The organism is Streptomyces sp. NBC_00425, from assembly GCF_036030735.1.
GTDB lineage: Bacteria > Actinomycetota > Actinomycetes > Streptomycetales > Streptomycetaceae > Streptomyces.
In genome coordinates this window covers 5,666,840-5,721,655 of record NZ_CP107928.1, presented here as the reverse complement: position 1 = coordinate 5,721,655, position 54,816 = coordinate 5,666,840, and the positions used below count along the sequence as shown (strand labels likewise).

Annotated in this window: 57 protein-coding genes, 2 tRNA genes and 1 riboswitch (2 of these 60 only partly in view); of the genes, 17 read left to right on the top strand and 42 right to left on the bottom strand. The window is 71.2% G+C overall.

Features of this window, described 5'->3' with window-relative positions:
* Positions 1-80, top strand: partial view of a type II toxin-antitoxin system prevent-host-death family antitoxin gene (locus OHS82_RS24915; RefSeq protein ID WP_328434517.1) — the final stretch only. Its footprint begins 127 nt before the window's first position; only the last 80 of its 207 coding nucleotides appear in the window; its start codon lies off the left edge, out of view; it ends in the stop codon at positions 78-80.
* A 17-nt stretch (positions 81-97) separates the two neighbouring features.
* Here OHS82_RS24915 and OHS82_RS24910 read toward each other — a convergent pair whose 3' ends face one another.
* The 20 genes from OHS82_RS24910 to OHS82_RS24815 form a co-directional block, all read right to left on the bottom strand.
* Entirely contained in the window at positions 98-748 is a 651-nt protein-coding gene (locus OHS82_RS24910; RefSeq protein ID WP_328434516.1) for a hypothetical protein, read from the bottom strand.
* Positions 749-786: 38 nt separating this feature from the next.
* Positions 787-1,116 (bottom strand): hypothetical protein, encoded by a 330-nt coding sequence (locus OHS82_RS24905; protein WP_328434515.1) that lies wholly within the window; start codon positions 1,114-1,116, stop codon positions 787-789.
* Positions 1,113-1,331 carry a helix-turn-helix domain-containing protein gene (locus OHS82_RS24900; protein WP_328434514.1) on the bottom strand — a complete coding sequence of 73 codons (219 nt, stop codon included), beginning with the start codon at positions 1,329-1,331 and terminating at the stop codon, positions 1,113-1,115. The genes OHS82_RS24905 and OHS82_RS24900 overlap by 4 nt, the downstream gene beginning before the upstream one ends.
* Positions 1,328-1,564 carry a hypothetical protein gene (locus OHS82_RS24895; RefSeq protein WP_328434513.1) on the bottom strand — a complete coding sequence of 79 codons (237 nt, stop codon included), beginning with the start codon at positions 1,562-1,564 and terminating at the stop codon, positions 1,328-1,330. Before OHS82_RS24895 ends, OHS82_RS24900 begins: the two co-directional genes overlap by 4 nt.
* Positions 1,533-1,856, bottom strand: a complete 324-nt coding sequence (locus OHS82_RS24890) for a WhiB family transcriptional regulator (RefSeq protein ID WP_328434512.1) — start codon at positions 1,854-1,856, stop codon at positions 1,533-1,535. Before OHS82_RS24890 ends, OHS82_RS24895 begins: the two co-directional genes overlap by 32 nt.
* A gap of 175 nt (positions 1,857-2,031) precedes the next feature.
* Positions 2,032-2,655: a hypothetical protein gene (locus OHS82_RS24885; protein ID WP_328434511.1), complete on the bottom strand. Its 624-nt coding sequence runs from the start codon at positions 2,653-2,655 to the stop codon at positions 2,032-2,034.
* Complete coding sequence (locus tag OHS82_RS24880) at positions 2,652-3,065, bottom strand: hypothetical protein (protein WP_328434510.1); 414 nt, start codon at positions 3,063-3,065, stop codon at positions 2,652-2,654. The genes OHS82_RS24885 and OHS82_RS24880 overlap by 4 nt, the downstream gene beginning before the upstream one ends.
* 50 nt (positions 3,066-3,115) lie before the next feature.
* On the bottom strand, positions 3,116-3,544 hold the full coding sequence (locus OHS82_RS24875; RefSeq protein WP_328434509.1) for a hypothetical protein: 429 nt from the start codon (positions 3,542-3,544) through the stop codon (positions 3,116-3,118).
* Positions 3,541-4,098: a RusA family crossover junction endodeoxyribonuclease gene (locus tag OHS82_RS24870; RefSeq protein ID WP_328434508.1), complete on the bottom strand. Its 558-nt coding sequence runs from the start codon at positions 4,096-4,098 to the stop codon at positions 3,541-3,543. The genes OHS82_RS24875 and OHS82_RS24870 overlap by 4 nt, the downstream gene beginning before the upstream one ends.
* Positions 4,095-4,829 (bottom strand): hypothetical protein, encoded by a 735-nt coding sequence (locus OHS82_RS24865; protein ID WP_328434507.1) that lies wholly within the window; start codon positions 4,827-4,829, stop codon positions 4,095-4,097. The genes OHS82_RS24870 and OHS82_RS24865 overlap by 4 nt, the downstream gene beginning before the upstream one ends.
* Before the next feature lie 2 nt (positions 4,830-4,831).
* Positions 4,832-5,140 carry a hypothetical protein gene (locus OHS82_RS24860; protein ID WP_328434506.1) on the bottom strand — a complete coding sequence of 103 codons (309 nt, stop codon included), beginning with the start codon at positions 5,138-5,140 and terminating at the stop codon, positions 4,832-4,834.
* The gene (locus OHS82_RS24855) at positions 5,140-5,868 is read right to left on the bottom strand and encodes an exonuclease domain-containing protein (protein ID WP_328434505.1); all 729 of its coding nucleotides are present in this window, start codon (positions 5,866-5,868) and stop codon (positions 5,140-5,142) included. Before OHS82_RS24855 ends, OHS82_RS24860 begins: the two co-directional genes overlap by 1 nt.
* Entirely contained in the window at positions 5,865-6,872 is a 1,008-nt protein-coding gene (locus tag OHS82_RS24850) for a recombinase RecT (protein ID WP_328434504.1), read from the bottom strand. Before OHS82_RS24850 ends, OHS82_RS24855 begins: the two co-directional genes overlap by 4 nt.
* A complete protein-coding gene (locus tag OHS82_RS24845; RefSeq protein ID WP_328434503.1) occupies positions 6,869-8,026 on the bottom strand; it encodes a YqaJ viral recombinase family nuclease in 1,158 nt (385 codons plus the stop codon). The genes OHS82_RS24850 and OHS82_RS24845 overlap by 4 nt, the downstream gene beginning before the upstream one ends.
* Entirely contained in the window at positions 8,026-8,823 is a 798-nt protein-coding gene (locus OHS82_RS24840) for a hypothetical protein (protein ID WP_328434502.1), read from the bottom strand. The genes OHS82_RS24845 and OHS82_RS24840 overlap by 1 nt, the downstream gene beginning before the upstream one ends.
* Positions 8,820-8,954 carry a hypothetical protein gene (locus OHS82_RS24835; protein ID WP_328434501.1) on the bottom strand — a complete coding sequence of 45 codons (135 nt, stop codon included), beginning with the start codon at positions 8,952-8,954 and terminating at the stop codon, positions 8,820-8,822. Before OHS82_RS24835 ends, OHS82_RS24840 begins: the two co-directional genes overlap by 4 nt.
* Positions 8,951-9,112, bottom strand: a complete 162-nt coding sequence (locus tag OHS82_RS24830) for a hypothetical protein (RefSeq protein WP_328434500.1) — start codon at positions 9,110-9,112, stop codon at positions 8,951-8,953. The genes OHS82_RS24835 and OHS82_RS24830 overlap by 4 nt, the downstream gene beginning before the upstream one ends.
* On the bottom strand, positions 9,109-9,498 hold the full coding sequence (locus OHS82_RS24825) for a hypothetical protein (RefSeq protein ID WP_328434499.1): 390 nt from the start codon (positions 9,496-9,498) through the stop codon (positions 9,109-9,111). Before OHS82_RS24825 ends, OHS82_RS24830 begins: the two co-directional genes overlap by 4 nt.
* Before the next feature lie 83 nt (positions 9,499-9,581).
* Positions 9,582-9,899, bottom strand: coding sequence for a hypothetical protein (locus OHS82_RS24820; protein WP_328434498.1), 318 nt, complete (start codon positions 9,897-9,899; stop codon positions 9,582-9,584).
* Positions 9,896-10,123 (bottom strand): helix-turn-helix transcriptional regulator, encoded by a 228-nt coding sequence (locus tag OHS82_RS24815; protein ID WP_328436103.1) that lies wholly within the window; start codon positions 10,121-10,123, stop codon positions 9,896-9,898. Before OHS82_RS24815 ends, OHS82_RS24820 begins: the two co-directional genes overlap by 4 nt.
* Positions 10,124-10,374: 251 nt before the next feature.
* Here OHS82_RS24815 and OHS82_RS24810 point away from each other — a divergent pair, with 251 nt between their 5' ends.
* Both OHS82_RS24810 and OHS82_RS24805 read left to right on the top strand, forming a co-directional pair.
* Entirely contained in the window at positions 10,375-10,845 is a 471-nt protein-coding gene (locus OHS82_RS24810; RefSeq protein ID WP_328434497.1) for a helix-turn-helix domain-containing protein, read from the top strand.
* Positions 10,846-10,853: 8 nt separating this feature from the next.
* The gene (locus tag OHS82_RS24805) at positions 10,854-11,447 is read left to right on the top strand and encodes a hypothetical protein (RefSeq protein ID WP_328434496.1); all 594 of its coding nucleotides are present in this window, start codon (positions 10,854-10,856) and stop codon (positions 11,445-11,447) included.
* Here OHS82_RS24805 and OHS82_RS24800 read toward each other — a convergent pair.
* Positions 11,432-13,246 carry a tyrosine-type recombinase/integrase gene (locus OHS82_RS24800; protein ID WP_328434495.1) on the bottom strand — a complete coding sequence of 605 codons (1,815 nt, stop codon included), beginning with the start codon at positions 13,244-13,246 and terminating at the stop codon, positions 11,432-11,434. The two genes, OHS82_RS24805 and OHS82_RS24800, sit on opposite strands and share 16 nt — an antisense overlap.
* 114 nt (positions 13,247-13,360) lie before the next feature.
* Positions 13,361-13,444, bottom strand: a tRNA-Leu gene (locus OHS82_RS24795).
* Positions 13,445-13,934: 490 nt separating this feature from the next.
* Between OHS82_RS24795 and OHS82_RS24790 the strand changes: the two genes are divergently transcribed.
* Together OHS82_RS24790 and OHS82_RS24785 are read left to right on the top strand one after the other, a co-directional pair.
* Entirely contained in the window at positions 13,935-14,705 is a 771-nt protein-coding gene (locus tag OHS82_RS24790) for an ABC transporter ATP-binding protein (protein ID WP_057578603.1), read from the top strand.
* Positions 14,706-14,759: 54 nt separating this feature from the next.
* Entirely contained in the window at positions 14,760-17,288 is a 2,529-nt protein-coding gene (locus OHS82_RS24785) for an ABC transporter permease (protein WP_328434494.1), read from the top strand.
* Positions 17,289-17,347: 59 nt separating this feature from the next.
* Here the strand turns inward: OHS82_RS24785 and OHS82_RS24780 are convergent, their stop codons facing one another.
* Entirely contained in the window at positions 17,348-18,637 is a 1,290-nt protein-coding gene (locus tag OHS82_RS24780) for a class I SAM-dependent methyltransferase (RefSeq protein ID WP_057578605.1), read from the bottom strand.
* A 232-nt stretch (positions 18,638-18,869) separates the two neighbouring features.
* Positions 18,870-20,264 (bottom strand): NAD(P)/FAD-dependent oxidoreductase, encoded by a 1,395-nt coding sequence (locus tag OHS82_RS24775; protein ID WP_057578607.1) that lies wholly within the window; start codon positions 20,262-20,264, stop codon positions 18,870-18,872.
* Positions 20,265-20,808: 544 nt separating this feature from the next.
* Between OHS82_RS24775 and OHS82_RS24770 the strand changes: the two genes are divergently transcribed.
* Together OHS82_RS24770 and OHS82_RS24765 are read left to right on the top strand one after the other, a co-directional pair.
* Positions 20,809-21,081: a type II toxin-antitoxin system Phd/YefM family antitoxin gene (locus OHS82_RS24770; protein WP_328434493.1), complete on the top strand. Its 273-nt coding sequence runs from the start codon at positions 20,809-20,811 to the stop codon at positions 21,079-21,081.
* Positions 21,078-21,347: a type II toxin-antitoxin system RelE family toxin gene (locus OHS82_RS24765; RefSeq protein ID WP_328434492.1), complete on the top strand. Its 270-nt coding sequence runs from the start codon at positions 21,078-21,080 to the stop codon at positions 21,345-21,347. The genes OHS82_RS24770 and OHS82_RS24765 overlap by 4 nt, the downstream gene beginning before the upstream one ends.
* Before the next feature lie 73 nt (positions 21,348-21,420).
* Here OHS82_RS24765 and OHS82_RS24760 read toward each other — a convergent pair whose 3' ends face one another.
* The 10 genes from OHS82_RS24760 to OHS82_RS24715 all read right to left on the bottom strand — a co-directional run bounded on the left by OHS82_RS24760 (position 21,421) and on the right by OHS82_RS24715 (position 31,812).
* Positions 21,421-22,371, bottom strand: a complete 951-nt coding sequence (locus OHS82_RS24760; RefSeq protein WP_057578613.1) for a Ppx/GppA phosphatase family protein — start codon at positions 22,369-22,371, stop codon at positions 21,421-21,423.
* Positions 22,368-22,907, bottom strand: a complete 540-nt coding sequence (locus OHS82_RS24755) for a DUF501 domain-containing protein (RefSeq protein ID WP_057578616.1) — start codon at positions 22,905-22,907, stop codon at positions 22,368-22,370. The genes OHS82_RS24760 and OHS82_RS24755 overlap by 4 nt, the downstream gene beginning before the upstream one ends.
* Positions 22,908-22,937: 30 nt before the next feature.
* The gene (locus tag OHS82_RS24750) at positions 22,938-23,414 is read right to left on the bottom strand and encodes an FtsB family cell division protein (RefSeq protein WP_057578618.1); all 477 of its coding nucleotides are present in this window, start codon (positions 23,412-23,414) and stop codon (positions 22,938-22,940) included.
* 118 nt (positions 23,415-23,532) lie between these two features.
* Complete coding sequence (gene eno / locus OHS82_RS24745) at positions 23,533-24,828, bottom strand: phosphopyruvate hydratase (RefSeq protein ID WP_057578620.1); 1,296 nt, start codon at positions 24,826-24,828, stop codon at positions 23,533-23,535.
* Between the two features lie 439 nt (positions 24,829-25,267).
* Positions 25,268-25,978 (bottom strand): LysM peptidoglycan-binding domain-containing protein, encoded by a 711-nt coding sequence (locus OHS82_RS24740; protein WP_057578622.1) that lies wholly within the window; start codon positions 25,976-25,978, stop codon positions 25,268-25,270.
* A 3-nt stretch (positions 25,979-25,981) separates the two neighbouring features.
* Positions 25,982-26,165: riboswitch (cyclic di-AMP (ydaO/yuaA leader) on the bottom strand.
* Positions 26,166-26,370: 205 nt separating this feature from the next.
* Positions 26,371-27,414: a LysM peptidoglycan-binding domain-containing protein gene (locus tag OHS82_RS24735; protein WP_328434491.1), complete on the bottom strand. Its 1,044-nt coding sequence runs from the start codon at positions 27,412-27,414 to the stop codon at positions 26,371-26,373.
* A gap of 218 nt (positions 27,415-27,632) precedes the next feature.
* Positions 27,633-28,958: a cytochrome P450 family protein gene (locus OHS82_RS24730; RefSeq protein WP_328434490.1), complete on the bottom strand. Its 1,326-nt coding sequence runs from the start codon at positions 28,956-28,958 to the stop codon at positions 27,633-27,635.
* Between the two features lie 40 nt (positions 28,959-28,998).
* Complete coding sequence (locus OHS82_RS24725; RefSeq protein WP_328434489.1) at positions 28,999-30,042, bottom strand: nucleoside triphosphate pyrophosphohydrolase; 1,044 nt, start codon at positions 30,040-30,042, stop codon at positions 28,999-29,001.
* Between the two features lie 113 nt (positions 30,043-30,155).
* Positions 30,156-30,800, bottom strand: coding sequence for a SurA N-terminal domain-containing protein (locus OHS82_RS24720; RefSeq protein ID WP_057578629.1), 645 nt, complete (start codon positions 30,798-30,800; stop codon positions 30,156-30,158).
* Positions 30,801-30,981: 181 nt separating this feature from the next.
* A complete protein-coding gene (locus OHS82_RS24715; protein ID WP_057578631.1) occupies positions 30,982-31,812 on the bottom strand; it encodes a glycoside hydrolase domain-containing protein in 831 nt (276 codons plus the stop codon).
* Positions 31,813-32,095: 283 nt separating this feature from the next.
* Here OHS82_RS24715 and OHS82_RS24710 point away from each other — a divergent pair, with 283 nt between their 5' ends.
* Entirely contained in the window at positions 32,096-32,488 is a 393-nt protein-coding gene (locus OHS82_RS24710; RefSeq protein WP_057578634.1) for a hypothetical protein, read from the top strand.
* A gap of 84 nt (positions 32,489-32,572) precedes the next feature.
* On the opposite strand, the gene OHS82_RS24705 is transcribed toward OHS82_RS24710, so the two are convergent.
* Complete coding sequence (locus tag OHS82_RS24705; RefSeq protein ID WP_328434488.1) at positions 32,573-33,313, bottom strand: HNH endonuclease family protein; 741 nt, start codon at positions 33,311-33,313, stop codon at positions 32,573-32,575.
* Between the two features lie 191 nt (positions 33,314-33,504).
* Here OHS82_RS24705 and OHS82_RS24700 point away from each other — a divergent pair, with 191 nt between their 5' ends.
* Positions 33,505-33,690 carry an antitoxin gene (locus OHS82_RS24700; RefSeq protein WP_057578637.1) on the top strand — a complete coding sequence of 62 codons (186 nt, stop codon included), beginning with the start codon at positions 33,505-33,507 and terminating at the stop codon, positions 33,688-33,690.
* Positions 33,691-33,850: 160 nt separating this feature from the next.
* Here OHS82_RS24700 and mfd read toward each other — a convergent pair whose 3' ends face one another.
* The 3 genes from mfd to OHS82_RS24685 all read right to left on the bottom strand — a co-directional run bounded on the left by mfd (position 33,851) and on the right by OHS82_RS24685 (position 41,081).
* Positions 33,851-37,384 (bottom strand): transcription-repair coupling factor, encoded by a 3,534-nt coding sequence (mfd, locus tag OHS82_RS24695; protein WP_328434487.1) that lies wholly within the window; start codon positions 37,382-37,384, stop codon positions 33,851-33,853.
* A 332-nt stretch (positions 37,385-37,716) separates the two neighbouring features.
* On the bottom strand, positions 37,717-40,296 hold the full coding sequence (locus tag OHS82_RS24690) for an ABC transporter permease (RefSeq protein ID WP_057578639.1): 2,580 nt from the start codon (positions 40,294-40,296) through the stop codon (positions 37,717-37,719).
* Positions 40,293-41,081: an ABC transporter ATP-binding protein gene (locus OHS82_RS24685; RefSeq protein WP_057578643.1), complete on the bottom strand. Its 789-nt coding sequence runs from the start codon at positions 41,079-41,081 to the stop codon at positions 40,293-40,295. Before OHS82_RS24685 ends, OHS82_RS24690 begins: the two co-directional genes overlap by 4 nt.
* A gap of 707 nt (positions 41,082-41,788) precedes the next feature.
* On the opposite strand from OHS82_RS24685, the gene OHS82_RS24680 reads away from it, so the two are divergent.
* Together OHS82_RS24680 and OHS82_RS24675 are read left to right on the top strand one after the other, a co-directional pair.
* Positions 41,789-42,247 carry a DUF485 domain-containing protein gene (locus tag OHS82_RS24680; protein ID WP_328434486.1) on the top strand — a complete coding sequence of 153 codons (459 nt, stop codon included), beginning with the start codon at positions 41,789-41,791 and terminating at the stop codon, positions 42,245-42,247.
* Complete coding sequence (locus tag OHS82_RS24675) at positions 42,244-43,854, top strand: sodium/solute symporter (RefSeq protein WP_057578647.1); 1,611 nt, start codon at positions 42,244-42,246, stop codon at positions 43,852-43,854. The genes OHS82_RS24680 and OHS82_RS24675 overlap by 4 nt, the downstream gene beginning before the upstream one ends.
* A 184-nt stretch (positions 43,855-44,038) precedes the next feature.
* On the opposite strand, the gene OHS82_RS24670 is transcribed toward OHS82_RS24675, so the two are convergent.
* From OHS82_RS24670 to OHS82_RS24660, 3 genes are all read right to left on the bottom strand, one after another.
* Entirely contained in the window at positions 44,039-44,923 is an 885-nt protein-coding gene (locus OHS82_RS24670; RefSeq protein WP_057578649.1) for a hypothetical protein, read from the bottom strand.
* Positions 44,924-45,153: 230 nt separating this feature from the next.
* A complete protein-coding gene (locus OHS82_RS24665; protein ID WP_328434485.1) occupies positions 45,154-48,000 on the bottom strand; it encodes an SUKH-4 family immunity protein in 2,847 nt (948 codons plus the stop codon).
* An 8-nt stretch (positions 48,001-48,008) separates the two neighbouring features.
* Entirely contained in the window at positions 48,009-49,037 is a 1,029-nt protein-coding gene (locus OHS82_RS24660; protein ID WP_057579347.1) for an SMI1/KNR4 family protein, read from the bottom strand.
* A 304-nt stretch (positions 49,038-49,341) separates the two neighbouring features.
* On the opposite strand from OHS82_RS24660, the gene OHS82_RS24655 reads away from it, so the two are divergent.
* Both OHS82_RS24655 and OHS82_RS24650 read left to right on the top strand, forming a co-directional pair.
* Positions 49,342-49,878 carry a YwqJ-related putative deaminase gene (locus tag OHS82_RS24655; RefSeq protein WP_107105212.1) on the top strand — a complete coding sequence of 179 codons (537 nt, stop codon included), beginning with the start codon at positions 49,342-49,344 and terminating at the stop codon, positions 49,876-49,878.
* 62 nt (positions 49,879-49,940) lie between these two features.
* Positions 49,941-50,435, top strand: coding sequence for an SUKH-3 domain-containing protein (locus OHS82_RS24650; RefSeq protein WP_057578656.1), 495 nt, complete (start codon positions 49,941-49,943; stop codon positions 50,433-50,435).
* Positions 50,436-50,496: 61 nt separating this feature from the next.
* Here the strand turns inward: OHS82_RS24650 and OHS82_RS24645 are convergent, their stop codons facing one another.
* Positions 50,497-51,780 (bottom strand): sensor histidine kinase, encoded by a 1,284-nt coding sequence (locus tag OHS82_RS24645; protein ID WP_057578658.1) that lies wholly within the window; start codon positions 51,778-51,780, stop codon positions 50,497-50,499.
* Positions 51,781-51,946: 166 nt separating this feature from the next.
* Between OHS82_RS24645 and OHS82_RS24640 the strand changes: the two genes are divergently transcribed.
* The 4 genes from OHS82_RS24640 to OHS82_RS24625 form a co-directional block, all read left to right on the top strand.
* Positions 51,947-52,822, top strand: a complete 876-nt coding sequence (locus OHS82_RS24640) for a hypothetical protein (protein WP_328434484.1) — start codon at positions 51,947-51,949, stop codon at positions 52,820-52,822.
* Positions 52,823-52,837: 15 nt separating this feature from the next.
* Positions 52,838-52,909 (top strand) — tRNA-Gln (locus OHS82_RS24635).
* 109 nt (positions 52,910-53,018) lie between these two features.
* Positions 53,019-54,467 (top strand): bifunctional UDP-N-acetylglucosamine diphosphorylase/glucosamine-1-phosphate N-acetyltransferase GlmU, encoded by a 1,449-nt coding sequence (gene glmU, locus OHS82_RS24630; protein ID WP_079041254.1) that lies wholly within the window; start codon positions 53,019-53,021, stop codon positions 54,465-54,467.
* A 133-nt stretch (positions 54,468-54,600) separates the two neighbouring features.
* Positions 54,601-54,816, top strand: the start of a protein-coding gene (locus OHS82_RS24625; protein ID WP_057578665.1) for a ribose-phosphate diphosphokinase. Its footprint extends 759 nt past the window's final position; 216 of the gene's 975 nt are visible here — the first part of the coding sequence; it begins with the start codon at positions 54,601-54,603; the stop codon falls past the right edge of the window.

The following is a 54,816-nucleotide window of genomic DNA, read 5'->3' as shown; positions in this document are numbered from 1 at the left end:
TCGTCCCGGTCGTCGATGCCGAAGCCATCGAGGCCAGCAGGGGCATGCCGCCGCAGGAGTCCGCCGCAGCGGACTCCTGACGACAGGGCGGAGCGCCTCACCCCGAGTTCCCCGGCAGGTAGCGCAGGGCGACCTCGTACTGCTCCAGGAGGCTGGCGGCGGCCTGCAGCGGACGCTCGTCCTCGTTGGCCTTCTCCGCGAGGGCGTCGTGGCCGGCCACGAGAGCGTCGAGGGCCTCCGTGTACGTCGCCGGGCGGCCTTCCTTCCACCAGCCGACGGAAGTGGGCTCGCCGAGGTCGAACAGCTGCATCCCCGGCTTCTTCGACCAGGACCGCACGGTCCACGTGATGCACGCGCCAGGGTTGCGCGGGTCCATGTCACCGTCCGGGTCGACCGTGTCCTCGGGGAGGTCGGGGCGGCGCCGCATGTGGGGGTGCGTCAGGAACGGGCACGCCTTGACCGCGTACTCCGCGCAGTCCCGATGGCCCGGCGGCTCCGCGGTGACTCGGTTGATGCTGCACATCGGGCCCACGGTGAAGGTCTGGAACGCGCCGAGAGTGTCTCCGCACAGGAAGCACAGGTTGAAGCGGACCGCGTCCCGGATGCCCCCGGGCCGGACCAGTCGGTGGTCGGGCTGTCCGTCGACGTAGCCCACGAACCACGGCACGAGCCGGCCGTGGCGGTCGCGGGGGCGGCGGGCCATGCGCGCCGGGACCGGCACGTCCGCGTGGTGCACAACAGGAGTCACGGGGGTGCTCACCTTCGGATGGGGGGCCGGGCCGGTCATCAGCAGCCGTCCAGGTCGAGTTCGATGTCATGCCGGTGGTGTGGGCGGCCCGTCCTCGAGGGCCGGACCGTCGGCGTCGAGGGCCCCGCCAGCGGCGGGGCCTTCCGGAGCGACTTCGGCGGGTGAGCGGGCTGTCGCGGCGCCGGACGAGCCGGAGCCGGCGGCCGGGGCCGTCCTCCGCCGGTGACGTACGCGACGTCCGCGCATGCGTCCGTGGCCGGGGGCGCCGGGTCGTCCTGGTGGTCGCAGTACGCGACCCCCACGCCGACGACGACGGCGAGCACCGCGGCGGCGGCCAGGACGCGCGGGGACAGCGGGTCGGCGCTCACCGGTCCAGCTCCGGGACCGGGCGAGGCAGACCCCCGCCGCGCTTACGGAGCCGCGTTCCGGCGAGGAGCAGCAGGTTGCGGACCGTGCCGTAGGAGTAGCCGGTCTGGTCGGCGAGGCTGCGGATCGACGAGCCGGCGTAGTACTTGGCCTGCAGTTCCTCAGCCTTGGCCTGGCGCTGCTCGCCCCTCAGGCGGGGCTGGCGGGTGCTTCTCAAAGTCGGAGCCTTTCGTTCTCGTACGACTCGACCGAGTCGGCGATCTGCTGGGCGAAGGCCGCTTCCGCGCACACCTTGTGCGCGGGCCGGCCTTTGCTGTCGCGGAGTTGGGTGGGGAGGCCTCCGCACTGGTAGCGGCAGGGGCGCGGGGTGCGCCCCCAGTGCCCGTTGCTCCAGTCGAGGAGGCCGGTGGGGGGCGGGTCATCCCGTCGCGGTGTGCTGTTCCGCGCCATGGCCTCCGTCCTCCGTGCGGGTGGGGCGGAGGAGGACGAGTGCGGCGCGCTCGTCCTGGTCGAGGCCGCCCCAGACGCCGGGTCGGCCGTCGTCGAGGGCGTCGTGCAGGCACGAGGGCCTGACCGGGCAGCGCTGGCAGACCCGTTTGGCCTCGAGCCGTTCGGCGATGGCCTCGGGGTCGTTGCCTTCCGCGAACCAGTAGTCCGGGTTCTCGGACTGGCGGCATTCGGCGTTGTCGTCCCAGTGCGCGGGACGCGGCAGCGATTCGGGAGCGGAAAACCGGCTACGCATCAGGCACCTCCTGACCCGGGCCCGGACATCGTCCGGACGAGCATCCGCGACCGCGTCCGGACGGTGTCCAGGCAGGTCAACGGCCATCGGTGGGGGCGTCCGGGGTGGGCGTCCGGACGCCGTCCGGATCGCGTCCGGACACCGTCCGGACGTGTCGCGGGCGCGGGGTGCCGCGTCATGACGGCACCCCTTTCTTGCGGTACCGCTCGACGGTCGTCGCGCACAGCCCGAGCCGTTCGGACAGCTCCGTCGCGGGCATGTCCGGGTTCGCGAACCGGAACGCGAACCGCGCCTCGGCGAGCTTCAGCGGCGGCCACGGCGGGTCCCCGCGCAGGCACCGGCGGATCGCGACGACGTCCATGCCCCGGTACGTCGCCTCGGCGGGCAGCTCGGTGAGGCTGGCGTCGATGCCGTCCCGGAGGATCTTGTCGACCAGGTGCGAGCCCTCGACGCAGCCCTTCTTCCGGCAGCGGCCGGTGACCTTCCCGACCGGATCACGCCCGTGGTGCAGCCGGAACGCCAGCTGATACGCGGTCAGTCTGCGGTTCGCCATCGGCACGCCCGACGGGCCCCGACGGCCCTTCCACAGCCGGTGACCGCCCTGGAGCCGCGGCGCGGACTTCTCGAACTCCGCCCACGTCCACACCTTCAAGCGATGCCGGTACGCGGACATGCCGAGGTCGGCGCGGACCTTACGGACGGCCTCCGCGCCAACGCCGAGCTTCGCCGCGATCTGCGCGTTGCCCATGCTCTCCGTCTTGAGCGCGCGGGCGATCCGCTCCCACTTCTCCGCGTTCACGAGGCCATCGCCTCCCGGAGCTTCTTCACCGTGCGGGTACAGCAGCCGATCCGGCGGGCCAGCGTGATCACCGGCATCGACCGCGGGGCCAGCGCCACCGCGGCGGCCTTCTCCGCCGGGTTCAGACCCGGGTCGCGGAGGTGCCCGGCGACGGCCAGCTCGACGACCCACTCGTCCACGTCGAGGGCAGGCTTCGCCCGACGCGCCGCGCGCATCTCCCGGTCTTCCATGTGCGCGGGCGCCACACAGCCGGCCAGGCTGCAGCCAGGCTTGGCGTTCCCGGCGGGCGGCCGTCCGTGGGCGAGGAGGAACGCCGCCCGCGCCGCAGTGATCCGCTCCTTGCCGACGTACAGCATCGCCGTTCCGCTGGAGTCGAGGACGCCCGTCCAGCGCCGGTGGCCGCTGCTCATTTGGCGGGTCCGGGCCATGAACGCGGCCCGGATCTGCCTCGTCGACGCCTTCACCCGGCAGCCGCCTTCGCCGCCTCGCGCATGGGCCGGTCCCCCAGGTGAGCGCCGGCCACGCACCGCTTCATGACGCAGGTGACCCGCACCATGCCCTCGGGCTCCCGGCCGTGGAACATGCGGAACGCGACCCGCAGCGCCGACGTCCGGAAGTCGATCAGCGGAACCCGTTGGTTCGACCGCAGGCCGATCCACTTGCAGTGCCCGGCGCCGCCCTGCACGCTCACCGAGTGGACCGTCACGATCGCTTCCGGCGACAGCTTCGACATCGGGGACGGCACCAGGAACTCGGGCAGGTGCAGGTCGGCGCGGACCCTCGTGACGACATCCCGCGTCACACCGAACCGCCACGCCAGCTCGGCATCCGATGCGGTCTCGTGCTCCTCGCCGAGGACGTGCGCCAGGTACTCCCACGACGGCCTCATGCGCGCACCGCCCCAGACTTACGGGCCGCGCTCGCGCACTCCCGGGAGTGGTATTTCTGCGACGCCCGCGACGGCTGGAACGTCTCGCCGCAGCCCTCGCAGCCGCGGACGTGGTCGGTGCCGCGCAGCATCGTCGACACGTGCGGCGCGACCACCAGGACCGTCCTCGGCATGAAGCGGTCCAGCTCGATCGCCCCGTACTTCGCGGTGACCTGCGAGTCGTCGACCCACAGAATCCCGTTCCCCGCGTCACACACGTGCTTGAGCAAGTTGTCGACGTCGATCAATTGCATGGACGACCGGTGGAACACACAGCCCAGCGCCACGTTCCCCGTGAGCGGGCCCCGCCGCCACCAGCGGCGCAGCTTCCACTTCGTGGCCTGCTCGGCATCCTCGTCGGCCGGGTCCTTGTACGCGTGGCCGTCCTTGCTGAACCGGGGGCGACTCTTGGAGTGCGGCTCGCCGGCGACGACCGTGCCCCACGAGTCCATCGCCTGCGGGGCGAGGAGCTTCAGCAGCTCCTCGCCCCGCTCGCGGTCCGGCAGGACACTCACCGGACGTCATCCCGGAGGACCGCCCGTGTCACGTACCCGCCCGGCTTGAACTGGGCGGGCAGAGACGGGTTGCGGACCTTCGTCAGGACCACGTCATCGGCGGTCCGCGCATCCGCGTTCACCTCGGCGTACAGCGTGTCGCCGAACGCCTCGAGGGTCAGCCCCGTCCGAGAGTTCACCACCTGGTCCAGCGGCACCGTCACCAGCTGGTCGGCGCTGAACGCGGAGACGAGGGCCTGCGCCGTCCGAGCGGCCACGTCGACCGACCGCACCGTCACCGGCGCATCGATACGCCCGGCACCCCAGCGGGCCCGGATGTACGCCCACCCGAAGTCCGACACCACCGGCTCCCGGCCCGGACGCCAGTACACGTACCGGCGCACCGCCAGCTTCGGCAGCAGGTCACGCGAGTCGTCGAACGGGTCGCCTTCCGCGATCCGCGTCAGCAAGCCCTCCAACTCGCGGCGCAGCGGCTTCTCCGTGGCGAAGGTGACCGCGCGGATCATCGCGGCCCGCCACGACAGCGTGCCCCGCGTCGACTCCGCCGAGCACGGACAGCCCGTGACCCGCTCGATCAGCTCGTCGTCATCGACGTGCCCCGAGCACTCCCGCACACTGGCGCGGCCCTGCGCGCACAGCACCGTCGTGCAGCAACCGCAGTCCGGACAGGGCGGGTTGTCCGGCCGCACGTACACCGGGCCGAACGACTCGTGCACGCTGTCGTCGTACATGCTCACGCTTCCCCCAGGGGTTCGCAGTGCCAGCAGGAGAGGGTGCCGTCCGCCTGCACGGCATGAGCGGTGACCCTGAACTCGGCTGGGCAGTAGTGGTATTCGGCCGTGTCGTACGGCGCGTAAGAGTCGATGACCTCGAGCCGGCCGGTCCCCGGCGACACAGGAACCTGCTCGACCTCGGAGACGTGCAACCGGCGGGCCGGGGCACCCGCAGGCACCCCGGCACGGCCGCTCCGCAGAGCGGCCAGGGCGAGGGCGCCGGAACCCGCGTAGCAGGCTCCGACGCCGATGCTGACAAAGGCGTCCATCAGGACCCGGCTCCCGACGGCGCGGGGATCAGCGGCCACCCGAACGGCGAGTCGTCGACCTGCCCGTACGTGCGGGCCTGGTACTCGCGGAAGCTCTCGTCCTGCTTCTGCGCCCAGTCGACCTGATTCGCGTGCAGCCGGCCGATGTCGGCCTGCCCGATCCGCTGGTGCCGCTGGCCGATCTTCCAGACCACACCGCACGCCGCCTTGGCGTCGACCTCACTGTTGTGGGCGCCGCCTTCCAGCTTCACGCCGTAGTGGTGGCACAGGTCGACCAGGCGGCGCGACCCCTTGCGGAACTGGTCGACTTCCTTGTCCAGGACGCGCGGGTCGAGGACGACGGGCGTCACCCGCTCCCACAGCGGCAGCACCCCGTACCGGACGCACTCTCGCCACAGGATCGTCAGGTCGAACTGGGCGCACATCGCCACCACCGGCCAGCCGCCCTTGGTGAGTTCGGCCAGCGCAGCGGTGATCTCCGCAACGACCTCGCCGGCCGGTCGGCCCTCCAGTCGGGCACGCTGCGTCGAGTAGCCGTGGATGTCGGCAGCGGCGGCCGGGATCTCCGCGCCGTCCAGGTCGGAGATCCAGTTCTGGGCCTCGGTCGGCATGCCGCCGCCCCAGCGCACGACAGCAGCGGTGACGATGCGGGCCGTCTCGACATCCACGCCGGTGGTTTCGAGGTCGAAGCCGATCAAGGGACGCCGGGTCCAGGTGAACGCCTTCATACCGTGTGCTTCCTTCCGCTACGCCGGGCCTTCGAGGCCTTCCGGCGGGGCTGGCTGCGCTTCACAGGCAGCCGGCCGGTGATGGTGTGGGTGGGCATGTCCTGCGACGCCTCAGCGGCCTTAGAGGCCGCCTCCGCCTCGGCGAGGAGGCGGGCATCCTCCGGGTTCGGGGCGTGCAGCACCTGCACCTGCCCGGCCTCCCCCGCGTCATCGGTCTTCACCAGCGCGACCAGCTCGGCGCTCATCGGCACGACCTTCGCCAGACGGCGCACACAGCTCTTGCGCCACATGTCCAGGAAGTGGGTGTGCCAGAACGAGTCCGTGCGACCCTCGGCCTTCGCAGCCTGGTAGGCGGCGCTGTACTCGTCGCGGATCGCCTCGGCGTCCTCGCGACTGAGGATGATGACCTGCGAACGCGCCCCACCCCGCAGCCACGCGAACGCGTAGCACAGGACGACGTCGCCGCGCTCCGCCTTCGACTTGGTGAGGTCGGGCCGGTGCACGAAGTCGTCCGGGGATGGCGCGGTCGGTGTGTAGCTGTACTCGTCGCCCGCCCGGATCTCCCCGACGTGCACCGAGGCCACTGCGCCCGACCGGTACATCAGGTCGACGAAGCCCTGCGCCATCGGCACGAACACCGCGGTGGTGCCCTCGCGCTTGATGACCGCGTGCTTCTCGTCCGGGACCAAGCCGAACTTCGCGCACGTCAGGAGCGCCTGCAGCGTGCTCGCCGGCGTGCACCGGGCCAGCTTCGGCAGGATCGCCCGCACCGCCGCGAAGAACGAGGACCGGTCGATGTGCGCGGGCAGCGCCTCCTCGAACTCGGCCGAGTAGCGGGCCAGCCACGCCATGACGGTCTTGTCCATGGCGGGCGCGACGTCCTCGGTGCCCTTCACGTCGGCGAGCTGCGCCGGAACGTCGGCTGCCTGGTCGTGCCGCTCCTCGACGGGAGCCGCCGCGCGGGTACGGGCGGCGCGCAAACGGGATTTCAGATCGTTGGTCATCGCGCAGCCTTCTTCGTCGTCTTGGTCGTGGAGCGGCGGAGCTGACGGGAGCGGCACAGCCGGTACTCCTCCGGGGACTCGGCCTTGAGCCGGTCCATGTCCAAGGCATCCGCCTTGTGCGTGTACTTCGCCGCCAGTTCGGGGTAGTCCGCGGTGAACCGCTTCGAGGAGAACGTGGAGTTCTGCTTGAAGGTCCAGGCCGGTCGACCAGCGGCCATGACGACCTCAGCGTCACCGGCCAGCAACCGCATCTCGTTCTGGACGGCGCGGAGCTGCTCCTCGGCCGCCTTGACCTTCTCCGTCAGCCGCTCCTCGCGGTCCAGGAGCGTCTTGGCCTTCTCCTCGGCGACCGTGACGACCTTCTCCGGCTGGACCTGCCACAGGCGGGCCAGGAGGCTCGTCGTGGCTTCCAGGCCGTCAGCGGGGGGCGGGAAACCGTCGACGATGTGCCGCTGATACCAGGCCTCGCAGTGCCCGACGAGTTCTTCGATGATCTCCTCGTCGCGCTCCAGGCGGAACCAGCGCAGCTTGTTCCCGCCGACCAGCGCGGCGACGTAGGCGTGGTCCCAGCCGCCGACCGCCATGTACCAGTGCGCCTGAAGGGCGGGCCCGTCCGGGACGCCGTCCTCCCAGTCGTCGGCCTGGTACTCCGAGCGGTTCTTCAGCTCCAGCGGGGCGACGATCCGGCCCTCGGCGTCCAGGACGTAGCGGTCGACGTTCGCCCGCATCCACGGCCGCGCGATGTTCTGGATCATCCCGGACGGCATGCGTGTCTTCAGCCCGGACCGCTTGGTGAACATGCGGGCGATGAACGCCTCGATCTCGCGGCCGATCTCGGCGGGCTCCGTCTCGCGGAACGTCGGCCGGCCGTGCTTCTCCTCGAAGACGTGCCGAGGGCTGGCGTACTTGCCCGCCAGGCCGAACAGCGCGGCGACGTCGGAGCCGCCGATGCCCTCGCGGCGTACGGCCTCCCACTTCTTCCGGGACGCCCGACGGCCCAGCAGCAGCGTCGCGGCGGGACCTTCCTGCACGGTCACCCGCGCCGCAGGCTTGCGGCGGCAGGGCGTCGGCGCGGCCAACTGGACCGGGCCGGCCGGGATGTCGGAGCAGTCGACGGAGCGGGTGTCCGACTCCAGCAGACTCATCTGCATCATCACTTCGTGTCCCCCGTCGTCGTGTTGGCGGCCTTGGCGGCGAGCATCCGGGCGTCGCAGTCGGCAAGGAACAGCGCCGCAGACCGCGCCGACGGAGTCCCGTGGTTCCGGTCGTTGAAGCCGCGCACCGCGTCGGCGGCCGAGCCCTGGCCGCGCTTCAGCAGCAGCTCGATGCCGGACTGCGCGCTCATCCACGGGTTCGCACCCACCGCGTCCGCGAGGATCGCGACAGCCTGAGCGAACTCCCCGCCGGGGCTCTGGATACGAGGCCCCCGCCGTGCCGACTTAGCCGCCTGCTCGGCGAACACCCGGGCCTCGGCCAGGACCGCGTCGTACATGTCCTCGTGGCCGCACAGGTTCGTCCACCGGTCGCACGACAGACGCCGCCCGTCACGAACGAAGTGGTGCAGGACCGTCTCACCGCGCGGGCCGCCGCAGCTGGCGCAGCGCGCCGAGATGGTGACCTCGGAGATCCGCACGCCCTCGTAGCCGCGCTGGGTGCCGTAGTTGGGGACGCGGACCGTCATGCTGACGGGCAGCGGCACCGGCTCACCCGCCTCGACGTACCGCACCCACACGGCCGTTCCCCGGGCGTGGGGGTGGGCCGACGCTTCGTAGAAGCCGACAGGCCGGTAGATCGGGTTCGCCCCGGCGCGGATGTCCCGCGCGGCACGGGCGGCGTCCACCCGGATCCGGTAGACGCCGACGGGGAACTCCCGCCCCGGCTCCAGCTGGCACTTCCACGCGATGGCCTGGTGGTCGACCTTCTCCCGGCGCTCGTTGTCGCACATGGTCATCGGCCTCCGTTCTTGCGGGACTGCTCCGTCTGGCGGGGCAGGCGGACGGCGACCACGGCGCGGCGGCCGCCGAAGGACGACGGGCGGACCAGCGGGGCGCAGAGCGGGCAGGTACGCGGGTTGTGCTTCACGCGACCTCACCGGCCTTCTGCATGCGCTGCCGCGCGGCCTCGATGACGGCCTGTCGTGCGCGCTGCTCCTTGACCTGGCGGGCGATCACCGAGAAAGGCAGGACCGCGACGCACGCGGCCATCAGCACGAGGACGATGAGAGAGAGGACCTCGGTCACAGGGCACCCCCGGGCAGCATCGGGAGGGTGCCGAGCGGGCGGCCGGCCAGCAGCTGGCGCAGGTCCGTGCTCGTCAGGCCGGTGGAGTCCGGCAGGAGGTAGGTGGCCCACACGTGCACCGGCACGTCACGGTAGGAGGTGACGAGCTGAGCGACGCCGTGTCCGTCGTCGTCGCGGTAGTGCGAGGTGCGGGCGACGGTGCCGCCCATGACCTCCGCGCAGTCGTCGATGATCTCGCCGTGACCGGTCTCGGCGACGAGGCGGCCGGTCAGGACCCCGGGCCTCTCACCTACCGACCAGGTGATCGAACCGAGCTGGGGGTGCTCGGCCAGGAGGTGAGCGAGCGCCGCAGCGGCAGCCTGCTCAGGGGTAAGGTTGCTGTCCATTGGGACCTCAAATCCACGTAGTTGAGGGTTCCTGGTGGGCGGGGCCGCTGAGACCGGGCAAGGGTCTGCGGTCCCGCTCGCCGTCATCCGGAGCTGGTTGCCCGTCGCGCCCGAGCCGGGCGGATCGTGCGGAGCGTCGTGACGGCGGGGGCGTCGTCCTCGAGGACCGGCGCAGCCGGGTCCTGTGCGGGGACGACCGTGCGGGCGGCCTGGATGAGCCGCAGCTCGCATTCGCAGAACAGGCGTCGCTCACCGATGTGCTGGTGAATGAACCTGGTGACGTTGTCCTGGAGGAACCGCGGCTTGCAGCCCAGCTTCTCGGCGGCCTGGTCGTAGTCGTAGTTGCGGACCACGGCGCAGGTGCAGTGCGGGCGGCTGCCCGCGCGCGGCAGGGCGTTCATGCCTTGCTCCCCTTCGCCGAAGCCACCGGGCGCGGGATGAACGTGTCCAGCTCGATCCCGTACGCCCAGGCGAGCGCGGTGACGATGGGCAGAGTCGGCACGCCACGGCCGGCCAGGAGGCGCGACACGGCGGACCGGTCGATACCGGCCCTCTTGGCAATGTCGTCGTGTGTGAGGTCGCCCCTCGACGTCGCCCGTTCCAGCAGTACGCCGGTCTGGAGCATGAGCACTGGGACCCCTCCTTTCATGTGCATGCATGCGCGCTCTGTTCGTGCATGCATGCACAACCTAGATCACGTGCACGCGTGCACACAACCGCGACACGTCAAACAGGATTAATGTGATTTTTAGGTGATGCGGCGGCATGCCCGCTGGGGCGCAACCAGCGCATATGTCCCATGGGGGCGATCACCAGCCGATCGTGCACGCATGCACGCCCTCCCCAAGCAGTTGCACGCCCACTAACCTCGCGTGTATGCGGAGCAAGGGATCACTCGGACGGCCGGACGACGCCGGTGCCTTCGGCACACTCGTCGCCTCCCTGGCCGTCCAGGCCGGATACGACATCGCGCCCTACGGCACGGGCAGACGCAAGCTGACAGACCAGACGGGCATGAGCGCCTCAGCCGTCAGCCGCATGCTGCGCGGGGAGACACTCCCGAAGCCAGAGAACATCATCGCGCTGGCCCGCGCCCTCAAGGTCGACGAGCGCCGACTGCTGGACGCGGCAGGGATTCCCCTGTCCGGTCGCACAAAACAGACAGACGCCGCAGTAGTGTCGTTTCCCCAGTCGCCTGCCCCCGAGGCGATCGCGGACTTCCTGGGCATCACCCTGCCCCACGTTCGCAGGATGCTGACCAGCAGCATTGAACAAGCCCTTCGACTGCAGCGCGAGGCAGACAGCGTCCAGGACGGCGACGACGGGGGGGCCGCCGTAGGAACGTAGGGGGACTCATGCGCCGTTCTTCCCGCCACACCACCATCGCCCTGGTAGGAGTCAGCAGCTTCGCCACCGGCGCCGGCGTGAATACCCTCGACGGCGACCTCCCCAACGTCGGCCCCCTCTTCCCCGTGGTGTGCGTCACCGCGGTCGCCCTCACTGCCATCCGTCGGATGACCCGCACCAACGATCAGCGCGCCAAGGATCTTGCTGAAACGATGAGGCGGCGCGAAGAGGAACACCGCGAAGAGATGGCGGAAGTGAGACGCCGAGAACAAGACCGCTGCGACCGGATCGAAGCCGTGGCGGATCTCCGGGTCCGCAGCGTCTACGGACGCCTCGACCAGGTCACCGGCGAACTCCGTAACACCAAGAGCGCGCTGGAGGAACTGCAGCACGACTACGGAGACCTCACCCGCGACTACAACGCCGTGGTCCGCGACGCCCTCGCCGAGCCCCTGCCCGGACAGGAAGCGCGCGTCCAGGCCGCCGCGGTCGGCTACGGACAGGACGGACCACACGAGCACGGGCCGCGGCGCCATCGGCATCGCGGCCCCTCTCCGTCTCTCACCGTGGTCGAGACCCGGGACCGTCAAGAGTCCGTCTGAACCGGCGTCCCTCCGCTGCCGAGCACCGGGTGCTGCCCGCACACCGCCAACGCTTCCGCGCACGCGTGCGTGAACGCCGACCGCACCCCCTTCTCATCCACACCCCACGCCCGCACCTGCGTGAGCGCCTGCAGCCCCTCGGCATGCACGACCGACCACTTCGCCGGCTCGCTGGTGTAGTGCTCCTCCCACTCCCACGTCCATGCCGTGGTCACCTCGTCGGCCACGGCACCCGCCTGGAAGCGGGAGCCGTCGGCGGAGAACAGCGCGCTGGCGATCCAGACCCGGGCCCGTCCAGGCATCGACGCACGCACCCCGTCCAAGCCCCCGTGACGGGCCGCCCACGCCGACGCCGCATGCTCCTGCGTCTGCGCGAGGCTGCGGCACTCCAGCCTCCACACCTCCGCGACCAGGCGGGCGACCTCCGGACGCCAGAACGCCTCCTGATGGCCGACGGGGAACGTGACCACGTGCACGACTGATGACGCCGGGGCAGGCCGCGCGGCCTGCTGCGCCGGAACCGGCGCGGGCGGCCGGCCGCGGTTCAGCGACCGGTCGATGATCTCCATGGCGTCGTCGTCCGCCTCGGGCAGCAGATGCCCGTACGTATCCGACGTCGTCTTGATCGACTCATGACCGAGGCGCCGCTGCACGTACGTCAGGCCACGCCCCTCGGACAGCAGCACTGCCGCGTGCGAGTGCCGAAGGTCGTGAGCCGTCGGCGACTTGTGACTCGGCAGGAGACCGGCCTCCTTCGCCCGCAGAACGGCCCGCTGCCACCGGTCGTAGAACGTCGAGTAGTGCAGCCGGTTGCCGTTCTGGTCGCCGGTGAAGAACAGTCGCCCCGGGTCGGCGTTGTCCTCGCCGCCCAGCTCCTCGATCGCCGCCACCACCGTCTGCGACACGCGGATGCTGCGCCGGCCCCGCTTCGACTTCGGCATACCGATCTTGTAACCGCCCTTGCCGTCCTTCTTCCAGGCCCGCTTCACGCGGATCACCGGCTTCGCCGTCCTCCAGTCCACCAGGCACTCGGGAGCCAGCGCCGACACCTCCCCCCAGCGTAGGCCCGTGCCGTACTTCACGATCGCCAGCAGCTGGTCGGAACGACGCTCCATGCACGAGACCAGACCCTCGACCTCGTCGGGAGTGAGGAACTCGATGTCCTCACCGCCGTCCGCGCCGTCGTCGTCCGTACGCGGCAGCCTCGTCAAGGCGCACGGGTTGCGGTCCCTCAGCGGCGGCTCCGACCGCACCGCCCGCTCCATCACCGCCGACAGCAGGCCGTGCAGGTTGCGGATCGTCTTCGGCGACATCGGCCGCAGCTTCGCCGGCCCCTGCTTCGGCGCCTGACCCCGGGTCACCATCGTCTGCTCCAGCTGCCGCACCCACGCCGTGACCGTGTCGCCGCAGAAGTGCTCCACCGACCGGATGTCGCAGTTTCCGAACGTCGGGATGATCCACCGTCGCAAGTCCCGGAGGCAGTCCTGCCGGTACTGGTCCTGGATGCCCGTTCGGTTCTCGTACATCTCCAGCGCGAACCGGTCGAAGCGATACCGCACGTCGTCAGGCTCCTCGACGCCCGCGACGATGTACCCCTTCCCCTTCACCCACCCCGGGGGCCACTGCTGGCCCCCCTCGTTGACGGCGGCACAGAAGATGGCCGCCGCCTCCGCTCCGGCCTCGTCGCCGTCGAACAGCTCGCTCTGCCAGTCCCCGTCCCTAGCGCCTCCGAGACGCCAGCGGACCCGATGGCTGGTCACCTCGCCGGCCTTGTTCTGCATCGCTTTCACATAAGCCATGGCGGCAAGATAGGGGCCCCGTGCGCCACGCGTGCGCCAGCGACTCCAAAGAGTGACGGCGTCCACCAGCCAAATTGGCTGGTCAGACGCCGTCGTCGCTGCGGAGCAAGCAAGTGCCCAGAGCCGGACTTGAACCGGCACGCCCACGAAGGGGCAGCGAGGTTTAAGCTCGCCGTGTCTGCATTCCACCATCTGGGCAGGCCCAAGGCTCCGCTGGAGCTTCCGACCCTATCGGGATCCGTCCCCCGAACAGCGGACGAGCAGACCTCATGTTGTCTTATTTTATTGACGCCTGAGGGTGCATCAGTACACGGCACCGGCCATCAGCACTTGCCAGTAGCCTGGCGCGCGGAAACCGCTTGCGTATGCGGAATGACGGAATTTCACCGTCCGGACGAGGTTGCTCCACCGGTTCTTGACACTTCGTCGGGCCCGACCGTCCCGGTGACCGCCTCGCACGAGCGTCCCTCGAAGCCGACTCCGGCCGTCTCCGGGCCGTCTCGGGGGCCGCCTCGTGGGACCGCTCCTCAGGGGCACAGGTCATCCCCAGGTATGAGATCGCAGCTCCCGGTCCATCCGGAGTCTGCCCTCAGAACCGGAACAGCGGCTGACTACACGGCGGCGGGCGGGCGGGACGATGGTTCAGTCCCCCGGAACCATCCACCGTCCCGTCAGGAGCCCGTTTCCCGTGACCACCAGCCCCCTCGCCGAGCGGACCACCGCCGTCGCCGCGCGCGCCACGGACCTGTCGAAGATCTACGGACAGGGCGAGACCCAGGTGGTCGCCCTGGACCGGGTGTCGGTCGACTTCCGGCAGGCCGAGTTCACCGCGATCATGGGGCCGTCCGGCTCCGGCAAGTCCACGCTGATGCACTGTGTGGCCGGTCTCGACACCTTCTCCTCCGGCTCCGTGCGCATCGGCGACACCGAGCTCGGCTCGCTGAAGGACAAGCAGCTCACCAAGCTCCGCCGGGACAAGATCGGGTTCATCTTCCAGGCGTTCAACCTGCTGCCGACGCTGACGGCGCTCGAGAACATCACGCTCCCCATGGACATCGCGGGCCGCAAGCCGGACAAGGAGTGGCTGGAAAAGGTCATCGCCATGGTCGGGCTCGCCGACCGGCTCGGCCACCGCCCCTCGCAGCTCTCCGGCGGTCAGCAGCAGCGGGTCGCCGTCGCCCGCGCCCTGGCCTCGCGGCCCGAGATCATCTTCGGTGACGAGCCGACCGGCAACCTCGACTCGCGCTCGGGCGCCGAGGTGCTGGGCTTCCTGCGCAACTCCGTGCGCGAGCTGGGGCAGACCGTGGTGATGGTGACCCACGACCCGGTGGCCGCGGCCTACGCGGACCGGGTCGTCTTCCTCGCGGACGGACGGGTCGTCGACGAGGTGCACGGCCCGACCGCCGAGTCGGTGCTCGACCGTATGAAGCGCTTCGACGCCAAGGGCCGCACCAGCTGATCCCGGACCGGGACCGACCGCTCGCCGACGAGCAGGACTGAGAAGACAACACCCATGTTCCGTACCGCCTTGCGCAACGTGCTCGCGCACAAGGCCCGGCTCCTGATGACCGTGCTCGCCGTGATGCTCGGCGTGGCCTTCGTGTCGGGGACCCTGGTCTTCACCAACACCTTGTCCAACGCTCTCCAGAACAGCTCCGCCAAGGGCTTCGACCAGGTCGACGTCGCCGTCACCGCCGAGTCCCAGCCGGACGTCGGCGACCGCATCGTCAAGACGCCCGAGCTGACCCAGGCCCTGCTGGAGAAGAGCGCGAAGGTCCCGGGCGCGGCGTCCGCGATCGGCGTCGTCAACGGCTTCACCGCCATCGCCGACAAGGACGGCAAGCTCGTCGGCGGCGGCTTCCAGTCGCAGGGCGGCAACTACTGGGGCGAGAAGGACGCCCGCTACCCGCTCGTCTCCGGGCACGCCCCGAGCGGCACGAACGAGGTCCTCATAGACTCGCGGACGGCCGACCGGGCCGGGTACGAGGTCGGGGACACGGTGCGGATCTCCGTGGACGGCCCCGTCCTCACCCCGAAGATCGTCGGCGTCTTCACCACCGACGACGGCAACGTCGCCGCAGGCGGCAGCCTCGCCCTCTTCGACACCGCGAGCGCGCAGACGCTGTTCGGCAAGCCGGGCACGTACGACGAGATCGACGTCAAGGCGGCCGCCGGGACCTCGCAGAGCGCGCTGAAGTCCGCGCTGGACGCCGCCCTTCCCGAGGGCCAGGTCGAGACCACCACCGGCCGTCGGCTGGCGGACGACCAGGCCGAGACGATCTCCGCGTCGATGAGCGGAATGAAGCAGGGGCTGCTGGTCTTCGCCGGCATCGCGCTGTTCGTCGGCACCTTCATCATCGCCAACACCTTCACCATGCTGGTCGCCCAGCGCACCAAGGAGCTCGCGCTCATGCGGGCCGTCGGCGCCTCCCGCCGCCAGGTCACCCGGTCCGTGCTGGTCGAGGCGTTCGTGGTCGGCACGGTCGCCGGGGTGACCGGGCTGGTCGCCGGCATCGGCATCGGCGCCGGGCTGCGCTCGCTGCTCGGGACGCTCGGGGCGACCGTCCCCGACGGTCCGCTCGTGGTCACGCCCGGCACGGTCGCCACCGCCATGGCCGTCGGCATCGTCATCACCATGGTGGCGGCCTGGCTGCCCGGTCGCCGGGCCGCGAAGATCCCGCCGGTCGCCGCGATGAGCAGCGTGCACGCCGCCGCGACCGCCAAGTCGCTGGTGCTGCGCAACACGCTGGGCGCGCTGTTCTCGGCGGCGGGCGTCGCCGTCGTCCTCGCCGCGACGACGATGGACGGCTCCGACGGCCAGGCTCCCATGGGCCTCGGCGCGGTCCTGCTGATCATCGGCGTCTTCATCCTCACCCCGCTGCTGTCCCGCCCGCTGATCGCGGCCTCCGCGCCCCTCCTGCGGATCTTCGGGGTGTCCGGGAAGCTGGCCCGGCAGAACTCGGTGCGCAACCCGCGCCGCACGGCGGCCACCGCCTCCGCGCTGATGATCGGCCTGACCCTGATCACCGGCATGACGGTGATGGCGGGCAGCCTGCAGAAGTCCATCGACAAGATGGCGTCCTCCGCGATCAAGGCGGACTACGTCGTGTCGATGGCCAACGGCAACGGGCTCTCCCCGGACGTCGACGCGAAGCTGAAGGCCGTCGACGGGGTGACCGCCACCAGCCCGATGCGCAACGCGCCCGCCCGCATCGCCGGCAACACCGAGTTCCTCACCGGCGTCACCGGCTCCGCCTTCGGCGAGCTCACCGACCTCCCGATGGACAACGGCGCCTTCACGGTGGGCGGCTCGCAGGTCGTCGCCGACGCGGACACCGCGAAGTCCTACGGCTGGAAGGCCGGTTCGGCCTTCACGGTGCACTACGAGGACGGCAGCAGCCAGCGGCTGACGGTCGCCGGGGTGTACGAGAGCAACGAGCTGATCCGGGGCATCCTCCTCGACAACTCGGCGCTTGCCCCGCACGTCGAGGACCCGTCCGACATGCAGGTCATGGTCAAGACGTCCGACGGCGTCTCGGACGGCACGAAGGACCGGCTGGAGAAGGCCCTCGGCTCCAACCCGGCCATCAAGGTCCAGAGCAAGCAGGACCTCTCCGACGAGATCGCGAAGATGTTCACGCTGCTGCTCAACATGCTCTACGGGCTGCTCGCGATGGCCGTGATCGTCGCGGTGCTCGGGGTCGTCAACACCCTCGCGATGTCCGTCTTCGAGCGCTCCCAGGAGATCGGCATGCTGCGGGCGATCGGCCTGGACCGCAGGTCGGTCAAGCGGATGGTCCGGCTGGAGTCGCTGGTGATCTCGCTCTTCGGCGGGGTGCTCGGCATCGGCCTCGGCGTGTTCTTCGGCTGGGCGGCGGGCGAACTGCTCGGCACGAGGATGGCCACGTACGAACTCGTCGTGCCCTGGGGCCGGATGGCGGTCTTCCTGGCGCTCGCTGCGGCGGTGGGCATCCTGGCGGCGCTCTGGCCGGCCCGGCGGGCGTCCCGCCTGAACATGCTGACGGCGATCAAGTCCGAGTAACGGCGGAAGCGGTCGGGCCCGGCGTCGTCCCCACGGCGCCGGGCCCTTCTGTCGTTCCGTCAGTTCCACGTGCGGGCGCGCAGCGGCAGCCCGGAGTTCCCGGACTCGGGGGTGCGCACGGCCAGGACCTGGTTGACGCCGATGCGGTTGCGTTCGAAGGCGACCGCGGAGGCGGCCATGTAGAGCCGCCAGACCCGGGCGCGGCCGGGCCCGGCCAGGTGGACGGCCCGGTCCCAGCCGTCCTCCAGACGGGTCACCCAGCGGCGCAGGGTGAGGGCGTAGTGCTCGCGGATCGACTCGACGTCGCGGACCTCGAAGCCGGCCCGTTCGAGCTGGGCGACGGTGGTGCCGACGGGGGCGAGTTCGCCGTCCGGGAAGACGTAGGCGTCGATGAAGGCGTCCACGTCGTAGGCCGACTCGTCGCGCTGCGGACGGCGGGCGATCTGGTGGTTGAGCAGCCGGCCGCCCGGCCGCAGCAGCGCGTGCAGGGCGCGCGCGTACGCGAGGTATCTGTCGGAGCCGACGTGTTCGGCCATGCCGATGGAGGAGACGGCGTCGAACGGGCCGTCGGCGACGTCCCGGTAGTCCTGGACGCGGATCTCGACCCGGTCGGCGAGGCCGGCGTCGGCGACCCGCTTGCGGGCGTACGCCGCCTGCTCCTGGGAGAGGGTGATCCCGACGACGTGCACGCCGTGCTCGCGGGCGGCGTGGACCGCCATCGAGCCCCAGCCGCAGCCGACGTCCAGCAGCCGTTGACCGGGCGTCAGGGCGAGTTTGCGGCAGACGAGTTCGAGCTTGTCGCGCTGGGCGTCCTCGAGGGCGCCGTCCGCGGTCTCCCAGTAGGCGCACGAGTACACCATGGACGGACCGAGGACCAGCTCGTAGAACCCGTTGCCGACGTCGTAGTGGTGGCTGACGGCGCGTCTGTCGGATCGCCGGCTGTGCAGGTGCCGGGCTCTGCGGACCTCCTCGCGGGGCGGGGCGGGCGGCAGCGGGGGCCCGGCGAGTTTCAGCAGCCCGCGGACGGCCGCACGGAACCGGGGGTCGCGCAGGGCCTGGTACAGGGTGCGGGCGTCCTCGCCGCGCTCCCAGACGAGGCCGGAGATGAGATCCACCGCGGTGTACAGGTCGCCCTCGATGTCCAGGTCGCCGGCCACCCAGGCGCGGGCGAGGCCCAGCTCGCCGGGCTTGAAGAGAAGACGGCGCAGGGCTCTGCGGTGGTGCGCGACGAGGACGGGGGCGCCGGGCGGGCCCGCCTGCGAACCGTCCCAGGCGCGGACGCGCAGCGGGAACGGAGCCCCCAGCAACTGTTCGACGAGCCCATGGAGCCGCGGCGCGGCGTCAGCCATGATGCACACCTCCGTGACGGTGATCCCGCAATGTCCTGTCACCACGTAAACACGCCGGTATGCGTGGTCCAGTCCCGCGCGGCCGTCACGACCGGGCAAAATACGTGCGCATGCCATGCGGCGGGCAGTCGGCGCACGCCGAAGGGGCCGCCCGCACCACGGATGGCGGACGGCCCCTTCGGGGGTGTTCAGTGACCGCGGACCCTCAGGCCCGAGGTCGGGTGACCTGAGGTCAGGAGGCGTTGGCCTTCTCGTTCTCGGTCTTCGCGGCAGCCGGCTTCGCGGCGACCGGGGCGGGCTTGGCGGCCTCGTAGAACTCCTCGCGCGGGGACTCCAGCGCGCCCAGCGCCACGACCTCGCGCTTGAGGAACATGCCGAGGGTCCAGTCGGCGAAGACGCGGATCTTGCGGTTCCACGTCGGCATCGCCATGCCGTGGTAGCCACGGTGCATGTACCAGGCGAGACGGCCCTTGAGCTTGATCTTCACCTTGCCCATGACGATCATCGCGACGCCCTTGTGGAGGCCGAGGCCCGCCACCGCACCCTTGTTGGAGTGCGCGTACTCCTTCTGCGGGAAGCCCCGCATACCGGAGATCACGTTGTCGCCGAGGACCTTGGCCTGACGCAGCGCGTGCTGCGCGTTCGGCGGGCACCAGGCGTTCTCGACGCCGGCCTTGCGGGCGGCGACGTCGGGGACCTGGGCGTTGTCGCCGGCGGCCCAGATGTAGTCGGTGCCCTGCACCTGGAGGGTGGCGGCGGTGTCGACGTGGCCGCGGGGGCCGAGCGGGAGGCCGTAGCGACCGAGGACCGGGTTCGGCTTGACGCCGGCCGTCCACACGATCGTGTTGGAGTCGACCTCGAGTCCGTTCTTCAGCACGACGTGGCCGTCGACGCAGGAGTCCATGGAGGTGGAGAGGTAGATCTCCACGCCCCGGCTCTCCAGGTGGGCCTTGCCGTACTGGCCGAGCTTCGGGCCGACCTCGGGCAGGATCTTGTCCGCGGCGTCCACGAGGATGAAGCGCATGTCCTCGCGGGACACGGTCTTGTAGTACTTGGCCGCGTCGCGGGCCAGGTCCTCGACCTCACCGATGGTCTCCGCACCGGCGAACCCGCCGCCGATGAAGACGAAGGTGAGCGCCTTGCGGCGGATCTCCTCGTCGGTCGTGGAGTCGGCCTTGTCCAGCTGCTCGAGGACGTGGTTGCGCAGGCCGATGGCCTCCTCGACGCCCTTCATGCCGATGCCCTGTTCGGCGAGGCCGGGGATCGGGAAGGTGCGGGAGACCGCGCCGAGCGCGATCACCAGGTAGTCGAAGGGCAGCTCGTACGCCTCGCCCACGAGCGGGGCGATCGTGGCGACCTTGCGGTCCTGGTCGATGGTGGTGACCCGGCCGGTGAGGACCTCCGCCTTGGGCAGCACGCGTCGCAGCGGGACGACGACATGGCGCGGGGAGATGTTGCCGGCGGCGGTTTCGGGGAGGAAGGGCTGGTAGGTCATGTACGACCGGGGGTCGACGACCGTGACGGTCGCCTCGCCGTAGCGCATCTTCTTGAGAATGCGCCGAGCTGCGTACAGGCCTACGTACCCACCGCCTACTACGAGGATCCTGGGACGCTCCGTGGTGCTCATGCCATCGAGTATCCACCCGGTTCAGGGGGGTCGCTCGTGCGCCCCTTCACAAGCTTCCCGAGGGTGTGTGCTATCCTCCGCGCCCCGCGTGATCCACATCATGGCGGAGAACGGGAACCAGCGTGTAGGGCATGGCGTTGTCAATGCCGCGTGAGCTGCCTCTCCGGCTCCCGAAGGCCTCCGTGAGCACCCCGCGACCCGCCTCTCGAGACACCCGCGAGACGTCCGCGTCCGCCTCTTTTGAACACGTTCACACGGGGGCTGGGCCCTCGGAAGGGTCAACCGGGACACGATCGTCCTCCGACAGGGCCGAATTCCTTGTGAAGAACTTCACGAACTTTCCCGGCGGGGTCTCGCGAGAACGTGCCGAAGGGGCCCCGAAGGGCCCCCAGAGCTGCTCATCCGCGCGTCCCGCCTGCTCAGCAGAGTGCACCGGGACGCCCGGCCGAGAGCTACGCGACCGACCACGCGATGCCGTCGAGGATGTCCGACGAACGCGACTCGCCCCCGGCCGCGTGTACACACAAGCGCGTACACTGGCGCCATGACCGAGGACACCGTGACCATACGGGAAGCCCGCGCCCATCTCGCGGAGCGCATCAACCTGGCCGAGGAAGGCACCCCGACGGTAATCACTCGCAACGGCACTCCGGTGGCGGCCGTGGTACCGATCGCGGACTTCGAAGCCCTGGAAGAGGCGGCCGACGTCATGTTGGCCCGAGAGGCCGAAGCGGTCCTGGCCGAGAACGGCCCCACCGTGACCATGGCCGAACTCCTGGCGGATCTGTTCACCGAGAACGGTGAAGGCGCCACGTGAAGTACGCGTTCCGCTTCACCGCGGCTGCGCAGCGGCAGCTGAGCGACATTGCTCGGCTCGACGCCATGCGCATCCTGACCGCGGTGACCGCGCTCGGCGACGATCCGTACCGCGAGGGTGCCGACGTCAAGAAACTCACTGGAGCCTCGGGGCTCTACCGGCTCCGGGTCGGCAACTACCGAGTCGCCTACCGAGTGGACGACGGTGAACTCGTCATCCTCGTCGTCAAGGTGGGCAACCGGCGCGACATCTACCGCAACCTGTGAGGCACGCGGGTCCTCATGGGCCCGCGCGCCTTGAGCCACCCGAGTCCACCGAGGATCACCGCTTACCGCACCATCACGACGTGAGTGCCGTATGGAACGCGATGCCGTCGAGGATGTCGTGCTCGCTCACGACGACCTCCCGCGCACCCGTCCGCTCCATGATCGCCAGCAGCACCAGCGCGCCCGCCCCGATCACGTCCACCCGGCCCGGATGCATCGCGCCGATCGCCGCCCGCTCGGCGTGGGTGGAACGCAGCAGCCGCTCGGTGATCGCGCGGACCTCGTCGTGCGAGACGCGTGAGTGGTGGATGGCCGCGGAGTCGTACTCCGGCAGCCCCTGGGCGATCGCCGAGACCGTGGTGACCGAGCCGGCCAGGCCGACCAGGGTGCGCGCCTCGCGCAGCGGGACCGTCCGCTCGGCGAGGTCGAGGGCGGCCTCGATGTCGGCGCGCATCGCCGCCATCTGCTCCTCGGACGGCGGGTCGGCGACCTTCCCGTCCACGACCAGATGCCGCTCCGTCATCCGCACGCAGCCGACGTCGACCGAGCGGGCGGCGCGCACCCGGTCGTCGCCGACGACGAACTCCGTCGAGCCGCCGCCGATGTCCACCACCAGGTAGGGCCGGGCCAGGTCGTCGCGGCCGGTGAGCTCCTTCGTGGCCCCCGTGAAGGAGAACTCGGCCTCCTGGTCGCCGGTGATGACCTCGGGCTCGACGCCCAGGATGTCCAGCACCCCGCGCACGAACTCCTCCCGGTTCTCGGCGTCCCGGGTGGCGGACGTGGCGACGAACCGCAGCCGCTGCGCGCCGAGTTCCTTGATGGCGGCCGCGTACTCCCGGCAGGCGGCGAACGTCCGCTCCAGCGCCTCGGGCGCGAGCCGGCCGGTGCGGTCGACGCCCTGGCCGAGCCGGACGATCGTCATCCGGCGGTCCAGGTCGACGAGTTCGCCGGTCCCGGGGTCCGCGTCGGCGACCAGCAGCCGGATGGAGTTCGTGCCGCAGTCGACGGCGGCGACCCGCGTCACGGGGCCTCCCCCTCGACCGGCTGGGGAAGAGTCACGCAGGCGCCCTTGCGCCACCACTCGGGGAGCATCTCCAGCGCCTCGTCGCCGAGCGGGTTCACGCCCGGGCCCGCGGCCAGCGAGTGGGCCACCAGGACGTGCAGGCACTTCACTCGGTCCGGCATGCCGCCCGCGCTGGGAAAGTTCCTCAGCTCCTCGATCTCGTCGCGCCGCCGGACGTAGTCCTCGTGCGCGGCCCGGTAGGCGGCGGCGAGCTCGGGGTCGGACTGCAGCCGCTCCGTCATCTCCTTCATCACGCCGTCCGCCTCCAGCGTGCCGATCGCCGAGTTGGCCTTCGGGCACGTCAGGTAGTACAGCGTCGGGAAGGGGGTGCCGTCGGGCAGGCGCGGGGCCGTCTCGACGACGTCCGGCTGACCGCACGGGCAGCGGTGCGCGATCGCGCGCAGGCCGCGCGGCGGGCGTCCGAGCTGCTGCTTGAAGGCCTCGACGTCCGCGTCGGTGGGCTCGGTGCGCGAAGTGGTCGGCGGGGGCGTCTGCATGCCTGTCTTTCCATCGGTGAAGTCGGTCGGTCAGTGGTCGGAGGCGTCGGACTTGTCGACCCCGTCCCAGACATTGGAGTACCAGGGTCGGTCGGCCGCCCCGAGGTCGGCACGCGACTGCCTGGCGACGTCCGGGTCGACCACGATGTAGCCGGTCTCCCCCGGCAGCACGTAGTGCAGCCGCAGCCGGATCTGCTGCTCCGCGTACGCGTCGTCCTGCCAGCGCGCCTTGAGGTCGCGCAGCTGCTCCACGCGCTCGCGGGCCTGCTGCTTCTCGCGCTCCAGGTCGGCGATCTCGGCGCGCTGGGAGACGTACTGGCGCATCGGATAGGCCAGGGCCACGATCAGCGTGCACAGGACGAGGGCCAGCAGGGCCGCTCGGCCGGTGAGGCGGGAGCGGCGGGCCTGACGCTTGGTCTGCGAACGGTAGACGCGGGCCGCGGTCTGCTCGCCGAGCAGCTTGATCCTGGTCGCGGTGGAGAAACGGTCCCGGTCCTTCACGGCCATGTGCTGCGCCTCCCGTCTCCCACGTGCGTACGTCCCCGCACACGGTACGGGACCGAGTACGGGGACGTTCGTGCGACTGGCTAAGGCTTACCCCGGGTGGGGTCAGCCGTTGCTGCGCTCAGTGGTTCGCGGAGCGGAACCGCGGGAAGGCGGAGCGGCCGGCGTACACCGCGGCGTCGTCGAGGATCTCCTCGATGCGCAGCAGCTGGTTGTACTTGGCGACGCGGTCCGAGCGGGCCGGGGCGCCGGTCTTGATCTGACCGCAGTTCACCGCGACGGCGAGGTCGGCGATGGTGACGTCCTCGGTCTCGCCGGAGCGGTGGGACATCATGCACTTGAAGCCGTTGCGCTGGGCCATCTCGACGGCGTCCAGGGTCTCGGTCAGCGAGCCGATCTGGTTGACCTTGACGAGCAGGGCGTTCGCGGAGCCCTCCTCGATGCCGCGGGCCAGGCGCTCCGGGTTGGTGACGAAGAGGTCGTCGCCGACGATCTGGACCTTGTCGCCCAGCTTGTCGGTGATGACCTTCCAGCCGGCCCAGTCGTCCTCGTACAGCGGGTCCTCGATGGAGACGAGCGGGTACGCGGAGACGAGCTCCTCGTAGTACTCGGTCATCTCGGCGGCCGAGCGGGACTTGCCCTCGAACTCGTACTTGCCGTCCTTGTAGAACTCGGACGCGGCGACGTCGAGCGCGAGCGCGATCTGCTCGCCGGGGACGTAACCGGCCTGCTGGATGGCCTCGATGATGAGGTCGAGCGCGGCCCGGTTGGACTCCAGGTTCGGGGCGAAGCCGCCCTCGTCGCCGAGGCCGGTGGACAGGCCCTTGGTCTTCAGCACCTTCTTGAGCGTGTGGTAGACCTCGGCGCCCCAGCGCAGCGCCTCGGAGAAGGACTCCGCGCCGATCGGAGCGATCATGAACTCCTGGATGTCCACGTTGGAGTCGGCGTGCGAGCCGCCGTTCAGGATGTTCATCATCGGGACGGGCAGCAGGTGCGCGTTCGGGCCGCCCAGGTAGCGGAACAGCGGCAGGTCGCTGGCCTCGGAGGCGGCGTGCGCCACGGCGAGCGAGACGCCGAGGATCGCGTTGGCGCCGAGGGAGCCCTTGTTGTCCGTGGCGTCCAGGTCGAACATGGCCTGGTCGATCAGGCGCTGCTCGGTGGCGTCGTAACCGACGAGCTCCGGGCCGATCTGCTCGATGACGGCGAGGACGGCCTTCTCGACGCCCTTGCCCTGGTAGCGGTTCGGGTCACCGTCGCGCAGCTCGATGGCCTCGAAGGCGCCCGTGGAGGCGCCGGACGGGACGGCGGCACGACCCGTGCTGCCGTCGTCGAGGCCGACCTCGACCTCGACCGTGGGGTTGCCTCGGGAGTCCAGGATTTCCCGGGCTACGACGACGTCGATGGACGGCACGAGCATCTCCTTCATGGGATGTGACGCTGAAAGTGCGCGGCGCGTGGCCTTGCGCCTAGAGCCTAACCGTCTCCGGAGCGTCGGCCACCGACCGACCGTCCCGTGGACGGACTGACCGTACACATTGTTCCTGCCCGGAACAAAGCGGCGGGGAGAAGCGGCCGGAAAGGCCGGGGAGACATCGCGCGAACCGGAGGGCCGACGGACGGACGGACGACGGCTGGAAGGGCGACGGCTGGAAGGGCGACGACTGGAAGGGCGACGGCCGAAAGGGCGACGACTGGAAGGGCGACGGCCGGAAGGCCGCATGAGAAAACCCCGTCCCGGTGCGTACGGGGGAACACGCACCGGGACGGGGGGCCGTGGGGAGGGGGTGGCCCTCACGAGGTCCTCAGGGCGCCCACCTTCACCAGGAGGGCGCTGTGGCTTCGCCGGCAGCCGGCTGTCACTTCAGGTGCAGCTGCTGACCCGGGTAGATGAGGTCGGCGTCCTGGACGATGTCCTTGTTCAGCTGGAACAGCTTCTGCCAGCCGCCCTTGACCTTGTGCTTCTCGGCGATGGTGCTGAGGGTGTCGCCCTTGACGACCTTGTACTCGCCGTCGCCCTTCTTGACCTTCTTGCCGGTCGGGGTGGTGACCGTCTTGGACTTCTTGGCGGCCGCCGGACGGTCGGTGGAGCGGGAGCTGCTCTTCTGCTCGGTCGAGCGGGAGCTGCTGCCGCTGTCCGACGAGCCGGAGTTCGAGGAGCCGGAGTTCGACGAGCCGGCGCTGCTGCCGTTGTAGGCGGCGCCGGACAGGCCCTTGCCGCAGACCGGCCAGGCGCCCTTGCCCTGGCCCGCGAGGACCTTCTCGCCGATGGCTATCTGCTGGGCCTTGGAGGCCTGGTTGGCCTGCGAGGCGTACTGCGTGCCGCCGTACGCGGCCCAGGTGGAGGAGGAGAACTGCAGGCCGCCGTAGTAGCCGTTGCCGGTGTTGATGGACCAGTCGCCGCCGGACTCGCACTGGGCGACCGCGTCCCACTCGGAGGCGGTGGCGGCGGAGGCGTTGCCGGCCGCCATCAGCGGGGCGGCGATGGCGACGCCGGTGACACCGGCGAGAGCGGCGGCGCGGGTGGCCTTGGACGGACGGCGGTGCTTGCCCTTACCGGAAAACAGCATGGTGGATCCCCTCACCGACGCCTGCGAGGTGAGCTGTCGGGTTCGGGCCGTGTGAGTTGCCCGGTCACTCCTCCGCCGGAGACTTCCGCTCCGTGGGAGGGGTGACTTCACCCCAAGCCGCTCCGGCGACTTCCCGGTGCGGCGCTTACCTTGGGTCCCCCGCTCCTGCCTACGGCGCTTGACGCGACGACTGTTCCCGGGCTGCCGCTGGCAGGATTCGGCGTTGCGACGGCCGGGGCTCGGGTTGCCGAGCGGTCACGACCGTAGACACGCGATCCGCGGAATTTCAAAGACGATCAGGGCTTCTGAGACTCATCCCACACTTTCACCAAATCGGACATTCGGCGCGAAGCGTGACGTGAACTACCGCTGTTTTTCTTGGGCTTTGCGCCCTATTGGACCCCTGTGTCGAGGGTCTGACCGGGGGCGATGTCGCTCGGGTCGGCGCCGATGAGGTCCCTGTTCTCGGCATAGAGGGCACGCCATCCGCCGTGGAGGCCAAGGGAGTCGGCGATGGAGGCGAGGGAGTCGCCCTCCTGGACGACATAGGCGGCCGCGGCATGCCGGCCCGCCGAGGCGGTGGACGCACCGCCCGCTTCGCCGTCGGCACTCTCGGCCGCCGGCTCGTCGGCCGTGGCGCCGCGATGACGGCCGGAGCCGAGGGAACCGGTGTCGACGAGGTTCCAGGAACCCACATCCTGGCCCGACTTGTCCGAGTCGTCCGCTTCCGGGGTCCCCGTGGGTGAACCGTCGGCCGCCTGCGGGTCGCCCTGACCGCCGGCACCGCCGGAGTCGCCCGCGACGGCAGACGGGGACGAAGGCGACGAAGGCGACGCCGCGGGCGAACTCGACGCATCACCCGACGAGTCGGATGTGCCAGACGAGTCGGACGATCCCGCTGAACCGGTCGAACCGGTCGAACCGCCGGAACCGGTCGAGCCGTTGCCGGAATCCGACGAACCCGAAGAGCCCGACAGCCCTCTGGACAGGTCGGACAAACCCGAGGAGCCGGACGATCCAGACGAATCGCCCGCCACGCCGGTGTCCACGGTCAGCGCGCCGTTCTCCTTGGTGAGCCCGGAGGTCAGCCCGCAGGTGCCCCACGCGCCGACGCCCTTGGCCGCGAGCACCTTCTGCGCCACGGCGATCTGCTGGTTGCGGCTGGCCAGGTCGGGGCTCGCCGCGTAGTCGAGTCCGCCGTAGGCGCTCCAGTCCTGCTGGGTGAGGCTGAGGCCGCCGGACTCGCCGTCGCCGTCGGCACTCCACGAGCCCCCGGTCTCGCACTGCGCCACCTTGTCCCACACCGTGCCGTCCGCGGCGCTCGCGCCGGAGGCGGCGAGCAGCGGGATGGCGATGGCGGAGCCGGTCACCCCGGCCGCGACGAGCAGCGCGGGGGCCTGGCGGGGGCGACGGTGACGACCGTTCCCGGAGAGCATGCGAGGGGCCTTTCTCTGGACAGCAGTGCCGGCGCGGGCGAGTGAGCTGACGCGTCGCGCTGACGAGTGAACGTATCGGCAGACGATCACTTGTCACAAGTTAATGCCGCGCAGATCACGTGAAGATCACAGACTTGAGGATCGGTCACCTTTGCTCCGCCGCGTGGTCACAATCCGGCTGACGTCCGGTCAGGCCCGCCCCTTGTCCGACGCGGCCCTCAGTCGCCGGAACGAGGCGCGGACGCCGGGGCGAACTCGACCGGCAGCGTGCGCAGGCCGCGCATGATGAGGCCGCCGCGCCACCTCAACTCGGCCGGTTCCACCGCCAGTCGGAGGTCGGGAAGCCGGGTGAGCAGGGTGGCCAGCGCGGTCTGGCCCTCCAGCCGGGCCAGCGGGGCGCCCAGACAGTAGTGGATGCCGTGGCCGTAGCCGAGGTGCTGGTTGTCACGGCGGGAGAGGTCGAGCGTGTCGGGGTCGGTGAAGCGGGCCGGGTCGCGGTCGGCGGCGGCCAGCACGACGAGGACGGGATCGCCGGGTGCGATGTCCTGGCCGCCGAGGGCGACCGGCTCGGTCGCGAACCGCCAGGTGGCGAGTTCGACGGGACCGTCGTAGCGGAGCAGCTCCTCGACGCCCGTCTCGAGCAGGGCGCGGTCGCCGCCGTCCACGGTCAGGGACCGCTGCAGGGCCTCGCGCTGTGCGGGATGGGTCAGGAGGGCGTACACGCCGTTCCCGATGAGGTTCACGGTCGTCTCGAAGCCGGCGAACAGCAGGATGAAGGCCATCGCGGCGGCCTCGTTCTCCGTGAGGTGCTCGCCGTGGTCGGAGGCGCGGATCAGACCCGAGATGAGGTCCTCGCCCGGGACGGGTTCGGCGGGGAGTCCGGCGCGCTTGCGGTGGATGAGCTCCAGCAGGTAGCCGCGCATCTTCTTCACCGACCGGGCGACGCCGCCCCTGGGGCCACCGCCGTGCCGGATCATCATCCCGGCCCAGTCGCGGAAGTCGTCCTGGTCCTCCTCGGGGACGCCCAGCAGGTCGCAGATCGCGTAGATGGGGAGGGGGAAGGCGAAGTCGTGGATGAGGTCGGCCCGGCCCTCGGCGGCGAACCGGTCGATCAGCCGGTCCGTCAGCTCCTGCACGCGCGGCGCGAACTCGGCGACGCGGCGCGGGGTGAAGGCCTTGCTCACGAGCCGCCGCAGGCGGGTGTGGTCCGGCGGGTCGATGTTGAGCAGATGGGTCATCAGCTCGGCCTTGCGCTCCCCGGGGATGCCGGTCCTGCCCCGGGCGTGGGCGGGTTCGTCATGATGTGCGGGGTTCTTGGACAGCCGCGGGTCGGCGAGGGCCTGCTTGGCGTCGGCGTACCGGGTGACCAGCCAGGCCTCGACCCCGCTCGGCAACGCGGTCCGGTGCACCGGGGCGTGCTCCCGCAGCCAGGCGTAGGCGGGGTAGGGGTCGGTGGCGAACTCCCAGGTGAAGAGCGCGGGCGCGGGCGGGACGTCGGCCTGGGGCTGCCGGGACGAGTGGTTCGGGTGGTTCGGGTCGGTCACGACCCGACGGTAGCGGGCCTGCCGACGCGCACGGTCACGCTCACTCGCCCGAGGACCGGGACGCGGAAGGGGACGCGGACGGGGACGGGCGGTCGTGGAGCCCTTCGGCGACCCGGATCGCGTCCCGGTAGGACCGGGCCGCCGCCCGCAGCGCCGCCTCCGGGTCGACGCCCTCCGACTCGGCCCGGGCGGCGAGGGCGAGCAGTTCGTACCCGATGCCCTCGGCGGCCGGCAGCGGCACGTCCAGCCCCGCCGTCCGGGCCCGCGCGGTCAGCTTCGCCACGAGAGCCAGCGAGGGCTGGTGGAGCGGAACGCCGTCGGTCACCGACGCCCGGCGCTTCTCGACCGCCTTCGTGCGCAGCCAGTGCTCCTTGACCTCCTCCGGCGTGGTGGCGGTGGCGTCGCCGAAGACATGGGGGTGGCGGTGGACGAGCTTGGCGACGATCGTGCCCGCGACGTCGTCGACGGAGAACGGGGACTCCTCGTCCTCTTCGGCGATGCGGGCGTGGAAGACCACCTGGAGCAGGACGTCGCCCAGTTCCTCGCGGAGTTCGTCGCGGTCGCCGTCCTCGATCGCCTCGACCAGCTCGTACGCCTCCTCCATCGCGTACTTCGCCAGGCCCTGGTGGGTCTGCCGGGAGGACCACGGGCACTCGTCGCGGATGCGGTCCATGACCTGGACGAGGTCGAGCAGCCGGGCGCCCGGCAGGTCGTAGGAGGCGGGGAGGAGTTCCAGCTCCGGCATCGCCACCCGCCCGGAGCCCGCCAGCCGGGCCAGACCGTCCGTGAGAGCCGGCTCGCCCTCGCCCGTCGCCACCACCACCGCGGTGCGGCCGCCGGCGCAGGCGGCCACCAGCTCCTCGGCGGTGGGCGACGTCTCCTCGACCGCTATGCCCGCGTCCCGCAGATAGGGCAGCTGCGGGTGCGCGCCGTCCGCGCACAGGACCCGGTCCGCCGCGCGCAGGGCCTGCCAGGCGGGCCAGGACAGCAGGCCGGGGGCGACGCGGTGGCTGGTGGTGAGCAGGACGACGCGGCCCGGGGCGGTGACTGCGGCGTCGGCATCTGCGGAGCTGATTGCGTTCACACCCCGAACGTAACCCACGCCCGCCGGCGGCCCCAGGAGTCGTCCACAGGACAGGGCCGCCGGTCACACGATCACATGGTCGCGTCGGTCACCTGGTCGCTTCGGTCACCTGGTCAGGTCGTCTGCTTGACCCCGGCCGCCGTGACCTCCCGCACCCACGGGGTCTTCGCGTCGACGCGGGCCACCTTCTGCGCGTCCCAGTCGCCGTAGCGCGGGTTGAGGTCGACGCCGAGAGCCTTGGACGCCTTGGACAGGGCGCTCCAGAAGGCGGGCTGGCTGGTGGTCGTGCCGAGCTGGGCGGCGAGTCTCTGGGCCTCCAGCTGCAGGCGGAGGTTCTCGTCGAGGCGCTGCGGCGGGATGCCGTACTGCTGCAGCCACGCCGTCTCCAGGCCCTTCGCGCCGCCCGCCTGCTGTTCCAGGCCGGTCCGCATCTCCTGGACCTCGCGGGGGGTGACGGTGATGCCCGCGTCATCGGCGGCGCGGTGCAGCACCCGGTCGAGGACCATGCCGTGCAGGGTGTCCCTGGCGAGCCCGCCGGTCTGCCCGACGACCTGCGCGTACTGGGCGTCGTCGGTGACGGCCGCGCGCTGCGCCGAGCGCACCTCGTCCACCCGGCTCTCCAGCTGCGCGACGGTGATCCGCTGACCGCCCACGACGGCCGCCGCGCCCGGATGCGCGTCGTTGCCGCAGGCGGTGAGGAGAGGGGCCGCCACGATCGCGGCGGACAGCAGGAGCGCGGTGCGACGACGGCGGTGCAAGGAAGCCTCCCGAGGAGATTGTGCGGCGGTGCACAAGGTCTTGCGGTGATCGATGGTAGGCAGTGGCGCGGCTGCGGCCAACCCATTCGACCAACGATTCACCGGGACTTCCGGCACCGCCGCGCCCGCCCGCCGCCCGCTCGTCGGTGCGAGCGGTCGACCCCGCGGGTCCGGGGCGCGCTCAGCCGACCAGGGCGACCGGGGCGTCCCAGGAGTCGCGGTCCACGGTGATCGTGTAACCGCCGCGGGTCTCCTTGCTGTTGACCAGGTACTGGTGGCCGCGGCTGTGGCCGGTGAACTGGGTGGCGCCCCACGGCCAGTCCGTGGTCGTGGTGTCCTTCTTGTCCCACAGCGCGTACCAGAGGTTGCCCGGCAGGTCCGTCTTGTTCGTCGCGGTGGCGATCGCCTTGGCGCTGGAGCTGCTGAATCCGTAGTAGCCGGCCCGGTACGTCTTGGCGCGCAGCGTCTTGCTGAAGGAGCGGACGTACGCCAGCACGGCGTCGTTGCACGACTTGTTCGTGATGTCGTACGCCTCCATGTCGAGGTAGACCGGACTGCCGGTCTTCATGCCGAGCGCGGAGGCCTTGGCGACGGCGTCCGCCGCGTCCGTGGCGCCGAGGGAGGTGGCCGTGGAGGCGGTGATCTTCTCGGGGCTGGAGCCGGTCTGGCACGGCGGCTGCGCGCCGACGTAGAGCGGGATGAGCTTCCAGCCGAGCGTGTTGACCGACTTCACCCAGGACGCGGTCAGGTTGGGCTGCGCGCACCCGCGGTTCTTGCCGCCGATGTAGACGGCGGCGCCGCCGTAGTAGCCGTCGGCCTTCCAGGCCTTCATCGCGGCCGCCGAGGGCGCCGTGCAGGCGTCGAAGGCCCGGCCGGTGTACGTCTTCTGGGCGGGCCAGACGGTGGCCGCCATCGAGGTCTGCGCCGCTGCCCCGGCCCCCGCGAGGACGGCCGCGCCGGCCACGCCCCACGTGATGTATCTGCGCTTCCTGGACTGCCGGTGCTCGGCCATGCGATCCCCACCCCATCGTTCGTCTGTGATCTGTTGCGTACGGCGGCCTCGCTGTCGCGGTCGCGTCGTACGGATGTCTCCCCTTGACCGGAACGACGATACGGCGTCGACTCGACGTCCTGACGCCGGAGGCGGATGGCACCGTAACCCGCGGCGCCCCTGCGAAAGGGAAACGGGGCATCCGCAGCGCCACAAGATTCACTTACGTCACGGTAAAGAAGCGGCGGCCTGACGCGGGCCGCCCATGTCCTACCCTTGCTCCCTGGTGACCTTGGGGGGCGACATGACGATGCCGACGACGACCGTGACCGGCACGGTGAGACGGCTGGAGGGCGGCTGGTTCGAGCGGCTCGCCTGGGTGGTGCTGGTGTGGATCTCGCTGGGCTTCCTGGCGTGGGTGCCGTTCCTCTACGTGGGGATCCGCCGCGGCCTGTCCTCGGACTGGGCGGCCTTCTGCTCGTTCGCGCTGTACGAGGTGTCGATCGTGACGTGCACGGTGGCCTCCGACAACGACGACTCGGACGCGTTCTTCGGCGCCATGTTCCTCATCACCCTGCTGATGGCGACCGGGATGCTGCTGTTCGCGATGTTCGACAAGAAGGCCCCGGCGGCGGCTCCGGCGTACGGAGCGGGCCACCCGAACCCGTACCAGCAGGGGTACCCGTACGGCCGGTAGCCGTCAGCCAGCCCGTCAGCCATCAGCCGCCGGCCGTGAACCGGGGGCCGTCGGCCGTGAACCGGGGGGCGTCCCCGCGCGGGCTCATCCCGCGCGGAAGCGGCCCGGGGCCTTGGTCGGGTTGCCCCCGGCGGGCAGTCGCTGCGCGGGGCAGGCCGACAGCACCTCCTCCATCGCGGACTTCTCCGCCGCGGTGACCCACAGCTGGTACTTCTTCTTCACGGCGACCTGCGCCGCGACGTAGGTGCAGCGGTAGGCCTTGTTCGGCGGCAGCCACGTCGCCGTGTCGCCGTCCCCCTTGGAACGATTGGTGCTCGCGTCGACGGCCAGCAGGTTGAGCGGGTCGTTGGCGAGCGCTATCCGCTTGGCGGCGTCCCAGTACTTGGCGCCCTTCTGCCAGGCGTCGGACAGGGCGACGACATGGTCGATGTCGACCTTGCTGCTGCCGCGCCGGTAGGTCACGGCCTTCCCCGAGTAGGGATCCGACTCCAGCACCCCGAAGGACACCTTGCAGACGCCGCCGGTGAACCTCACCTTCTCCAGGTCCCGCTTGAGGATGTCGTCGCGGGTGTCGCAGGAGTTGGAGTCCGTGTCCGCCCAGGCGGAGCCGAACTGCTCGCGGTCGTAACCGGTCTTGGGGGCACGCCCCTTCACCGGCAGCGACCCGGCCGCGGCGAGGGCCGCCCCGCCGCCCGCCTTTCCCGTGCCCGCCGTCGCGCCCGGGCCACGGGAGCCCGCGCCGGCGGTCTGCTCCTTGCAGCCCGCCGCCGTCACGGCGCACACCAACGCGACGGCGACCGCCGCCCCACCCCTCAGACGCCTCACGCGCCCCTCCCCTGTCCGGCTGCTGCCCACCCCGCACAGGGCGGCTTCCCCTGACGAGGACCGGCACACACCCTAGCGAGGGGGCGCTCGGAAGCGGCCGGGAGGTCCAGACCACAACGGTCTCAAGTGGGCATCTCGCACATCACGGGAATATCGTCGATGGAGAGTCACCTCCGGGAAGGGAGCTCTGCATGGGCATCTTCGACAGGTTCAAGAGCCACAAGGCGGCACAGGACAAGACCAGGGACATGTCCGACGCCGCGGAGCGGCGGATCAACGAGAAGACGGGCAACAAGCACGAGACCCAGGTCGACTCGGGGCAGCAGCAGCTGCACGAGCGGATGGGGATGGACGAGGACCGGCCCGAGAACCCGTAGCCGGGAACCCTGCGGAGATCCCTCCGGCCGCCGCTGTCCGCAAGCCGGTCCGCGAGCCTGACGTGGCCGTCCGCGGAGCAGGAAAGCTCCGCGGACGGCTTCACGCCGTCGCCGCACCCGCGGGCGGCCGGGGTCCACCCGGCCGCGCCTTCCCCGCCCGCTACGAGCCCAGCACCGTGGCCAGGAACTCGCCCACCCAGCCCAGGAGTTCCCGTCCGACCAGCGGCTTGCCGCCGACCTTCGCGGTCTTCGGGCGGGGCACGAGGACCTGGTGCGCGGCCGGCTTGATGACCGACCCGGGGTACAGCCGCTTCAGGCGCAGTTCCTGCGACTCGCGCAACTCCACCGGCGCGAAGCGGATGTTGACGCCCTGGAGCACGATCTCGCCGACGCCGCAGGCGCGTGCCAGCATCCGCAGCCCCGCCACCAGCAGCAGGTTCTCCACCGGCTCGGGCAACTTGCCGTACCGGTCGACGAGTTCCTCGCGGACCGCCCTGACGTCGTCCTCCGAGTTCGCGGAGGCGATGGCCCGGTAGGCCTGCAGGCGCAGCCGCTCGCCCGGCGCGTAGTCGTGCGGGACGTGCGCGTCGACCGGCAGCTCGATCTTGACCTCGAGCGGCGGCTCCTCCTCGATCTCGCCGGTCTCCAGCTGACGCCGGTAGTCCGCCACGGCCTCGCCGACCATCCGCACGTACAGGTCGAAGCCGACGCCCGCGATATGGCCGGACTGCTCGCCGCCGAGCAGGTTGCCCGCGCCGCGGATCTCGAGGTCCTTCATCGCCACGTACATGCCCGCGCCCATCTCGGTGTGCTGGGCGATGGTGGCGAGCCGCTCGTGGGCGGTCTCCGTGAGCGGCTTCTCCGGCGGGTAGAGGAAGTAGGCGTAGCCGCGCTCCCTGCCCCGGCCCACCCGGCCGCGCAGCTGGTGCAGCTGGGACAGGCCGAAGGTGTCGCCGCGCTCCACGATCAGCGTGTTGGCGTTGGAGATGTCGATGCCGGACTCGACGATCGTCGTCGAGACGAGCACGTCGAACTTCTTCTCCCAGAAGTCGACGACGACCTGCTCCAGCGCCGACTCCGACATCTGGCCGTGCGCGGTGGCGATGCGCGCCTCGGGAATGATCTCGCGCAGTCTCGCCGCCGCCCGGTCGATCGACTCGACCCGGTTGTGGATGTAGAAGACCTGGCCCTCGCGCAGCAGTTCGCGGCGGACGGCGGCGCCGATCTGCTTCTGCTCGTAGGGGCCGACGAACGTGAGCACCGGGTGGCGCTCCTCCGGGGGCGTGGTGATCGTCGACATCTCGCGGATGCCCGTCACCGCCATCTCCAGGGTCCTCGGGATCGGGGTCGCCGACATCGTCAGGACGTCCACGTTCGCGCGGAGCTTCTTCAGCTGCTCCTTGTGCTCGACGCCGAAACGCTGCTCCTCGTCGACGATGACCAGTCCGAGGTCCTTGAACTTCGTCTCGGAGGAGAACAGACGGTGGGTGCCGATGACGACGTCCACGGAGCCCTCGCGCAGTCCCTCCAGGGTGGCCTTCGCCTCGGCGTCCGTCTGGAAGCGGGAGAGGGCGCGGACCTTCACCGGGAACTGCGCGTAGCGCTCGCTGAACGTGCCGAAGTGCTGCTGCACCAGCAGGGTCGTGGGCACGAGGACGGCGACCTGCTTGCCGTCCTGGACGGCCTTGAAGGCGGCGCGGACCGCGATCTCCGTCTTGCCGTAGCCGACGTCGCCGCAGATCAGGCGGTCCATCGGGACCGTCTTCTCCATGTCGTCCTTGACCTCGGCGATGGTGGTGAGCTGGTCGGGCGTCTCCGCGTAGGGGAAGGCGTCCTCCAGTTCGCGCTGCCAGGGGGTGTCGGCGCCGAAGGCGTGGCCGGGGGCCGCCATCCGCGCGCTGTACAGCTTGATCAGGTCGGCGGCGATCTCCTTGACGGCCTTCTTGGCGCGCGCCTTGGTCTTCGTCCAGTCCGCGCCGCCGAGCCGGTGCAGCGTGGGCGCCTCACCGCCGACGTACTTGGTGATCTGCTCCAGCTGGTCGGTGGGGATGTAGAGGCGGTCGCCGGGCTGGCCGCGCTTGGCGGGCGCGTACTCCACGACCAGGTACTCGCGCGTGGCGCCCTGGACGGTGCGCTGCACCATCTCGATGTAGCGGCCCACGCCGTGCTGCTCGTGGACGATGTAGTCGCCGGCCTCGAGGGTGAGCGGGTCGATGGTCTTGCGGCGGCGCGCGGGCATGCGCGCGCCGTCCTTGCCGGCCGCCTTCTGGCCGGTCAGGTCGGTCTCGGTGAGGACGGCGAGGCGCAGCGCGCGGTCGACGAAGCCGTAGTCGATCGAGCCGCAGGAGACGTGCACGACGGAGGGGCTCAGCTCGGTCAGGTCGCCGTCGAGACGGGCGGCCACGCCCTCGCCGCCGAGCACCTCGACCGTGCGGGCGGCCGGGCCGTGCGCCTCGGTGACGAAGGCGACGCGCCAGCCGTCCGCGAGCCAGCCCTTGGTGTCCGCGAGGGCCTTCGCGGTGTCGCCGCGGTACGTCTCGGGCGCTTGCATGCCGAGCTTCAGCGTGCCGTCGTCCAGCTCGTCGTCGGCCGCGAACGGCGACACCGACCACCACATCATGTCGAGCTCGCGCGCGTGTTCGCGGACGTCCGCGATCGACCACAGGGAGGCCGCGCCGACGTCGATGGGCGCCTCGCCGCCGCCCGCCGTGGCCGCCCAGGAGGCCTGCAGGAACTCCTGCGACGTGGCCACGAGGTCGGCGGCGCGGGTGCGGACCCGCTCCGGGTCGCAGACGACGGCCATCGCGCGCTTGGGCAGGACGTCGATCAGCAGCTCCATGTCGTCGACGAGCACCGGGGCCAGGGACTCCATGCCCTCGACCGCGATGCCCTCGGCGATCTTCCCGAGCAGTTCGCCCAGCTCGGGGTGCTGTTCGGCGAGGACGCCGGCACGCGTGCGCACGTCGTCGGTGAGCAGCAGCTCACGGCAGGGCGGCGCCCACAGGCCGTGCTCGGCGACTTCCAGGGAGCGCTGGTCGGCGACCTTGAAGTAGCGGATCTCCTCGACGTCGTCGCCCCAGAACTCGACGCGCAGGGGGTGTTCCTCGGTGGGCGGGAACACGTCCAGGATGCCGCCGCGGACGGCGAACTCGCCGCGCTTCTCGACGAGCTCCACGCGCGCGTAGGCGGCCGCGGCGAGCGCTTCGACGATCTCGTTCAGGTCGGCGGTCCCCCCGGAGCGCAGCGCCACCGGTTCCAGGTCGCCGAGTCCCTTGACCTGCGGCTGGAGCACGGAGCGGACGGGTGCGACGACCACCGAGACGGGGCCGGTCTCCGGGTCGTCGGGTCGCGGGTGGGAAAGCCGGCGCAGCACGGCGAGGCGGCGGCCGACGGTGTCGCTGCGCGGGCTGAGGCGCTCGTGCGGGAGCGTCTCCCAGGAGGGGTACTCGACGACGCCGTCCGGCGGGAGCAGCGAGCGCAGGGCGGCGGCGAGGTCCTCGGCCTCGCGGCCGGTGGCGGTCACCGCGAGGACGGTGCGGCCGGTCTCGCGGGCGAGGGCGGCGATCGCGAAGGGGCGGGCCGCCGGGGGACCGACCAGATCGACGTGCATGCGGTTGCCGTCGGCGGCCGCGGGGATGGCTTCCGCGAGGGCGGCGTCCTTGACGACGGCGTCGAGCAGACCGTGCAGGCTCATGGAGGGCTTTCCGTCGAGGGGCCCGGGCACGTCTCGTTCTCGCGGGATGTCTCTCGCGGCGACACGGGTGCACCGGGTCCGGGGTGGGCAACGCGAAGGGCCCGACGCGTGTCACGGGCCGGGGGTGTCCAGGGTACGACGGGGCGGGGTCGTTCGCCGGGGGCTGTGGACAACCGCGGGAGCCGGTGGGGGGCGATGACCGGATCTTTTCGTCCGCGCCGCCGCGGAGGGGCCGTTCCCGGACCGGCCCGGAGCACGCAGGAGCCCGGCACCGAGAAGACCCCCGTCCTTCTCGATGCCGGGCTGTTCGGGGAAGCCGGAACCCCTCGCGGCTAGTCCGTCGCGATCGCGTTCAGGACGTTCATGCGGCCCGCTCGGAACGCCGGGATCAGTGCCGCGAACAGGCCCACGAACGCGGAGCCGATGAACACGCCGATGATCGTCGGCCACGGGATGTCGAGGACGTCCAGCCCCTGCAGGGCGAGGAGCTGCTGCGCGGTCGCGCCCCATCCCATGCCCAGCCCGAGGCCGAGCAGGGCGCCGAAGAGGGCGATGACGACCGACTCCATGCGGATCATGCGGCGCAGCTGGCGGCGGGAGAGACCGATCGCCCGCATCAGGCCGATCTCCCGGGTGCGCTCCACCACCGACAGTGCCAGGGTGTTCACCACGCCGAGGACGGCGACGATGATCGCGAGGGCGAGCAGGCCGTAGATCAGGTTCAGCAGCTGCCCGATCTGGTCCTTCAGCTCCTGCTTGTAGTCGGTCTGGTCGCGCACGACGTACTGCGGGTAGTCGTGCAGCGCCGACTTCAGGGCCGTGTACGCGGCGTCCTGCTGCCCGTCCTTCGCGGAGGCGAAGACCAGCTGGTCGAGCGGCAGCTTGCCGGCCGGGACGTACTTCTTCAGGGTGTCGATGGAGGTGTACATCGCGCCCTGGTCGATGACGCCGTCGCTGCTGGTGATCGCGCGGACCGTCAGCCGGGCGGTGGATCCGTCCTTGAACGCCACGGAGATCGTGGAGCCCAGCTTGATCTTGTGGTCCTCGGCGAACTTCTCGTGGACGGACATCGAGTCGAGCCGGTAGGCGTCGGCGAGCTTGCCGGCGACGGTCTCGACGCGCAGGTCGGTCGCGTAGGTCGGGTCGGCCGCCGTGATCTCCGTCTTGTCGAGGGTCTTGCCGTCGGGGGTGGTGAAGTCGGCCTGGGTCCCCTTGTACTCGGTGACCCGCGCCAGGCCCGGGGTCGACCTGATGGCCTTCACCGCGTCGGCCGTCACGCGCTGGCCCGTGTCGCTCTGGATGATGAAGTCCGTGCCGACGCTTTTGTCGAGTTCCTCGGTGGCCGAGGCGACCATGGAGGAGCCGACCACCGACAGACAGGCGACCAGCGCCAGACCGATCATGAGGGCCGCGCCCGTGGCGCCGGTGCGGCGCGGGTTGCGCAGCGCGTTGCGCTCCGCCATCCGCCCCACCGGGCCGAACGCCCTCAGCAGGACCGCGCCCAGCACCCGCACCACGCCGCCGGCCAGCAGCGGGCCGATCACCACGAAGCCGATCAGGCTCAGCACCACGCCGAGGCCCAGCCACATCGAGCCCTCGGCGGCCTTCTCGGCGACGGAGGCCAGGTAGAGGCCCGCGCCGCCGCCGACGGTGAGCAGCAGACCGATGACGGCCCGCACGACGCCGGCCTTGGCGTCCGCCGGGGCGCCGGCGTCGCGCAGCGCGGCCATCGGGGAGACCTTCCCGGCTCGGCGGGCCGGGAGGTAGGCCGCCAGCACTGTGACGACGATGCCGAGGATCATGCCGACGACCGGGGTCGTCCAGGCGACCGTCAGGTCGTCGGTGGAGAGGTTCATTCCGGTCATGCTCATGAGCTTCATCAGGCCGACGGCGATGCCGACGCCCGCGCCGACGCCGAGGACGGAGCCGACGACGCCCAGGAGCAGGGCCTCCGCGAGCACCGAGCGGTTGACCTGTTTGCGGCTGGAGCCGATGGCCCGCATCAGGCCGATCTCACGGGTGCGCTGGGCGACCAGCATCGAGAAGGTGTTGATGATGAGGAAGATGCCGACGAGGAAGGCGATCCCGGCGAAGCCGAGCATCGCGTACTTCATCACGTCCAGGAAGCTCCCGACGTCCTTGCGGTTGGCGTCCGCGGTCTCCTTGGCGGTCTGCACCTTGTAGTCGGCGCCGATCCCGGCCGCGACGTTCTTCTTCAGCTGCTCGTCGCTGACGCCGGCCGCGGCCGTGACGTTGACGTTCGTGTAGACGTTCGCCTCGCCGACCAGTGTCTTCTGGGCGGTCGCGGTGTCCAGGTAGAAGATCGCCGCGCCGGGGTTGGTGACCTGGAAGGCGGCGATGCCGGAGATCTTCGCGGTGTGCGTGCCGACCGCGGTGATCACGCCGATCTCGTCGCCGAGCTTCAGGTGGTGCTTGTCGGCGGTGTCCTCGTCGGCCATGACCTGGCCGGAGCCCTTGGGCGCCGCGCCTTCGGTGATCTTCATGGTGCGGGCTTCGTTGGCGTTCCAGCTGCCGACGATGGTGGGAGCGCCGCTGGACGGCGACAGGCTGTCCTTGTCGGCGTCGACCACGGTCGCCGCGCTGGTGAAGACCGCGCCCTCCGCGGACTTCACGCCCTTGGTCCTGCGCACCTCGTCGAGCACGGAGGCCGGCATGACCGGCGGCTTTCCGTTGTCGGCGGTCGTCTCACCGGTGTCCGAGGCGCCCTTCGCGCTCACCGTCACATCGGAGGAGGTGGCGGCGAAGAGCTTGTCGAACGTCGTGTTCATCGTGTCGGTGAACACCAGCGTCCCGCAGACGAACGCCACGGACAGCAGGACCGCCACGGCCGACAGGGCCATGCGTCCCTTGTGCGCGAAGAAGTTGCGCATCGAGGTCTTGAGCACGGTCATGACGTACGCCCCCGCGCGTCGAAGTCCTTCATGCGGTCGAGGACGGTCTCGGCGGTCGGCTTGAACATCTCGTCGACGATCCTGCCGTCCGCGAGGTACAGCACCCGGTCGGCGTAGGAGGCGGCCACCGGGTCGTGCGTGACCATCACGATGGTCTGCCCCAGGTCGTCCACCGAGCGGCGCAGGAAGCCCAGGACCTCGGCGCCGGCGCGCGAGTCGAGGTTTCCGGTGGGCTCGTCCCCGAAGATGATCTCCGGGCGGGCGGCCAGGGCGCGGGCCACGGCGACGCGCTGCTGCTGACCGCCGGAGAGCTGGGTGGGACGGTGCTTGAGGCGGTCGGCGAGGCCGACGGTCTCCACGACCTGGCTCAGCCACGCCTTGTCCGGCTTGCGGCCGGCTATGTCCATCGGCAGGGTGATGTTCTCGAGCGCGTTCAGGGTGGGCAGCAGGTTGAACGCCTGGAAGATGAACCCGATCCGGTCCCGGCGCAGCTTGGTGAGCTTCTTGTCCTTGAGCCCGGTGATCTCGGTCTCGTCCAGGTAGATCTGGCCCGACGAGACGGTGTCGAGACCGGCGAGGCAGTGCATCAGCGTGGACTTGCCGGACCCCGAGGGGCCCATGATCGCGGTGAACTGGCCACGGGTGATGTCCACGTCGACGTGGTCGAGGGCGACGACCCGGGTCTCCCCGGACCCGTACGCCTTGACGACCTGTCGCGCTCGCGCGGCAACGGCCGTACGCCCTCCAGTGCCCCCGTGCCTGGGAATGGTCACAGCCGAAGTCACGGTCAGTCTCCTCAGTCGAAAGTCTGCGGTGGACGAGCGCCCCGGGCCGGTGCCGCCGGACGGTGCGTGGCGGTGCCGGACGGTGAAGCGCTACGTCGAGAAGTGTGTCGGCGGGAGGCGGGCCCGCGCGCTGGTGCCCGGGCCCGTCTTCCCGGGGGGTTAACCCCACCCCCCGTGGGTGGGGTTGACCGCCCCGCCGGTCCCGCCCGCCCCCGTCGACGGCGTAAAGCCAGGTTAAGGACGGCGCAGGGGGGTTCTCCTCCTCCGCCGGAACGAACCCACCCCCAGCCGTAGTACGGAGAGACCCCTAGGGGCTGTCCACCGCCAGGTGGAGAGGCACTCGGGGGTCTCTCCACCCTCCGCCCCGCCCAGGCTGCGCCCTCCCGTCGCGTGAGGATCAAGTGGAAAGCCGGGTTCCGGCAGATGGATGCAGGGGGCACGCGGGGGCGCGGGGGCGCGAGGTCCCGGCGCTGATTTCCGCGCGAGCGGGGGACGCGCCTCGGGACGCCCCTCGCATTCCCGGAAAAGCACGGGGGTTAACGCGGGTAACAGCCCAGGTGGGAGCCTGTTTCGCCCAGTAAGCGCATACCGACCGACCAGTTTGGTGAAAAGACTTCGCAGCGACCGTACTCCCGAGTAACGTGCCTCCCTCGCCCCCCACCTCCCTGCGGTCCGCCGCCTCGGATCCGAGCCATGCAAGGAGCGGGATGTCCCACGACCCGTCATACCCCCACCCCACCTACCCCTGGCAGCCGCCACCCCCACCGCCCGAGCCGCAGCGACCGCGGCCGGACCGCCACGCCCCCCTCGGCCGCCACAGCGATCTGCGGATCCTGCGCGGCGCCTACCGCCGCCAGCGACGCGTGGCGACCCTCACCGCGCTCGGCTACTTCGTCGTCTTCCTCCTCCTGTCGGCGTTCGCGCCGTCCCTGATGACCGGCACGCCCGCCCCCGGCCTCCCCGCCGGACTGCTGCTCGCCCTGCTCCAGCTCCCCGTCACCTGGCTGGCGATCGTCCTGTACGAGCGCACGGCCCGCCGGCACGTCGACCCGCTCGCCGACCGCATCCGCAAGCTCGCCGAGATCGACGCCAGACGGGACGACACCCGCACCGCGCGGGAGTCCCGGGACCGGCGCGGAACGCGCCCCGGGGAGGTCCGACGATGACGGAACTCACCGGCGACGCCCAGACCATGTCCCTCGTGGCGTTCACCGCCGTCGCCACCATCACGCTGCTGCTGTGCGTGATGACCGGCCCCGACCGCGACGACCTCGACGAGTTCTACACCGGCTACCGCTCGCTCTCCCCGCTGCGCAACGGCCTGGCCATCGCGGGCGACTACATCTCCGCCGCCACCGTCCTGGGCACCGGCGGAGTGATCGCCCTGTGCGGCTACGACGGCGTCGTCCTCGCCCTCAGCACCGTGCTCTCGCTGATGCTGCTGATGTTCCTGCTGGCCGAACCGCTGCGCAACGCGGGCCGGTTCACCATGGGCGACGCGCTCGCGCGGCGGATGCCGGGCCGCGCGGTGCGCATCACGGCGTGCGCGGTCACCCTCGCCGCGCTGCTGCCGATGATGCTCGTCCAGCTCGCCGGCACCGGCCAGCTGCTCGCCTTCATCCTCGGCTTCTCCGGCGACTCGGTGAAGACGGGCTGCGTCGTCTGCATGGGCGTGCTGATGATCAGCTACGCGGCGATCGGCGGCATGAAGGGCACCGCCCTCATCCAGATGCTGAAGATCGTCACGCTGCTCGGCTCCGGCACGGTCATCGCGGTGATCATCCTGTACCGCTTCGACGGCAGCCCCGGCGCGCTCTTCGACGCGGCGGCCGAGGGGAGCGGGGTCGGCGACGCCTTCCTGCGCTCCGGCCTGGAGTTCGCCGACGGCCCCTATCCCCGCGTCGACATGATCGTCTCGCAGCTGTCGGTCGTGCTGGGCGGCGCGTGCCTGCCCCACATCACCATGCGCATGTACACCGCCTCCAGCGCCCGCCAGGTGCGCCGTTCGATGTCCTGGGCGGTGTCCGCGGTCGCCCTGTTCGTGCTGGTGATGACGGTCGTCGGGTTCGGCGCCACCGCGCTCGTCGGCCGTGCGCTGATCGCCGGGGCCGACCCCCGGGGCAACACCGCCTACCTGCTGGGCTCGCGGGCCGCGTTCGGCGCGGACGTGTCCACCGCCGAGACCCTCCTCTTCACCACCGTCACGACGGCGATCTTCCTCACCGTCCTCGCCTCGGTCGCCGGCATGATCCTCGCCTGCGCCAACTCCCTCGCGCACGACGTGTTCGCCGCGCAGAAGCCGCGGACGTCCCCGCGGCGCGAGATGCTCGTGGCCCGGCTGTCCGCCCTCGCGGTCGGCGTCCCCACCATCCTGCTGGCCACCCAGGTCCAGCACCGCAGCCTGCAGCCCCTGGTCACCCTCTCCTTCTGCCTCGGGGCGTCGGCCCTCGCCCCGGCCCTCGTCTACAGCCTCTTCTGGCGCCGCTACACCCGCACGGGCCTGCTCGCCACGCTCATCGGCGGGACCGTGTCCGTCCTGCTCCTCATGCCGGGCACGAACCTGGTCTCCGGCTCGCCCGTCTCCGCCTTCCCCGAGGCCGACTTCAACTGGTTCCCGTTCACCACCACCGGCATCGTCACCGTGCCGCTGGGCTTCGCCCTCGGCTGGCTTGGGACGGTGCTCTCGGGCCACCGCACGGCGGAGGTGCAGCGCCGCCGGTACGAGGAGGTGGAGGGCTCCATCCTGGCGGGCGCGGTCCGCAGGGGCGACTGACGCCCCCGCACCCGACGCCGGTCCGAACCGGCACACGGGACATCGGGCGCCCCGTCACCGTCGACCGCGCGACCGGTGAAGGCAATCGTCAACCGACCGCGCGACCGGTGAAGGCAATCGTCAACCGACCGCGCGGCCGGTGAAGGCGGTCGTCAGTCGACCGCGCGGCCGGTGAAGGCGGTCGTCAGTCGACCGCGCGGCCGGTGAGGGCGGTCAGGCTGTTGCGGACGTGATCCATGTGCGCCTGGACGTCCTCCCCGCGCGCGCCGTGCTCCCGCAGGACGCGCTCCGTCTCCCGCTCGGTGCGCTCCTCCCGGGCGCGCGCCTCGGCGAGGATCCCGGCCGCACGCGCCTGTGCGTCCTCCTGGCCGCGGCGGGCCGACTCCTCGGCCTCGGCGAACGCCTGCTTCGCCTCGGACAGCGCCGCCTCGGCGCGCGCCACCGCCTCGGCGTGCCGCGCGTCGAGGGCGGCGGCCCGCCCGGCGGCCTCGTGCTCCACCGCGGCCCACCGCTCGGCGTGCTCCTTGTCCTGCTCGGCGAGCATGGCGGCGGTGCGCTGGCGCACCTCGCGCAGGGCGGCCAGCGCCTCGCCCCGGTACTCCTTCACCTCGCGCCGGGCGCCGATGCGGACCTCGTCGGCCTCGGCGCGCGCCGCGAGCAGTCGCTGGCGTGCGCGCTCCTCGGCCTCCGCGCGCAGCGCGTCCGCCTCCTCCTGCGCCGCCCGGCGCGTCCCGAGGGCGCACGTCCCGGCGTGCGCGACCTCGTCCGCCGCCGCACGCCGCGCACACGCGCGAACGTCGTCCGCCTCCTCGATCCCGAGCTGGAGGATGCGCTGCGCACGCTCGCCGAGCACGTCATAGGTCTGCGGCGCGAGCCCCGTCACGACCTCGCGCAACCGCTCGGCCTCCTCCTCCATCTGCCGGGCGAGGACGGTGAGCCGGGCGGCCCGCTCCCACGCCGCGTCCCGGTCGGCGCACAGCGCGGCCGTGTACGCCTCGACCTGCTCAGGACGGTAGCCGCGGCCGCGAACGGTCACGAACCCCGGCGGTGACACCGATGCGCTGCTCATCCTTGAACCCCTCGCCACCCGACGGACACGACATGATGATTTCGCGCATATCTTGATGTATCGGGCGTAAGTGTTCATAACGCGACACTCCGCGCACAGGTCACGGTCAACGGCGTCGCCACCTCGGCACCACCCCGGCACCATCCGGACACGAAAAGGCCGGGCCCGGTCTTCCGACCGGGCCCGGCCCGTTCTCCGTCCTGCACCCTCGGCGGGTCAGCGACCACCCGTCACAGCAGTCCGTCCCACATCTGCTCCAGCAGCACCGACCACCAGCTCTCCGGCGAACCGAGCGCCGCCGGGTCGAGCGAGGCCAACTGGGCCTGGAAGTCGACGGTCCAGCGGCCCGCCTGCTCCTGGTTCAGACCGAACCGCAGCCGCCACATCCGTCCCAGCAGCGCCAGACAGCGCGCGAACTCCGGCAGCCCCGTGTTCACGAACTGCGGCGGCACCGGAGCACCGCCCAGGCCCGCCTCCACCGGCACGGCGACGATGTTCGCCGTCCCGTACTGCACACAGATCGCCTTGCCGAAGTCACTGCCCATCACGAGATACGAACCCGCGTCCGAAGCCGGCTGCACACCCCGCTCCGCCGCCAGCTCCGCCAGCGTCGGCACCGGCCGCCCCGGCTGGGCCTGCGCCCAGAAGAACGGCCCCATGTCCGCCGGCAGACCCGCCACCACCAGGGTGTGCGCCACCACCGGCGGCACACCCTGCCGGGACACCGCCGCCTGCTCGAACCGGAACACCGCCGGCCCGAAGACCGCCGCCAGCTCCTGCCCGATGGCCTCCGGCGGCACCGGCGGCACCGGCTGCACCGGCGCCAACGGCGCACGCACCGGCCCCGGACGCGCGGGACCGTCCGCCACCTGGTGCAGCTCGCCCTGATGCGCCAGCAACTGCTGCATGCCCTGCTGCCGGCTCGCATGATCCGTGCCGTACGGCGCGATGCTCGTGATCCGCGCCTGCGGCCACTGCTCCCGGATCATCCGGGCACAGTACGCACCCGGCAGCTCGCACGACTCCAACTCCGTGTGCAGCTCCAGCACCTGGTCCGGCGGCACGTTCATCGCGCGCAGCTCGTGGAAGATCTGCCACTCCGGGTGCGGGGTGCCCGGCGCCGAACGCCGGATCAGCTGCTGCTCCGAACCGTCCCGCGCCCGGAAGCGCAGCACGGCCTGATAACCCGGCCCGACCGTCGGCAGACCCTGCTGCTGCGGATACCCGTACGACGGGGGCTGCCCCGGCACCGGGCCGCCCGGCGGCGGCATCGCACCCGGCGGCATCGGGGGCTGCGGCACGCCCGGAGCCATCCCGGGAGGCCCCGGAGGCACACCGGGACCGCCACCCGGGAAACCGGGAGCACCGGGCGCCGCATGAACCCCGTGCGGCCCGTGGGCCTGCGGCGGCGGGGGCGCGCCCGGTCCGCCGGCCGGCGGACCGGCCAGCATCGTCGCGGCATGGTGGACGGCGCCCTGCCCCCCGCCCGCCGAGCCGTTCCCGCCCGGAGCACCGGGGGCACCCGGAACCTGCGGCGCGCCGGGGACACCCGGAGCGCCGGGGACGCCGGGGACACCCGGCGGATGCGGAGCGGCCCCCGGACCCATCTGACCCGGGTCGGCGAACATCGTCGCGGCGTGATGCACCGCGCCGGGAGGAGGCGTCCCCCCGGGCGGGTTCGGCGCGCCCGGCGCGTGCGGCGCACCGGGCGCGCCCGCAGGACCGGAAGCCCCAGGGCCACCAGGGCCACCAGGGCCACCCGGAGCACCCGGCGCACCCGGTTCCAGGGACGAGATCAGCTGCGTCGGCACATAGCCGCCCGCCGGAGTGCCCGGCGCACCCGGGCCGGACGGCGCAGGCGGCGGCACAGGCGTGCCGACCGGCCGCGCACCCGGCGCTCCGGGCATCCCCGGCGGAGGCGGCGGCGCCCCCGCACCGCGGTTGCGCCGCGGCGGAGGCGCGGCCTTGCTGGTCGCCGCGTCGGCGATGTCACCGGCGTTCGGCGCGAGCGGCCGCGCCGGAGCACCCGGGGCGGCCGGCGGCTGCGGAGCACCCGGAGCACCCTGCGGATAGCCGTACGACGACCCGGCCGGACCCGCAGGCGGAGGCGTCGACCCCGCCTGCGGAGGCGTCGGACCGGCAGGCGGAGGCGTCGCGGACGGCCCCGCCGGGGCGCTCCCGGACGCCTGCTGCCCGCCCCGCACGCCCGACGCACTCGACGCACCCTGATCGCCGAGCACCGGAGCGACCGCCGTCGGCGGAAGCTGACTGCCGCCGGACATCAACGCCGTCTTGGCGTCCGGCGCGGCCGTCTGCGGCCCCGCCTCCTCGTCGTCGGACCCGCTCAGCGGAGGCGCGAACACGGTCGCGGGCAGCGGTACGGAACGGTCGTCACCGGCGTCGCCGTTGGTGTCCGTCCCGGCCCACGGCGTCGCGCCGGCCGGAGCGGCGGCCGCCGCCGGAGCCGGACCCGCGGCCGGACCCGTCGGCACCCCGGCCTGCGTCTCGGGCAGCCGGCTCCCCGGCACACCACCCTGCGTCCGAGGCAGCGACGGATCACCGCCCACACCCGCACCCGCACCCGCACCCGCACCCGCACCCGCACCCGCACCGAACGAGTTCGACGACGCGGCGGGACCGTCGGCAGCCCCGGACGCCGACCCCGCGTCCCCGGACCCCGACCCGGCCTCCCGCCGGTCGGGAATCCCCAGCCTGTCCGCCGCCTCCTGCAACCACTCCGGCGGCGACAACAGGAACGACGTCTGATTCAGATCCACCCGCGCCGCAGGCGCCGGCACCGCGTCCACAGGCCCCTCCGGACGGCCGTACTCCTCCTCGTACCGGCGAATCACCTCACCCACCGGCACCGAAGGCCACAACGTGGCCTCCCCGCTGTCCCGGGCGATCACCAGCCGCTGCGCACCCCCGTCCGAACGCGGCCCCTCCGCACGGTCCTCGGCCCACACCACGAACCCGAGCTCGAACTCCCGCACCCGCACCTCACGATGCTGATACGCCGGCACATCCCCGTTGACCCACTCCTCGGCGCGCTCCTGCGCCTGCGCGAACGTCACCATCGTCCAGCTCACTCCCCCGCCGAAGACACCGAAGACGCCGGCACCGCCCGCGCGAACCCGCCGTCCACCATCAGATTCGCCACTGTCGCCAACTCCGGCGGATTGCCCGCCAGCCGCGACAGGAAGACGTCGAAGTCCTCACCGCACGGCAACAACAACCGCTCCATCCGCTCTGCCGGCGACCACCCGGGATCCACGTCCCGCACATCGTCGTACGAGCAGAACCACACCGAACCGGCCCGCTCGCCCCGCACCTTCACGGCCAGCAACCCGCCCTGCACGAAACCGACGCTCAGATAGTCCTTCGTCAGATGGTCCCGCAGACACTTGTTCACATACACCAGGTCGTTGACCGCCGCCTCGTCCCGCACCGTGAAGAACGGCTGATCCACCAGCAGACCCAGCTCCGCGTCCAACGCCGCGCCCACCGGCGCACACCCGCCCGCCGCCTTCAGGAACGACCGGTACGCCCCCGGCAGCCGGTACCCCAGATCCTCCTCCACCCCCTGCACCTGCTGCTCCGACACCGCCACACCCGACTTCGGCAGACCGAAGTGCGCCGGACGCGTCTCCTGCAACGGCCGCGTGCCCCGCTTCGCCTGGTCCACCAACGCCGTCGACACCCCACCGTGATGCCGCAGCAACGCCTTCACCTCGACCGGAACCAGCTCCAGCCGCCGCGAACCCACCACGTGATGCCACGTCCAGCCGTGCGGAGTCGCCACCGCCGGCACCGTGTCCCACAACTCGTGCCCCGAAGCCGCCGACGCCGCGTTCGCCGACACGTAGTCCGTCAACCGCAACTCGTCCACACCGAAACCCTCCGGCGGATCAGCGATCTCCGCGACCGCCCGCGCATACGGCGAGAAGTCCGGATAACCCCGCTCGTCCACCCGCACACCCCTCGGGTGCCGCGCGGCCCGGACCGGATCCGGGAAATGCACGACCTGCCCCGCGTAGGCCGCGTTCGGCGGCGTGCCCTGTCCCCCCACCTGGCGGCCGGGAGGCGCCCCCAGCCCGAGCCGACCTGTCGTCATGGCGGTTGCCCCCTGCGGCACTCTGTACGGCCCGCGACAGGCGGATCCGCTTCCGGACCCGGCCCGCAACGACCCGTATCGACTGTCTCCAACGATCTCCGACGCGCGTCAACCACGCGCTCACGGTGCGACAGCCTATGCGGTACGACGACAGCGGTCACCGGCCCTCCACTTCCGTGACCAGCCGTCACCCCGCCGTGACGACCCACCCCGCCCCGGGCGTGTCGCACCGCCCCAGCTTCCGCACCCGCCCCGCCATTTGGCACCCTGTGACCTCCGGGGGATGCACGGAGGGGAAACGATCATGAACACCACACAGACGGGGCCACACACCGGCAGGCCCGACGACCTGCACACCACCCACACCGGCGACCCCCGCATCGGCTGGTCCGCCACCGCCACACCCCACACCCCCACCCTCCGCCACCGCCGCGACGGCATACTCCCCACCGTCGCCGCCGCCCTCTCCGTCCGCGGCGCCACCCTCACCGGCACCGCCGCCCGCGGCGACCAGCCCCCACCCCTGCACCCCCTCGTCCAGGACTTCCTCGACACCCTCACCAGCGCCCAACGCGACCGCTCCACCGGCCGCTGCGCCGAAGCCATCCTCATCTCCCGCCACATCACCGCCGCCGACGCCGCCCGCAGCAGACGCGCCGCCCGCCGCCCCATGACCAACGGCGAAGCCCGAAAAACCCTCAAGCAAGCCAAACTCACCACCCGCCACATCCGCGAGGACGGCGACCCCCTCCACGGCGGCTTCGCCACCCCCTGCCGCGCCTGCGCCGCCCTCAGCGCCCACTTCGGCGTCCGCGTCGTCGACCCCGCGACCGGCTCCTGAACCACCCCCACCGGCACAACGGCACACCCGCACCACCCCGACACACCACGGACGAAGGGCAGATGCACCCCGACCGCACCTCCACCACGCGCTTCCCCGTACCCGTCGACGCCGCCCTGCGCGCCGCCGGCTGGCAACCCGGACGCTGGGACATCAAACAAGCCGAAATCTGGGCCGACACCCTCCGCGAACACACCTCACCCGCCGGCCACCGCCACGCCGTCTTCCCCGCCGCCGTCGAAGCCTGGGCCGAATTCGGCGGACTCACCATCACCCCCACAGGACCCGGCCGCCAGATCGCCCCCAGCACCCTCCACCTCGACCCCCTGCACGGCCTCCACCTCGCCCGCACCCTCGCCGACCTCGGCCGCGCCCTCGACACCGAAGTCGCCCCCCTCGGCGCCGAAGCCGACGACCGTGCCCTCCTCGCCATCGACGCCGAAGGCCGCGTCTACGCCCTCGACCACACCGGCGACTGGTACCTCGGCCCCGACATCGACCAGGCCCTCGGCGCCCTCACCTCCGGCGCCGAACCCACCCGCCTCACCGCAGGCTGACACCCGGCCCCACCCCCCACCACCACACGGCGGACGCACCACACCGCCACCCCCCACCCGCCTACGCCGCCGGAATCACCGCCGACACCCGGAAACCCCCCGCCTCCGTCGGCCCCGACACGAACACCCCGCCCAACGCCACCACCCGCTCCCTCATCCCCACCAAGCCGTTGCCCCCCGAAGGCAACCCCGCCGACGACGCGGACCCCACCTCCGGCGGCGCCCCGTTCTCCACCTGCATCGCGATCTCCCCCACCCGATGCGCCAACCGCACCTGCGTCTTCGCACCCCCGGCATGCTTGTGGACGTTCGTCAACGCCTCCTGCACCACCCGGTACGCCGTCTGCTCCACCTCCGGCGCATACGCCCGCACCTCACCCTCCACCATCAGATCCACCACCATCCCCGCAGCCGCCGACTGCCCCACCAACTCCTCCAACTCCGCCAGACACGGCCCCTCCCCCTCCTCCACGACCACCGCGGCCACCCCCACCGTCACCGACGCGGCCGCCGCCCGCTCCACCCCGACCCCACTGCGCAACACCCCGAGCATCTCCCGCAACTCGGTCAACGCCTGCCGGCCCATGTCCCCCACCAGCGCCGCGTTGCGCACCGCCTTCTCCGGATCCTTCCGCGCCACCGCCTGCAACGCCGCCGCATGCACCACCATCAGACTCACCCGATGCGCCACCACGTCGTGCATCTCCCGCGCGATCCGCGTCCGCTCCTCGTTACGCGCCCACTCCGCACGCTCCTCCGCCCGCTCCGCGAGCAACTGCAACTCCCGCTCGAGACTGTCCGCACGCTCCCGCAGACTCTCCATCAGCCGCCGCCGCGCTCCCACATAAAGCCCCAGCAGCAACGGCGGCGCCGTCAACCCCAGCGACGTCGTGATCGCCGCGAACGGCACGAACCAGTCGCCCAGGGTCAGACTCCCCCGGTTCATGCTCTGCCTCACCTGCACGAACGTCACGATCAACGTCCCCACCAACTGCATCCCGGCGAGCGACGCGATGATCCGCCGAGGCAGCTCCGAAGCGGCGAGCGTGTACAACCCCACGATCCCCATCAGAAAACCCATCTGCGCCGGCGTGATCGCGATCGCCACCAGCACCACCGCGATCGGCCACCGCCGCCGCACCACCAACACCGAGCCGGCGAGCAGACCGAACACCACCCCCACCGCCGCCGGGATCCCCGCGTCCCGTGCGAACGGCACCCCCTCCACCGCACACTCCACGGCCGACACGAGCCCGAGGCCCGAGTCGAACACCGCGCTACGCCGTCTGGCCCACCACAGCGGCCCTCCCCGGACCGCCGTGTCCTCTGCCCCCGTCATGGTCATGCCTCCAGCCTACGGGCGCACCCCTCGCCTTTTCCGGCGACTTTCCGCGACCGCCCCACACCACGCACCGTAACCGAACAGCATCGAAACCCACCGGTATCCCTCGAACGGCTGAACCACACCCGTTCGACCTCGGAACCTCACATTCCGCCCGGACGGTATGCGTATGACACATGCGAACGGCAAGTACGCCGACTTCGAGGGACTTCGAGAGCGGGCGGTGGCGCTGCGGCGCGAGGGCCTCAGCCGGCGGCAGATCCGCGATCGGCTCCACGTCGACAACAACGACATCCTCAACCGCCTCCTGGAGGGCGAACCCCCACCGGAGTGGACGAAGCGCCCGAACGCGAAGGACGACCTCAGGCACCAAGCGAGGGAGCTCCGGCTGCAAGGCAGGACGTACGACCAGATCCAGCTGGAACTGGGCTGCTCGAAGAGCTCGATCTCCCTGTGGGTGCGGGATCTGCCGAAACCGGAGCGCCGCGACCCGGCCGAGCAAGCCCGCCTGGCCAGTCGGAAGCGCTGGGAGCACGAACTGGCGGTACGGGACGAGGCACGTCGACGCACCAAGACGACCGCAGCCGCTCAACTCGGCACCATGTCCGAGCGCGACCTCTTCATCGCGGGGATCGCTCTCTACTGGGCCGAGGGCTCGAAGGACAAGCCTTACTCCCGCCGCGAGAACGTCACGTTCGTCAACAGCGACCCCGGCGTGATCCAGCTCTACCTGGCCTGGCTCAACCTCCTGGGCGTGGAGCCCGCGCGTCTGACCTACCGGCTGATGATTCACATGACCGCGGACGTAGAGGGGGCGATCCGCTACTGGGCGGACCTGGCGGGCGTCGACGCGTCCGCCTTCCAGAAGACGACGATCAAGAAGCACAACCCCAAGACCCTCCGTAAGAACGTTGGTGAGAGCTACCGGGGCTGCCTGGTGATCCGGGTGGCGAAGGGAGCCGACCTGTACCGGCGCATTGAAGGCTGGTGGTCCGGCATGGTGGAGTCCGCCGGGCGGGATCATGCCCCTCCCCTCCTCCGGTAAGGTCTAAGGCAGCAATCCGCCGTGGGGTAGCGGCATCCCGCAGGCCTTTGGAGCCTTGAGACGCTGGTTCGAATCCAGCCGGCGGAGCTGCTGAACCGGGCCCTGACCTCCACGTCGGGGCCCGCTCTCATGTCCGCCGGGAAACGCCCCGGTATCCTTCGGATGTCCCCACCTCCCACAGCCGAAGGGCAACTCCGTGAGCGCCATTCGCCCGGCAGCCGTCGTCGTACTCGCAGCGGGTGAGGGCACCCGTATGAAGTCGGCCATACCGAAGGTCCTCCACGAGCTCTGCGGCCGCAGCCTCGTGGGCCACGTGCTGGCCGCCGCCCGTGAGCTGGACCCCGAGAACCTGGTCGTGGTGGTCGGACACGCACGCGAGAAGGTCACCGCGCACCTCGCCGAGGTCGACGCCGCCGTGCGCACCGCCGTGCAGGAGGAGCAGAACGGCACCGGGCACGCCGTGCGGATGGGGCTCGAGCAGCTGGGCGGCGGTGTGGACGGCACGGTGGTGGTCGTGTGCGGCGACACTCCGCTGCTGACGGGTGCGACGCTGGCGGAGCTGGCCGCGACGCATCACGCGGACGGCAACGCGGTCACCGTGCTGACCGCCGAGGTGCCGGACGCCACGGGGTACGGGCGGATCGTCCGGGACGAGGCCTCGGGCGCCGTGACGGCGATCGTCGAGCACAAGGACGCGGACGACGCGGTGCTGGCGATCCGGGAGATCAACTCCGGGGTGTTCGCGTTCGACGGGCAGCTGCTCGCGGACGCGCTGAAGAAGGTGCGCACGGACAACAGTCAGGGCGAGGAGTACCTGACGGACGTCCTGGGGATTCTGCGCGAGGCGGGTCACCGGGTGGGTGCGTCCGTGGCCGCCGATCACCGTGAGATCGCCGGCATCAACAACCGGGTGCAGCTGAGCGAGGCGCGCCGGATCCTGAACGACCGGCTGCTGACCGCGGCGATGCTGTCGGGTGTGACGGTGATCGACCCGGCGACGACGTGGGTGGACGTCACGGTGACGTTCGAGCGGGACGCGGTGGTGCATCCGGGTACGCAGCTGCACGGGAGCACGCATGTGGGCGAGGGCGCGGAGGTCGGTCCGAACAGCCGGCTGAAGGACACGGTGGTCGGTGCGGGGGCCCGGGTCGACAACACGGTGTCCAACGACTCGGAGATCGGGGCGGGCGCGTCGGTGGGGCCGTTCGCGTATCTGCGTCCCGGTACGCGTCTGGGGACGAAGAGCAAGATCGGCACGTTCGTGGAGGCGAAGAACGCGTCGCTGGGTGAGGGGACGAAGGTTCCGCACCTGTCGTACGTGGGTGACGCGACGATCGGTGAGTACAGCAACATCGGCGCGGCGAGCGTGTTCGTGAACTACGACGGACAGGACAAGCATCACACGACGGTCGGGTCGCATTGCCGGACGGGTTCGGACAACATGTTTGTGGCTCCGGTCACGGTCGGGGACGGCGCGTACACCGCGGCCGGGTCCGTGATCACGAAGGATGTGCCGCCCGGTTCGCTGGCCGTGGCCCGTGGTCAGCAGCGGAATATCGAGGGCTGGGTGGCCCGTAAGCGTCCGGGCAGCGCGGCGGCGAAGGCGGCCGAGACGGCGTCCCGCCAGGGCGAAAGCGGAAGCTGACCGGAAACGGGCGCGTCGAACACCGCGTACCGTGATAAGTGCACACCCGCACCTACCAGCTGAGACGTCCTTGTCGCGCCCAGCGGCGAGGGTTCTCGACATCCAGCTGAGACACCTCTGAGGAGACAGTGCTGTGACCGGGATCAAGACGACCGGCGAGAAGAAGATGATGTTCTTCTCCGGCCGCGCCCACCCCGAGCTTGCCGAGGAGGTCGCCCACCAGCTGGGTGTCGGGGTCGTCCCGACGAAGGCCTTCGATTTCGCCAACGGTGAGATCTACGTTCGCTACCAGGAGTCGGCGCGCGGTGCGGACTGCTTCCTGATCCAGAGCCACACGGCTCCGATCAAC

Coding starts and splice junctions, on each gene's coding strand:
- OHS82_RS24740 (WP_057578622.1), bottom strand. CDS start 25,978: ATGCTGTTTTCCGGTAAGGGCAAGCACCGCCGTCCGTCCAAGGCCACC.
- mfd (WP_328434487.1), bottom strand. CDS start 37,384: ATGAGCCTGCACGGTCTGCTCGACGCCGTCGTCAAGGACGCCGCCCTC.
- OHS82_RS24865 (WP_328434507.1), bottom strand. CDS start 4,829: ATGTACGACGACAGCGTGCACGAGTCGTTCGGCCCGGTGTACGTGCGG.
- OHS82_RS24815 (WP_328436103.1), bottom strand. CDS start 10,123: ATGCTCCAGACCGGCGTACTGCTGGAACGGGCGACGTCGAGGGGCGAC.
- eno (WP_057578620.1), bottom strand. CDS start 24,828: ATGCTCGTGCCGTCCATCGACGTCGTCGTAGCCCGGGAAATCCTGGAC.
- OHS82_RS24640 (WP_328434484.1), top strand. CDS start 51,947: ATGACACATGCGAACGGCAAGTACGCCGACTTCGAGGGACTTCGAGAG.
- OHS82_RS24875 (WP_328434509.1), bottom strand. CDS start 3,544: ATGAGGCCGTCGTGGGAGTACCTGGCGCACGTCCTCGGCGAGGAGCAC.
- OHS82_RS24755 (WP_057578616.1), bottom strand. CDS start 22,907: ATGCAGACGCCCCCGCCGACCACTTCGCGCACCGAGCCCACCGACGCG.
- OHS82_RS24800 (WP_328434495.1), bottom strand. CDS start 13,246: ATGGCTTATGTGAAAGCGATGCAGAACAAGGCCGGCGAGGTGACCAGC.
- OHS82_RS24675 (WP_057578647.1), top strand. CDS start 42,244: ATGACGGAACTCACCGGCGACGCCCAGACCATGTCCCTCGTGGCGTTC.
- OHS82_RS24665 (WP_328434485.1), bottom strand. CDS start 48,000: ATGGTGACGTTCGCGCAGGCGCAGGAGCGCGCCGAGGAGTGGGTCAAC.
- OHS82_RS24850 (WP_328434504.1), bottom strand. CDS start 6,872: ATGACCAACGATCTGAAATCCCGTTTGCGCGCCGCCCGTACCCGCGCG.
- OHS82_RS24645 (WP_057578658.1), bottom strand. CDS start 51,780: ATGACCATGACGGGGGCAGAGGACACGGCGGTCCGGGGAGGGCCGCTG.
- OHS82_RS24710 (WP_057578634.1), top strand. CDS start 32,096: ATGACGATGCCGACGACGACCGTGACCGGCACGGTGAGACGGCTGGAG.
- OHS82_RS24670 (WP_057578649.1), bottom strand. CDS start 44,923: ATGAGCAGCGCATCGGTGTCACCGCCGGGGTTCGTGACCGTTCGCGGC.
- OHS82_RS24820 (WP_328434498.1), bottom strand. CDS start 9,899: ATGAACGCCCTGCCGCGCGCGGGCAGCCGCCCGCACTGCACCTGCGCC.
- OHS82_RS24805 (WP_328434496.1), top strand. CDS start 10,854: ATGCGCCGTTCTTCCCGCCACACCACCATCGCCCTGGTAGGAGTCAGC.
- OHS82_RS24860 (WP_328434506.1), bottom strand. CDS start 5,140: ATGGACGCCTTTGTCAGCATCGGCGTCGGAGCCTGCTACGCGGGTTCC.
- OHS82_RS24825 (WP_328434499.1), bottom strand. CDS start 9,498: ATGGACAGCAACCTTACCCCTGAGCAGGCTGCCGCTGCGGCGCTCGCT.
- OHS82_RS24660 (WP_057579347.1), bottom strand. CDS start 49,037: ATGACGACAGGTCGGCTCGGGCTGGGGGCGCCTCCCGGCCGCCAGGTG.
- OHS82_RS24715 (WP_057578631.1), bottom strand. CDS start 31,812: ATGGCCGAGCACCGGCAGTCCAGGAAGCGCAGATACATCACGTGGGGC.
- OHS82_RS24700 (WP_057578637.1), top strand. CDS start 33,505: ATGGGCATCTTCGACAGGTTCAAGAGCCACAAGGCGGCACAGGACAAG.
- OHS82_RS24775 (WP_057578607.1), bottom strand. CDS start 20,264: ATGAGCACCACGGAGCGTCCCAGGATCCTCGTAGTAGGCGGTGGGTAC.
- OHS82_RS24780 (WP_057578605.1), bottom strand. CDS start 18,637: ATGGCTGACGCCGCGCCGCGGCTCCATGGGCTCGTCGAACAGTTGCTG.
- OHS82_RS24840 (WP_328434502.1), bottom strand. CDS start 8,823: ATGACCATGTGCGACAACGAGCGCCGGGAGAAGGTCGACCACCAGGCC.
- OHS82_RS24845 (WP_328434503.1), bottom strand. CDS start 8,026: ATGATGCAGATGAGTCTGCTGGAGTCGGACACCCGCTCCGTCGACTGC.
- OHS82_RS24655 (WP_107105212.1), top strand. CDS start 49,342: ATGAACACCACACAGACGGGGCCACACACCGGCAGGCCCGACGACCTG.
- OHS82_RS24810 (WP_328434497.1), top strand. CDS start 10,375: ATGCGGAGCAAGGGATCACTCGGACGGCCGGACGACGCCGGTGCCTTC.
- OHS82_RS24880 (WP_328434510.1), bottom strand. CDS start 3,065: ATGAGCAGCGGCCACCGGCGCTGGACGGGCGTCCTCGACTCCAGCGGA.
- OHS82_RS24770 (WP_328434493.1), top strand. CDS start 20,809: ATGACCGAGGACACCGTGACCATACGGGAAGCCCGCGCCCATCTCGCG.
- OHS82_RS24890 (WP_328434512.1), bottom strand. CDS start 1,856: ATGCGTAGCCGGTTTTCCGCTCCCGAATCGCTGCCGCGTCCCGCGCAC.
- OHS82_RS24735 (WP_328434491.1), bottom strand. CDS start 27,414: ATGCTCTCCGGGAACGGTCGTCACCGTCGCCCCCGCCAGGCCCCCGCG.
- OHS82_RS24680 (WP_328434486.1), top strand. CDS start 41,789: ATGTCCCACGACCCGTCATACCCCCACCCCACCTACCCCTGGCAGCCG.
- OHS82_RS24855 (WP_328434505.1), bottom strand. CDS start 5,868: ATGAAGGCGTTCACCTGGACCCGGCGTCCCTTGATCGGCTTCGACCTC.
- OHS82_RS24650 (WP_057578656.1), top strand. CDS start 49,941: ATGCACCCCGACCGCACCTCCACCACGCGCTTCCCCGTACCCGTCGAC.
- OHS82_RS24690 (WP_057578639.1), bottom strand. CDS start 40,296: ATGACCGTGCTCAAGACCTCGATGCGCAACTTCTTCGCGCACAAGGGA.
- OHS82_RS24895 (WP_328434513.1), bottom strand. CDS start 1,564: ATGGCGCGGAACAGCACACCGCGACGGGATGACCCGCCCCCCACCGGC.
- OHS82_RS24785 (WP_328434494.1), top strand. CDS start 14,760: ATGTTCCGTACCGCCTTGCGCAACGTGCTCGCGCACAAGGCCCGGCTC.
- OHS82_RS24750 (WP_057578618.1), bottom strand. CDS start 23,414: ATGGCCGTGAAGGACCGGGACCGTTTCTCCACCGCGACCAGGATCAAG.